The sequence below is a fragment of the Legionella sp. PATHC035 genome, from assembly GCF_026191115.1.
In the GTDB taxonomy this organism is placed as follows: domain Bacteria; phylum Pseudomonadota; class Gammaproteobacteria; order Legionellales; family Legionellaceae; genus Legionella.
In genome coordinates this window covers 3,618,430-3,676,100 of sequence record NZ_JAPHOT010000001.1, presented here as the reverse complement: position 1 = coordinate 3,676,100, position 57,671 = coordinate 3,618,430, and the positions used below count along the sequence as shown (strand labels likewise).

The window sequence follows — 57,671 nt, the reverse complement described above, 5'->3', positions numbered from 1 at the left end:
ACTTTAAGCTTGCGAAGCACTGTCTTAACCTGTTAAAGCCTAATTCTGATTCTAACCCTATAGGTGATGAAGCCATCTATAATTTACTGAAATACTGGAATCAAAATGCTGATGAATTGGACATTCAACAAGGTACAACACAAATACTATGCGCCTTCTTTTCTTGTTACAAACACTTTATCCTCCTGTCTGAAAAACTGACGACACAATTACAGGTTCACGATTTTTGGCGAACTGCTGTTTATAATCAATGGATCGCTCCTATTCTGAATGAGATAGATAATGCAAACGATGATGTACAAAAGCGTGCTTTTGAAAAACTATCTGCCCTAAAGAAATGGATACCTGGGTATCAGACCGGTTATCAGAAATATTTTACTCAGCGTATGTTATCGAAATTGCAAGACCCTACACTGAACCTTGAGGGCCAGAAAATACTGATAAAGACCCTTATTAATTTGCGCGCCTGGATTGCTCCGTCTTTGCAAAGCTCAATTATAGAGCGCCTTACTGTTCTTGTAAGCCATAGCAATTTAGATATAAAGCTCGGTGCAAAACTGGCATTAAAAAAATTAATGGATGATAAAACCTACTCTATTCAAATTGACGAAGCGATTGAACGCATATTTAAGAGGAAAGAACGAAGTCAGTTACTTCGATTAGATAAAGTATCGATGAATTATATTCTTTTAGAGCTCAATTTTATCAGTGTGTTTGCATCTTCTGCTATGCAAGTGAAATTGATGTTGCATTTCATAGAGGGATTTCTACAGGCATCCGATCCTATTTTTGAAAGCCTTTTTTGTCATTCACTTGCCCAAATACCCGCAGCTTTACCCGAAATGCCTCAAACAATGCGAGAAGGAGTGATTAGAAAAATAACCTCTTTCTTAAGCTTTGATGGAAGGGAGAATCCAGATCTGGCTATTAATTTTGAATATTATTGTGAACTCTTCATGCGTATCAAGGACAGTATGGACAGGAGTTCACAAGAAAATATTTGCTATGATCTTTTTAAATATTATCTCGAATACTCCCATGATGAGTATATTCAGCCTGTGACCAAGCGGCGTGCTCAGCTCATCGCGATGATGTCTTCGGAAAAACGACTCCAACTTGTGGAATACGCATTCTCTCTGTTACTCGCCGAATTCAATCCCGATTTATATGAAGATCGGAAATTTTGTTATTTATTAACTCAAACAGAGAGAGTAAGAGCGCTCCAGATTATAACTACCCTAATGGATACATCCCCTGATACAATGAAAATGCAAACTCAATTTTTTAATATGCTTTTGACGATTTATAAGGATGAAGATGAAGCTAATGTTACTCGGTTAACGGCTCAAGAAATACTTACTACATTCAACTGGCATCTATCTGATGAATTTAAGAACACAACCATTGAGAGTCTATTTGCTTTAATCGATCACCCCAAAATCCCTTTGTTCTCTCCCCCAAATAACCATTCTGCCTTTACGCTAAAACTGATGAAACATCTCACATCATCCATGGGTAAAACGGCGTATACCACCTTAAATGATAGGTTACTTGCCCTTTTTCATGCAAAAGAGAATCCCTTGTTACAATTTGATATTGTCCAAACACTAGCAGAAATACAACCTCAGCTTGATAAAAATAAACGTATGGATGTTGCCCTGTCTTTAATTAGCTTTTTACAAAATCCTACGAAAAACAGAATAATTAAAGAGTCTATTGCTCACTTCATTGCGCTGGAACAAAAACGGCTGTCTTTACCTGTATATGACTCTGCTATTCCTGTGCTAATCCATATCATTGCACAGAAAACGAAAGATAATAACTTACAAAAAGCGGCGTATAAAGCGTTACGTCAATTCAGCACGTCCAACTGTAACTCCGAACAAAAAGAACAAGTGACTGGGGTTTTACTTAAAACCATCAAAAAAACAAAAGACCCTCATATGTGGAAAGGACTATTCAAAACAATCGCTGCATTAAAGGATTGGCTATCGCCACAAAAAAAAGAAAAATTTATCAAGTACTTAATTGAAAATATAGACGATACTGCTCGGGATGTCGCTCATTATCATTTCTTTAAAAACCTTTTTTTCTTAAGGGATTGGTTGCCCGCTGAACAGCCATCTTCCTTCCTGGAAGCAAAATTGAAGAACTTTCTTCTTAATCTCAACTTCAATTCTAGAGAAGCTTATGAGGCACTTGACGACTTAATGCCTGTGCTCAATGAAAATGAACGGATCTTCGTCATTCGCCATTTGATCGCCAATCTGGATGATCTCCATCTCAATTTGGCACAAAAACTATTCGTAACATATGCTGCAGTCCTCAGTGAAAATGATAAGATCACCTTGCTTAGCCGCCTAGAAAAACTTGGCTCCCTTGAAGAAAGCAATACAGCAAATGAAGCCCGGTCTCACTTTATCGAGATTTACAATCTTTACTCTCAAAGTATTGTAGAAAAACTCGTGTATCAAGCAGCTCAACAACATCATTTACCCATGGAGGTGACGCAACATATCTGGAGTTATGCCTTGTAATCAGCCCGGTTAGCCCAACGTAAAATAGGAATAAACCTTAATATTAAATGAGATTAAGTGATTGCCTTGGTTTTGTAACAACGCGAATAATATAATCTTAAGTAAAATCGTTAATGAAAAATAATGAAGTTAAAATAATATTAGACGTAGGCAATTATAAAGGATGATATAATCAGAATACTCTGTTCTAACGATTATAATAGGAGTTTCGGGTGAGCAAGGCTTTTACTAAAGAAGATGATGAGTATTCAGAACCAGAACGTCGAGAATTAGCGTTACCCGTTATTAAAAATCATATGACCCCTAATGGTTTTGCAATGCTGCAAAATGAATTACGAAATTTAATGAGTAATGAACGGCCGGAAATTGTAAAAGTAGTAAGTTGGGCAGCAAGTAATGGGGATCGATCGGAAAACGGCGATTATATTTATGGAAAAAAACGTTTACGTGAAATTGATAGACGCATTCGTTATTTGACGAAACGTTTAGAGAGCGCTGAAATAGTCGATCCCAAACTTCAAGTGGGTCTTACTCAAGTATTTTTCGGTGCCACGGTCCAATACATCAATGAACAGAGTGAGTCGCAATCGGTCAAAATTGTAGGTTTGGATGAAGCAGATATTAATGTTGGAAAAATAAGTTGGGTTTCTCCCTTAGCGAAAACATTATTGAAAGCAAAAGTTGGTGAGAGTAGGACGTTACGGATTGGTGATAAAGAATCTATTTTAACGGTAACCAATATTTCGTACATCGAATAATTTTATAGAACGAACAGATGCCTTTTACCTATCATTACAAACAACCTGACGAATATCGCTTTAGTCTTGATTCAATTCAGCTTGCGAAATTTGTTGCTACACAATTCAAATCCCACCCAAATCTTGATTCATTACGTGTCTTAGATCTTTGCGCTGGTTGTGGGGTCATTGGGTTTGAGTTGTCGTGGCATCTTCAAGCAATACGGCAAATTGAGTTTATTGAGATACAAGATATTTATACTGAATATTTTTATCAAAATTTGGCTCATATTAACCGCCCTGAATTGCAATTTCGCTGGCATCTTTTAAATTATAATGCGTTGCATGAAAAAGAATGGGAAGGAAAATTTGACTTGATTATCAGCAATCCACCCTATTTCCAACTTGGTCACGGAATGCTTTCACCCTCCCAATTTAAAAATCGTTGTCGGTTTTATATAGATAGCTCTTTTCAGAACTTCATCAGAGCTCTAGAAAATTCGCTTGCAAACGACGGCAAAGCCTATTTTTTATTACGCTCCCTAAATCACCATGGTTTTGATTTATTTTCTGATGTCCAAAAAATGCTCCAGAAAACATCGACAACAGCAAAAAAAATATCACATGTCCGCGGTACTGATATTATCTTATTAGAAAAACTGCTTTGATTTTTTTTGTCAAAAATTAATTCCGCATGACATCTTTTTGTAACAGCATTAATAATTAATAAACACAATATTTTTTTCTGTGTTAAGCTTGGTTAATAGAGGAAAATTGAGTTTGGTCATGATTAAAATTGGGCAGTTTAATAAATTAAAAATGGTACGGGAAGCTCCTTTTGGGGTGTATCTTCAAGGAGGGGAATGGGGTGAAATTTTACTACCCAATAAATCCGTGCCCAAAGGAGCTCTAGTTGGTGATGTGCTGGATGTATTTGTTTATTTTGATTCAGACGACAAAATTATTGCGACAACAGCACGCCCTCATGCCCAATTAGGCCGCTGTGCTTTTTTAAAAGTGATTGATGTGAATGCGGTAGGGGCTTTTCTTGATTGGGGATTAGATAAAGATTTATTAGTACCCAAACCAGAACAACATCGTCCTATGGAAAAAGGCAAATCTTATCTTGTCTATTTAAAGCAAGATAATCAGGGGCGCATTATTGCGAGCTCAAAAATCGATTATTTTTTGGATAAAACAGAAGCTCACTTTAAACCTGGGGAGGAAGTTAGCCTACTTATTGCTGATAGAACACCTTTGGGGCAAAAAGTGATTATCAATAACAGTCACTGGGGATTAATCCATGCTGGTGATATTTTTCAAACATTAATTTATGGCAAAAAAATAACGGGGTACATTAAGAGAGTACGTGAAGATGGTAAAATAGATGTTGTGTTAAGACAAATAGGACAAAACAGTATTAATGAATTAGCGCAGCGTATTATATCTAAGCTTGAGCAAGCTGGTGGTTTTTTAGCATTACATGATAAAAGCCCTCCTGCAGAGATCCAACAACTATTTGCAGAAAGCAAAAAAAATTTTAAAAGTGCACTTGGACAACTTTATAAGCGGGGTTTGATTCATATTGAAGAGCAAGGAATTCGTTTACATACTTTAGATAAGAAGACTTAGACCACCCCACTTCATTCAATTACAAGGAAGCTACTTGGATTCTTTAATGGCAAGCAGCCTTTTGATGTAGGTTTTGCTTGCCTTTAAGGCTCGCATCTACGCTCACTTGCCATTCATTAATAGGTCTTTTTAACTGGACAAATTTTTAGAGTCTCTACAAATTGAGATACCCCCCTACTTCTTATTTTCCAAAGTCAAATAATGTCTATACTTTAATCATAATGAATTTTAATTATACATACACTGTACACGAATTGATTTTCCTTTTTGAAGTATGTTGTATTTAGGAGTGTTCTTATGAGTTTTGGGAAAAGCCTACTAGGTCTTTTCAAAACAAGGCCTCAAAGTATTACCCAGTTAGCGTCGTCAATAGAGCATAATATACCCTATTATAGAATTCACAGTGCTTGTCCGGAGAACGGTTTGCCAACTAGGGGTAATTTTGACCGAGTCACTATTGAAGCACTAGTCAAATACATATCGGTAAACAAACCGCATGTAGCCTATGGAGGATCGGTGCTGCTTGAACACTTGTTCACTGGATTTTTACAAGGTAAGAAAGTCGAAAACGGAGTAAGTGGATTAATTGTGGGAGTCCCTGGAAGAGTTATCGAATTATCTTCGCTCTATGAACCCTTACTTGATTATTTTACAGCTTTAAATCCAGAAGAAGCGACTAGTGCGGTTGCAAATTTTATAAAAGAGAGTGAAGCAATCATTGAAAATTTATCTGAAGATCGCATCGTTGCTTATATAACTGACTTAGAGGATTTGCTGCAAGGGGAAGCCGTAAGAAATCACTTCGCTGATTTAAATCCCTTATTACCTGAAAAACTAACCATACATGAACTGCAAGATACTGATTTTGTCCGCGAATTATGGGAGGGGATGTCCTCTAAAAATTCGTTAAGAAGTGAATAATCATTAAATGTCACCTATCCACACCATGCATTGAGAACACCTTAACTTTCTATGTCTCTCTTCATGAATTATAGTACTTAATATTTTCTTAATAATTTGTCTCTATATTTATCAATCTTATCAAAAAAAGGGTTTATTATGAAATTTGAAAATTCTTCATTAGAAGAACGCTATAATGAGTACTGGAATAGAAATGTTGTGATATTAGATACCACCATTCGCAATATTAATATGCAAAGTTTATTTGCAAATCGAGCTAATGTTGGAGATCTGATTAAATCCTATCAACAGCATGTATTAAATATGTTATCCAATTTGAATCGTCAAGAGTATCTGTTTGAAGACAAAGGATATGTTCAGGAATACATAAAAAAAACCATTGAACAAGCGCATGAGGATCTCACTTTTTATTCACGTGTATTTCCGGAGTATCAAGAAAACATAGCTGTATTGTTAAGCGCTATCGATAAGGATTCATCTTTAAAAATTGATGAAGCTCCGTCGCTTGCTTACAATTTTGCCAAATAATACAGACGCGATCTTGCCTGTATCAAAAATTAAGTAATTAATACAGGCAAAATCCATGTTAAAACCTTGTTATTCCTGGACATCAAGGAATCCATTCCTGAGAAATTTGATATTTAAGTTAATTCTCCACCAGGGTGGAGATACCTGTTTCGATACTCGAGAATTATAAATGGTAGTACAGCCCCACTTTCGTTGTTGGAAGTGTCCTAATTAATAGATTCAGCAGAATACCTTCTTTGAATTGATTCATGGTGATCCAAATCTTCCGTATGATGTTGAAGTCTCTTCGCTTTATCCATGTCAAAGAAGTATGGTGAATAGGTTAATTCCTCTCTTGGTGATTTTTTAACAAAACAGAAAAAAGTTGCCTTTGCTACATCCCCTACAGAGCGAATGTCCTCTTTAACTAATGTAAATCCAAGCTGCCCCATAATCGCATCAAGAATGTTTTTAGAAAAATAATGCGATTGATATTCAGATTTAAATTTTGAAACAGCTTTCATGGCATCTTCAGGGGTAGGTATTTGATTTTTATCAATACTATATCTTAGGTTTAATAAAATATGAGAGAGATCCAAAACTTCGTCATCAAAACAATTCGCATGCTCGGATAAAAAGAGAATCCCACCCGGCTCTAAAATTTGACTTGCCTGTTTCAAACTGTCAAATTGCGCTTTGAAAGAAGGAAAATGATGTAACGAATGATTGTACATCACCACAGCAAACTTTTTCCCGTTAAGCGCACCTAATAAATCACTCCCATCATAGACATAATGACGGTTAATTTGTTCCCTATACTCATTTTTGTTTTTCTTATCACTACTGTTTTCGCCACCCCAATCAATATTCGATTGAATATCAATTCCATTTCCTTCCATCTTCAGTGCTTCGCTCACTAAATAAGTCATAGCGCAATCACCCGCCCCTATATCCAGAAGCGCTTTTCCCGTTAACCTCGCTCTACTTTGTGGGGATAAGCCCGAAGTAATAATCCGAGCAATATTTGCGGCTTTGGACATCTGATATTCCTTATCAGTCATAACAAATCCATGTTTATTTTGCATTCCCAATTTAAGGTACCATTGATGAATTGTTGCCGCACATACTTCATCCGAAGTATCTATGGGATACTCTTTCAGCGTGCTCATTAAATCCAATACTGCTTTTTGATCTACATCTGCAAAAGTGTAAAAAAAAACGTTTCTTACATCTTTTTGTCGACTCGGAGATTTTAATAATTTAATTATATGATTGGGCTTTAATATTTGAGGGTCAGTTTGTGAAATAGATTCAGAAATCTTTGATTCATTTTCATTATCAAGATAATGAGTACCATTCAAATTTGTTGTCATATCATCTCTTTTCTCAATTTAAATTGAATGGTCATTATATGACAATTATTATTATTTTTGAATCATTATGAGTTTGTTTTTTTCATTTAGTGTAAATTAACTTTAATCTATTGGAGCAGCATAGAGTATGCCCTGCTGCACAGGGAAACTATTATGAATAGCAAGCAACAGTATGACTCAAAAATTTCTTAAGGAAATAGAATGGGAGACAATTTCCATGTCATGTTTTAAATTAAGAAATATCCTTCTGTGCTTTTTCCGCAGCTAAATAAACACTAATGATGGTAATCACTGCGAAGATAATGAGATAGACTGAGACAGGCCAAGTACTATCATGCGCCCACTCTACGAGACCGGTAGCAATTAATGGAGTTAATCCTCCAGACAAAGCTGCTGATATATGATAGGCGATGGCTGTTCCACTGTAACGGATTCGTGTTTTAAAGAGCTCCGAATAAAATGCTGCCTGAGCCCCATGCATCATTGCATGAGGTCCACACATACCAAAAATTACGGCAAAAAAAATCAAATGTGGGCTTTTTGATTGCAACATCCAAAAAAATGGGAATGCAAACAAACCCATCAATAAAGCGCCACAAATGTATACTGGGCGACGTCCGATTCGATCCGAAATCATGCCGAAATATGGAATCAGTAGCATCTCAAAAATAGATCCCACCATTACTGCATAAAGAAGAAGAGTTTTTGATAAATGCAGATTATAAGTTCCATAACTTAATACAAAAACGGTTAAAATGTAAAAGGAAGAGCTCTCAATTAATCGGGCTCCTATGGCTAAAAGAAAGTTCTTAAAATGGGAGCGCAGTAGTTCTAGAGCTGGAATCTTGGGTGGGCGTTTATTCTTCGAGGCCGCTACAAAAACTTTACTCTCCATAATCTGGAGCCGAATATAAAGGCCAACGAGAAAAACAACGAAACTGAGTAAAAATGGAATACGCCATCCCCATGCTAAAAACTTCTCACTCGGCAGTGCTGAAAAGATAAGAAATACCGCAATGGAAATAACTAAGCCCAATGGAGCCCCTGCATTTGGCCAGCTTGAATAAAATCCTCTTTCTTTTTCTCTACTTACCTCCGCAGACATAACAACTGCTCCAGCCCACTCCCCTCCGACAGCTATTCCTTGAATACATCGCAAAATTACAAGTAAAAGTGGAGCAAATATTCCTATGGAGTTATATGTAGGAAGAAGTCCGATCAGAAAGGTAGAGGTGCCCATTAGGGTTAGGGTGATAATAAGCATATTCTTTCTACTTAATCTATCACCAAAGTGACCAAAAATAAGCCCCCCTAATGGCCTTACAAAGAAACCAACGGCATAAGTTGCGTATGCAGCCATAATTCCTGCAACAGGACTGATTTTAGGAAAAAAAAGTGTGTTGAAAAACAGCGCAGAAGCAGTACCAAAAAGATAAAAGTCATACCATTCAATCGTAGTACCAACCAAACTGGCAAGAGAAACTTTTCTTGAGGCTTTAGATTTAGGATCGCGTCGTAGTATTGCCATAATTCCTTATATTAACAATAGGATACCTTATTTTATCCTATATGAAATCTCATCAAAATGCGAGTTTTACTTGAATATATCAGAATTCTCTTTGTACCAATTCATTTTGCTATTTCATTCGCAAAATCGGTCTTCGAAAAAAGATATCCGAATTATCAATAAAGCCTGGTTGCAAGGTTATCTTAGCCAAATGCTGTATGTGACTATGAGGCAGCATCTTGCCTAGAAGTAGCAGTGTAAAAAAACCCTATTATTTTGTTTTCATTTTTTTTGCTACTCAACTAAAATCGACGATTAAAACTTGGAATCTAGGATAAGGAAATTCGATATGAGCTATATTGAGCTTATAACAAAAACATTGGATAAATTTGCGCAAAATTTCATTACACTGACTCCTAATCTCATTATCGGTATTATTTTTGCTTTTGTGACTTACTTTGTTGCAAAAATAGTGAGTCGACTCGTAAGTTCTCTTTTACCTAGAATGGCAATTCGTGCCAATTTAGTGACCATTTTTCATAAGCTGACCATTATTATAGTTTGGTTTATTGGAATATTAATCATATCAGCGATTATCGTTCCATCAGTAACCACTGCCAATGTCCTAGCCACCTTGGGGTTAACCTCTGTCGCAATCGGTTTGGCCTTTAGAAACATTTTTGAAAACTTTTTAAGTGGCATTATACTCTTAATCAGAGAGCCTTTTAGTATTGGCGACTTTATCACCGTTGACTCACAACAAGGCTATGTTTATCGTATTTCCGTACAAAACACTCATTTACGCAAAACAGACGGAACTCGTGTCTACATACCTAATGCCAAATTGTATACCAATACAGTTGTGGTATTGACTGATACGCCGCTAAGACGAAAGAAAATTGGGTGTAGTGTTGATTTTGGTACGGATGTAGATAAAGCACGTTCGGTGATTTCCAGCGCATTGGAACGATGTGAGACTGTTTCTAAAGATAAGTACATTCAAATTTATGTAGTTTCATTTTCTTCGAATGGAATTGATTTTGAAATCTATTGGTGGACAAAACCTAAACCCAGCGATCAACGCCGTTCACTCGATGAAGTACTGACAAACATTAAAAAAGCGTTTGATGCGGAACAAATTCCGATGACCTACTCTACCCCGATAAGTTTTGTGGAACCGTTAGCAATCAAAAATAAAGGAAATCATGATGACCCTAATGTCGAGTAAAGCACATAAGCCCGGGTTTGCTCGATTAGCACTATACTGAATCAATTAAAAAGCATAAAATCTACTTTTATTCGCTTAAGCTATTGCCCTATCTATTTGGATGTTCAATATGAGTCAATTTCTAGACCTGTCTCTTCTAAAAAAAAATCGTGATTTCAGGCTGCTCTATTTTGGGCAGTTCATTTCATTTATAGGCACCATGATCAGTAGTGTTGCCCTGCCCTATCAAATTTATCAAATGACCCAATCAACACTTATGGTGGGATTATTAAGCTTAGTACAATTGTTACCTCTATTGGTTACTGCCCTGATTGGTGGGGTATTTGCAGATCGATACAATCGTCGTGGGTTATTAATTTTCAGTGAATTACTCCTTGCTGTGGGTTGTTGCATGCTTGTACTTAACTCCTATCAAGCGGCACCTTCCCTGATCCTGATTTTTATCGTTTCAGCGTCCATGTCAGCGATTACCGGCCTACATCGCCCTGCTTTTGATAGCATTGCACAACAAATTGTTGATCCCAGTGATTATAAAAAAATGGGGGTACTTGCTACATTTAAATTCAGTTTTTGTATGATTATTGCTCCAGCTCTTTCTGGGCTTATCATCGCTCAATACGGCATTGTTATTACTTATTTAATTGACTTAATTACATTTTTTATGTCATTAGTCACCTTAATTAGGTTGCATAATATTCCCAAACCCGTACAGCACGTCCATCCATCCATTCTCTCTTCATTAAAACAGGGAGTTTCCTTTGCTTTTAATCGAGAAGAATTAATGGGAAGCTATCTTGTTGATTTTATCGCGATGGTTTTTGCATGGCCCAACTCCTTACTTCCTGCTATAGCCCAATCATTCGGTGGTGCAAAAACTTTGGGTTTACTTTATTCAGCACCTGCAGTAGGTGCTTTGATTATTTCATTTTTCAGTGGTTGGACGGCAAAAGTAGATCGTGATGGGAAAGCCATTGCCATTGCCGCTGCGCTATGGGGAGCCTCAATTATTGGATTTGGTTTATCCAGTTCACTTTGGCTTGTCCTATTTTTCCTGGCGCTTGCTGGTGCTTTTGATGCTATCAGTGGAATATTTCGTGGCACTTTATGGAACAATACCATTCCAACAGAATATCGCGGCCGATTGGCAGGCATCGAAATGATCAGTTATTTAAGTGGACCTAAATTAGGAGATACCCGTGCCGGATTTATCGCATCCAGTTTTAGCATTACCACTGCTTTGATATCGGGTGGTGTATTATGTATTATCGGCGTGACTGTTTGTTGTCTCGCCTTTCCTAAGTTTTGGCGTTATCGTTCACATCAACCCTAACCTGGTCTAGTCATCGGGAGTCGTCTGTCATCCCGAGCGCAGCGAGAACCCCCTACCCAGCAACCCACGGTTACGAGCGAGTATACCTCGCTGCGCTCTATTTTATATGCGACATGAGTGAATCAAATCAAATTTTGGATTGTATTCCTTTGCTTTGACATCAAAAAGCGACAACAGCGTTGAAAATAAATAATCATGCGATATCGGGTCAGATTGCTTATTAAGCAAACAATTTTTGTTCATGGCTAATTGTTTCGATAATCCATCTGATAACCAGAGAATCATAGGAACCTTCTTTTGTTCGTCCGGAGCCATAAAATAAGGTAACCCATGAAGAAATAAATTATGTTCCCCAAGTGACTCACCATGATCCGATACATAGATTAATCCTGTATCGTGGGATTTAATATTATGTAACAAATCAATTGCATGAGCTAATATCGAATCTGTATACAAAATCGCATTATCATAAGTATTTACCAATGCTTTTTGTGAGCAAGTGGATAAATCCGTGGTTTCACAGATAGGAGTCCAACGTTTAAATTGCTCTGGGTAACGTTCAAAATACGCTGGACCGTGATTACCAAGCATATGCAAGATGATCAGCTGATCCCCCTTTTTATTAACAATCCGTTCCTGAAGTTGATGCAAAAGAACCTCATCAAAACAACGTTTGCTTTGACATAAAGCATCTTTTTTTAATTTTTCCACCATGGAGTCTTCACATACCCCTTTACAGCCTGATTGGTTATCACGCCACAAAATAGAAACATGGGTACGATCCAATAAATGGAGCAGAGATTCCGTTTGATCAATTTTCTTACTGTTGTATGCATGAATGCCATAAGGAGAAAACATACAGGGCAACGAAACTGCTGTTGTCGTACCGCAACTGGTGACTTCACTGAAATTAATCACTCGACGTTTAGCAAGTTCTGGGGTTGTTTGTCTATGATATCCATTTAAACCCCAGTTTCCAGCGCGAACCGTCTCGCCAACGACAAGGATAATAACGCGTGGTTTACTATTTTCAGTGCGTGGAAGCTTGTGAGCATCTGCTCCAATCATAATTTTTGTTTTATCAACATGCGCCTGTCGCGCTCTCCAATACGCTTTTGTTGAAGATGAAATGATATTTAAAGGAGTCAGTAAATAGACGATTTGTTTTCTTTCCCGAAGAATGGGACCAAGTTCTTGAAATATTGCCCACGAACCACCAAACATCATACACAATGACAAAAAAATAGTTCCTAATCGTCCAGCCCAATAGGAAGGAAGGCTTCTTTTATAAATTTTAATATGCCAAATGATCCAGCAAGGGACTACTCCTAGGAATAAAAAATAAGGAAGAATACGCCACTGCAAAAACTCGCTGCTCTCCTGATAGTCGGTGCTAACAACATTGGTAATCATGGTGGGATCAATGTACACATGAAATGTACTCATAAAATACACAGCAACAGATGTGACCAGTAACAGCCCCATAGTAAACCATTTGAAAGTCCAACGATTAATCACTAAAAGAAGTAAGAACCACTGCAAACCAGTGATTGCAGTTGCTGTACAAAATATAACAAACCAGGTATGTGGATTTGCTAATTCTTTGCCTTGAAGTAATTCTGTCCAGAAAGAGCTATTACATGCTAAGGTAAAAAAAAGGCTACACACTAAGGTGATGAGTTCACTAGACCAATAACTTGTACGACTTGTTTTGATAATTTTCTCCTCAAAATAGAGGTGTATTTTACAAATTTTTTTTTATATTTAATAGTGATTCTTATTCAGCCTTATCTTGACACTAAAAAAGCTGATTTAGATAACAAAATGGACGGTATTAATTGAGTTCTCATGATCCAAGAGCATTAGTGTTCACGGATCACGAATTAAAACTTAAGTGGGATACTTCAACCAAACTGGCATTACCTTATTCAGGTACACCATAAACTTCCATAACCCCACCTGAGACTCGACATTGCCATAAATATCAGTCTTTGTTTCGGGATAAGCAATACCTAATCCAAACAATCCGGGCCCAATGATGCCAACATAGGGATTATGATGCGCATTTTCGTAATCACCAATTACAATGCTTTTTCGTTGCTCAAAACCTACTGCATAAACTACTTGGTCGCATTCAGGTAAAAAACGTGCAATATTAGGTTCACTGAGATTATAACGAACCAGATTAGAAGGCAAAACACCATCAATATGTTCACGTGCCCAAGCCGCAGTTTGCCCCTTAAGTCCAGTATTATCGAAAAGAATCCAATCATCCATTTCAATAGCATAACGACATGGGGAACGATAAAAATTAATCACCTTTTGAACCTTCAATTCGACAAGATGCTTTAAAATAATAATTGCTGAATGTGATGAACCGAATACACCAAAAGTCTCATCCCGCTGAATCACAGATGACAGTTTCTCTTTATCAATCGCTGTATCAAAAGGAATGACATTAACACCGGGATAATTTAATGTAGACGGGAGTGCACCTGTAGCCAATACGACATTTTTGGCTTGGTAGCTTTTTGAGTCTGAACATAAAGACCATAAACGCTTAGATAAGGACATACTGCGAATTGTTGTTTTTACTGATTGAACCTTTTGTAACAAATGTTCCGTAATCCACTGTAACGGTTCAACAATGAAACTTAAAGTGCATGTTTCATCAACAGGTAAATGATTTAATTGAAAATCAATCGGTGCATCTTGGTAATGAAAAGAACGAACTGCCAATAAAAAATCATTAAAAAATTTTACCTTTGTATTACTCGAAACGCTGCCCCAGTAAAGACCTAAATCGCCAACCTTAAAATGGGGGTCAATCCATAAAATATCTTCCGCTAAAATACCATAATCTAATAACTTACCGACTGCCGCTATCCCCGCAGGACCAGCCCCTACCACTGCCCATTGATATGTCTTTTTATCCATAACCCTTATTCACATGTATTAAGCAACTCACAAGTACCTGAACTGCAGTCATCTATTGTTTGGCATGAAGGATCATAATAACCTTCTGCAGGCACTCCAATAACCACACCGGTATTATCATTCAAATTATCATCATACCAAATGTCGTCCGTGTTCACATTAACCCCATCTCCATACCAATCATCGTTGTGATAGTAATTACCGTGGTAATTATTATAATTAGTGTTGTTATGATACCCATTATCGTACCCAGTATTTGGAGGAGGTGCGCCATGATAGCCGCCACCGACATGCCCCTCAAAAGCAAAAATAGAGATACTTGTAAGAAAGGATAAAGCAAACAGGAAACCGCGAGCACATACTTTCATTTTCTTTCCTTAGAGTAAGCGGCCAGACATTAATAAAGTATAGTACTCGAAATGAGAGTAAGTGAAACAAAATTCTACGACAAATAAATATGAATTTTGAATGATTATGATACACTCGAGTAATTGTTTACCCTTATGAAGAAGTATTATGATTTATCTATCAATTCCTCCTGGCAAAGTCTTTAAAAAAGTTATTGAAATCGACGAACATGGTTCTCCTAAAGACGCTAAAGATTGTTTTGTTGATCTGGAAGATGGCTCCATAATTGAGTTGCAAGACTTAATTAAGGAAGCCTTACAAAACACGAGACGAAAAAGCGAGATTACTTTAAAAGCATTTACCATTTATTTGAAAACACCACCTGCCACTGAAGATTCTTTTTTGGCCTATACTCCAAACCATAATGGTAAATACTCAACTGACGTAGAGCCTGAAATTGTTATTGGAAAGAACGTTCAGAAATATAATCCTGGAGCACAGACTAAATATGGATCTTTTTGGTACAGTCAACTTTTCTTAATAACCGATAAACAATTAGAAATCGCGGCAAAAATGAAAGCCCAGAAACAAGACCGACGACATGTTGGCGATAGCCCTAAACCAACCTAAATTCTGCAAACGAGTGATCTCCATGTTGTAGTAACAATACACTGGGGATCTCTCGTGATGTTCTCGATTCGACAACAACTCCCGAACTGGTCTGAAACCTAGTATCAAATTGGATTCGGTGACATGTATAATCAGTTATGCTAAGATGGTGTTCGTTCCAAAACCATGAATACATACAGTTCTTATTCAGCCTACACTATAATTTATTGGAACAAAATTGAATAACACTTTTGGATCACCTATGGCAGTTACTATAAAAACCCCTGATGAAATCGAAAAAATGCGTGTTGCCGGCAAACTGGCCGCAGAAGTTCTTGAGATGATTGGACCCTATGTACAAGAAGGCGTCACTACAGATGAACTGAATACTATTTGTCATGACTACATCGTCAACACACAAAAAGCCATTCCTGCTCCTTTAAATTATAATGGGTTTCCAAAATCCATTTGTACCTCAGTCAATCATGTAGTATGCCATGGGATCCCAGGAAAAAAGGTTTTAAAAGATGGCGATATTATCAATATTGATGTCACCGTAATCAAAGACGAATATCATGGCGATACAAGTAAGATGTTCATAATTGGTACGCCATCAGTCAAAGCAAAACATGTAACTCAGGTGGCTCATGAGTGTTTGTTTATAGGAATTGACATGGTAAAACCCGGGGTCCATTTAGGTGATATAGGACATGCCATCCAACAGCATGCGGAAAAAAATCGTTGCTCCGTTGTCCGTGATTATTGTGGCCATGGCATAGGACGTATTTTTCATGAAGATCCCCAAGTACTGCATTATGGAATACCTAACACCGGAATGAAACTGGAGCCTGGGATGACATTCACCATTGAACCCATGATCAATATTGGCAAACACCACACTCGTTTATTACCTGATCATTGGACTGTAGTCACTAAAGATCACAGTCTTTCCGCCCAATGGGAACATACCTTATTGGTTACCGATGATGGTGTAGAAATTTTGACTCTGCGCAATGAAGAACGAAAATAAACCTACAAAAAGTCATCCCTTTGCACAAGCACTTGATGCAGAAAAAAAAGGGATGACCTTAGAGTTGCAACATCTTAAAAACTCTCTAAGACAATTTAAAGAAAAATTACGCGAAGAATTCGATTATAAAACCAATATCACCACCATTATCCGTAAACTTGTTGCCTTCATCGATGAATTGGTAATCAGTCTATTCACTAAAAATCAATTGGATCATGAGGTTTTTTGCCTTCTCGCCCTGGGCAGTTATGGGCGTCGAGAGCTGCATCTCTATTCTGATATTGATATATTATTGCTGCACACTGATAAAGTCTCGAAATCACAATTACAGCGCGCACAAAACTTTATCCAGGATTGCTGGGATGTTGGGTTGGATCTCAGCCATCAAATCACTAGCGTTTCCTCGTGTGCGGATCTCGCATCTCAAGATGTTGCTGTGATTTCAAGTCTCATGGACATGTTTTTATTATGCGGTCGAGGCGCATTAATGGAAGAATTGACTTATCAAATCCATCCCCTGCACATGTGGACAAGTCATGATTATTTTTTAGCAAAACTTCAAGAGCAAAAAAAACGCGATGCTAAATATGGTGAGACAGCTTATAACCTGGAACCCAATGTCAAATATGGCCCTGGCGGTCTACGAGATTTGCATATTCTACTCAGCATTGGTAAGCGTCATTTTAATATTAAAAAATTAGCAGATGGCATAAGCTATGGATTCATTACGGATAAAGAATATGAAAAACTAACATACTGCCAGCATTTTCTCTGGCGCGTCCGTTTTGCCTTACATGTATTAGCTGAAAAAGCGGAGGAACGCTTATCTTTTGATTATCAGATTAAACTAGCTCAGTTTTTTGGCTATAAAGATAAACCTCATTCACTAGCCATAGAACAATTTATGAAAGATTACTTTAAAGTAATCAAACGGAATAGAGAACTTAATGAGATGTTATTACAATGGTTTGATGAAACTATAGCTCACTCCCCCAAACAAAAACTATTTCATCTCGATAATGAATTCCAATTGTCTAATAACTACATCGAAGTAAGAAACACTCGCATATTTATCCACCATCCGCAAGCACTATTAAAATTATTTCTCTGGATAGCAAAACGCCCTGATATTGAAGGAGTCCGAGCGAATACTATTCGTTTAATTAGAGAATCACTTTATTTGATGAATAAGCGCTTTAAAGCTTCTTCAGAAACAACTGAATTATTTATGAGTATTCTTAAAACAGCGGATGGACCTTATAAGGCCTTACATCGAATGAGCCGATATGGTGTTCTAGCCCATTATCTGGAATGTTTTGCTATGGTCACTGGGCAAATGCAATATGATTTATTTCATGTGTATACAGTAGATCAGCACACATTATTCGTAATTCGCAATCTGTCACGTTTCAAAGAAAAAAACTATGCCGCGCAATTTCCCCTCTGCGTACAAATCATGTCTACTTTAAACAAACCTGAACTACTCTATCTAAGCGCATTATTTCATGATATTGCCAAAGGAAGAGGCGGCGATCATTCTGAACTGGGTGCAGTTGAGGCATTACATTTTGCGCAAAATCACAAACTTGAAAAAGAAGACTGTGATTTGCTTGTGTGGCTTGTACGGAACCACCTCATCATGTCCCAAACCGCACAACGCCAGGATATTTATGATCCCAATACGATAAAGAATTTTTGCCAACTCTTACCCCACCCTCACTATTTGGATTATCTGTATCTGCTCACGGTTGCAGATATTTGTGGTACCAACCCCACGTTATGGAATTCTTGGAAAGATTCTCTGCTTAAGGAGTTATATCGTGCTGCCAAACATATGTTACATAAAGAACAAGAATTAATGGATGAAACAGAACTCATTAAAGCACGTAAGCACTATGCTTTATCGATATTGGTTGCTGAAGGAACATCAGCAAAAATGGTTGAAAACTTATGGGAACAATTTAGAGATAAATATTTTTTACATGAATCTCCTGAAATCATAGCCCGTCATACCAAGGCAATTCTTGCATGCACAAAATTTCCCTTAGTCATGATTATGCCTCATCATAGCCAAGGTGGAACTGAAGTTTTTATCTATATGCCCCATCGAGATGATCGGTTTGCCATTGCGACAACTGTTTTAAGCAACCACAATGTCACCATTCAAGAAGCAATGATTCTTACCTGTGATAATCAATATGATTTGGACACTTACATTATTTTAGATGAGCAAAATCAGGCATTTTTTAATAAACAACGCTCCCATGATATTCAACAGGCTTTATGTACCCATTTAGCGAAAACAGAACAATTGCCTGCCATAGCTCGAAAAAGACTTTCAAGGGCTTTGGCACATTTTAATGTTAAAACTCAAATTCATTACAACGATGATCTGACTAATCATCAAACTCGATTATTCATGGTCACTGGAGATAGACCTGGCCTGCTGGCAACTATAGGTAGGGTATTTTCAACCTTAAATATTCACTTACATAATGCAAAAATTGTAACTGCCGGAGAACGTGCAGAAGATACATTTTATATTACAAATCAAAACAATCAGTCATTAAATAATGATGAGAAGGAAATTCTAAAGCAAAAACTAATTCAGGAATTACTAGTCTGTTCAAAGTAACATCTCAAAAAAGATAGAATATCATCACATACGGAATGAAACAAAAAAACACCGAAATGCTGGATTTATTTTCATATTGCCATCAGCTTGACTATATTAAGACAAACAAATTCAATCCGATATTGTATGAAAAAACGTCAGGTAGCTTCGATTTTGCGAACCTATTGGAACTCCAATATTGATGAAATTGAAGAGCTAAAAAAAAGTTATAATACTTTGATACATCTTGGTGATGAAGAAGAAGTTCCCGAAGAAATAGAAGAGGAATATCATCATGTTTTAGAGGTAATCTCCAGCCCCTCCGAGCCTCATTATCCATTTTATTTAAAAGAATTTATTCCCAATATTCTTGAAGAAAACTTAGATACCCTGTTAGATGGATTTGAGGAGGGGGATCTAGTTTATGGAATAAGCGGTTCACGTATTAGTTTATTTTATTTTTTGAGAGCGCAAGGAAAAGATGTTTTCGCTAAAAGAGTAGACGAGCTATTTAATGCAACTATTGACCCCTTTCTTGAACCCCTTGTCGATCCCAGTTTTGCAAAACCAAGCAATGCCTTTTATGCCCCAGCACAAACATTCAAATCATATGCCAGTCTTTTAAACAATGAAATTGAACAGCTTTCTCCCTTAACAAAGCAAACTGACAAAATGCCCTTCATTAAAAAAATGTCAAAGATGGGCGTGTTTTGGACGCTTAATAATGAACATAAGCTACATTTTGTTTTGAACAAAATAGATTATAAGATGTGTTTTGATAAAAAATTCGACAAAATAACTTTTGCTGAACTTCGCTTTCTTTACCGCTATTGGGAGCAATTCAAACCTTATTATGAACGGGGACAAATCAATTTTTACTTCTTAGACGAAAACAATCAATTAAAAAAAGTAGAAGCCCCTTGGGAGTCAAATCCAGAGATTGTAAGGACTTATACACCGCAAAATATCCCCAACAGAAAATACCATGCATTTTTTAATAGTTTTATAATTGATCTGCTCCAGAATGAAATAAAAAAAGGAATATGGAAGACGGGCTTCTTTGGATTAGGAGGAGGCAAGACTATTGTTATTGATGGACAGGAGAAAACAGTCCCTCACCGTGTTGCGCATATTTATAAAATTGCAACTGACCCTACTTTAAGTTCGGCAGATAAATATATAAAAATCCTGGCAGCTGCCGAGAGAGCGATCCGTAGCCCCAAAAAGTTACAAAAGCCAGAAACTACTGAATTTTATCAAGCAATTCTGGACTTTGATAAGAGGATGGAACCCGTTGAAAAAGATAAATTAAGATTTTTTAAGGGGCATACGATAGCGGAAAAACAACAGGGGATTCAGGAAAAAGACCAACCTAAGCTACAATAAGTTCTATATTTACTTAATCCAAATTTAGTCATCATCCAAGCATGAGAATGTTTCAGTAATTTACAGTTATCTCCGGTAATTCATAAGTACCTATGAATTCCAATAGAAAAAACTTTAAAAAAATTTACCGCAATATTTGAAAAAATTCTGTCAGCAATAAAGAACATTCCGCTTGCATAATTCCCTCATCAATTTGAACTTTATGATTTAAAGGATAACCCTGCAATAAGTTGTAGACGGATCCTGCGGCTCCTGCTTTAAAATCTCGGGTTGCAAAAACTACTCTTTTAATTCGGGCATGAACAATAAGTCCCGCGCACATAGCGCAAGGTTCAAGAGTCACATAGAGCGTTGTATCTAATAGTCGGTGATTTTTTAGCTGTTGCGATGCATGCCTGATTGCACGGACTTCTGCGTGATCCGATGGATCATGACTGTTTTGTGTGACATTTCGTCCTAAGCCTAATAACTGATTATCTTTGCTTACCAATACGGCACCAACAGGAACTTCTCCTTCATTTTGGGCTAGAATTGCCTGCTCATATGCTTTTTGCATCCAATAGTGATCGTTCATTATTAGTTATAGAAAAAATTTTAAAATTTATAGCTTAGGTGATTTGTAGCCCGGATTAGCGGCAGCTTAATCCGGGCATTTTTGACCTATAACCCAGCCTACAATTATTCCCATTCAATTGTAGCTGGTGGTTTACCTGAAATATCATACGTTACACGAGATACCCCATCTACTTCATTAATAATGCGATTCGATACATGGCCGAGAAAGTCCCAAGGTAATTGCGACCAATGTGCTGTCATAAAATCGACCGTCTCAACAGCCCGAAGACAAATCACATAATCGTATTTACGTCCATCCCCCATCACACCCACACTTTTAACCGGTAAAAATACCGCAAAAGCCTGACTGACTTTATGATAAAGATCAGCTTTTCTCAATTCTTCAATAAAAATAGCATCCGCTCGACGTAAAATATCTGCATATTCCTTTTTCACTTCTGCCAAAATTCGCACCCCCAATCCAGGACCAGGAAATGGATGGCGATAAACCATGTCATGTGGCAAACCTAACTCAAGACCAATATTTCGCACTTCATCTTTAAATAATTCACGGATAGGCTCTAATAGTTTTAAGTTCAAAGTTTCTGGCAATCCACCTACATTATGGTGCGATTTAATGACCACAGAAGCACCATTGGTACTCGTTGCTGCCGACTCAATAACATCAGGATAAATCGTTCCTTGTGCCAACCATGAAACTCCAGGAATTTTTAGTGCTTCCTCATCAAATACTTCGATGAAAGTACGTCCAATAATTTTTCTTTTTTCCTCAGGGCAAGTCACCCCTTTCAGAGCATTTAAAAATCTCTCTTCTGCTTGAACAGCAATCACTTCAATACCCATGTGCTTGCCAAACATCTCCATAACTTCATCTGCTTCATTAAAGCGCAGCAAGCCCGTATCAACAAAAACACAAACTAATTGTTTGCCAATAGCCTTATGCAATAAAGCAGCAACTACCGAAGAATCGACACCACCCGATAGACCAAGTAGAACCTTTTCTGTTCCTACCTTAGTTCTGATTTTACTGATTGCTTCATCAATAATAAGTTCTGACGTCCAATTGGTTGAAGCCTTGCAAATATCTACAACGAAACGATGTAAAATACGCATCCCTTGCAGAGTATGGGTTACTTCTGGATGAAATTGCACACCATACATATGACGATTTTCATCAGCCATTCCGGCGATGGGAGCATTACGCGTTTCACAAATTACCTTAAAACCAACAGGTAATTTCGTCACCTTATCTCCATGGCTCATCCAAACATCTAATAAAGCATTTCCATCAGTATTAAGGCGATCTTCAATTTGCGAAAACAATTTGCTGTGACCATGCAACTTCAATTCAGCATAACCAAATTCTCTCATAGAGGATGACTGCACTTCGCCCCCTAATTGTACTGCCATGGTTTGCATTCCATAGCAAATCCCCAAAATAGGAATTCCCGTTGTAAATAACCATTGGGGTGCTCGTGGGTTTTCATCGTGGGTTACAGTTGCTGGGCCACCAGATAAAATGATGCCACAAGGACTTAGAGAAGCAAACTCTTCTTGGGTTATGTTGAAAGGATGAATTTCACAATATACACCTAGCTCACGTACTCGGCGAGCGATCAATTGTGTGTATTGAGAACCAAAATCAAGGATCAGTAAAGGATGTTGCTTTAAATCGTTCATTATTAATTATCCACCTGATAGTTTGGCGCCTGTTTCGTAATACTGACATCATGGACGTGTGATTCTCTCATTCCTGCATTAGTCACTTGTACAAATTCAGCCTTAGTATGTAATTGTTCGATATTTTCACATCCTGTATAGCCCATGCAAGAACGCAAACCACCTAACAACTGGTGAATAATTGTTTGCGCCGATCCTTTATAAGGAACACGACCTTCAATTCCTTCTGGAACTAATTTTTCTGAACCTAATGAGGCGTCCTGGAAATAACGATCACTGGAGCCTTGTGATGAAGCCATGGCACCAATTGATCCCATACCTCGATAATTCTTATAAGTTCTACCTTGATATAATTCAATTTCACCTGGTGACTCTTCTGTTCCTGCAAACATGCTTCCAAGCATTACTGTATCAGCACCTGCAGCAAGTGCTTTACACACATCACCAGAAAAACGTATTCCACCATCTGCTATTACAGGAATTTTTCCTTTAAGTTCTTTTGCCACATTGGCGATGGCAGTAATTTGTGGAACCCCAACACCGGTTACGATCCGCGTAGTACAGATAGAACCTGGGCCTATACCCACTTTTACAGCGTCCGCACCTACAGCATATAAATCACGAGCTGCCGCAGCAGTAGCTATATTTCCTCCAATCACCTGTATCTCTGGATGGTGCTTCTTAATCCATTTAACACGATCGAGTACGCCTTGCGAATGTCCATGAGCCGTATCTACAACAAGGACATCTACACCGGCTTCAATCAGTGCACTAATACGTTCATCAGTGCCCTCACCCACACCAACAGCTGCGCCAACACGTAATTGCTCCGCATCGTCTTTACACGCATAAGGATTTTCTTTAGCTTTCTGGATGTCTTTTACTGTAATTAACCCACGTAATTGAAAAGCATCGTTTACCACAAGCAGTTTTTCAATACGATGCTTGTGTAATAAACTACGTACTTCTTCGCGACTCGCTCCCTCTCTAACCGTAACTAATTGCGTCTTAGGAGTCATCACTTGTTCGACACTCAAAGACAAATTGGTTTCAAAACGGATATCACGACTCGTTACGATACCAACTAAATCTTCTCCATCAACTACAGGAACCCCTGAAAAATTATACTTAGACATTACATCCAGTAATTCTTTAACAGTGATATTAGGAGTCACAGTGATTGGATCCCTAACCATGCCACTTTCAAATTTTTTCACTTTTCGAACTTCTTCAGCCTGTGCCGTGATGGTCATATTTTTATGTATAATACCGATACCACCTTCTTGCGCTAAGGCAATGGCTAAGCGCGCCTCAGTAACAGTATCCATGGCTGCTGATATAAGAGGAATATTCAAGTTAATCGCACGAGTTAATTTTGTTCTCAAAGACACATCTTTAGGAAGTATTAAAGAGTGTGCAGGAACAAGTAGTACATCGTCAAAGGTTAATGATTGCTGCACAATAGAAAGCGCCATTTTATTCTCGCTATCAGGAGTTAAATTAACCGAATAGTTTACTATAAATTGTGGACAAATTAAACAGATAATTTACAATAAACAAAATAATTCCTTATAATTATAGGACTTAATCACTGCTCCCATCAAAAATCCATTTTTTTATCCTTGGGTCGTCATTTCCCCTTTTTTTTCGAATATTGCTAAAGACTAAAGCAAACAATGAAACGTAAAAAAGGAAAAAAAAGTATTTTTATCTCACTCAATTTTGGAAAATGTTTTTCCTCAGATCACTCCTGCACTACTTGAATTATTAATCGATTAACGTGTACACTGTTGGTTAAATATTGTGTTGAATCAAAAAAAATAGGAAGGGTTCAGCGTTGGCTAAAATAATTGTAATTACATCGGGCAAAGGTGGAGTAGGAAAAACTACTTCTTCTGCAGCTATTTCTTCAGGGCTTGCTCTCTTAGGGCACAAAACTGTGGTTATTGACTTTGATATCGGTTTAAGAAACCTTGATATCATAATGGGCTGCGAACGACGAGTCGTTTATGATTTTATTAATGTTATAAATGGCGAAGCAAACCTCAATCAAGCCTTAATTAAAGACAAACGTATCCCAAACCTTTGTATCCTCCCTGCATCACAAACACGAGATAAAGATGCACTAACACTGGAGGGAGTTGAAAGAATCCTTAATGATCTTTCAAAAGATTTTGACTTCATTATTTGTGATTCACCTGCTGGAATTGAAACCGGTGCATTAATGGCTATGTATTTTGCTGACCATGCAATCGTTGTAACGAATCCAGAAGTTTCTTCAGTCCGCGATTCCGATCGGATACTAGGAATTCTTGCAAGTAAGACTAAAAGAGCTATTGAAAATAAAGCACCAATCCAAGAACATTTATTATTAACACGCTATGACCCAGAACGTGTCGAGCGTGGTGACATGCTTTCTGTAACAGATGTAAAAGAAATATTGGCCATTCCATTAATTGGCGTTATTCCTGAGTCAAAGTCAGTGCTTAAAGCTTCAAATACAGGTACACCCGTAGTACTTGACGAAACAAGTGACGCCGGTATTGCATATCAAGATGCAATTGCTCGTTTTCTCGGTGAAGAAAGACCAATGCGCTTCATCAGTAGTGATCGTAAGGGATTGTTGCGTCGCTTATTCAGTAAAAACAAGGAGGAAGTGACGGTATGAGTATTTTTAATTACTTGCGTAGAAGGACTGCTACAGCATCAGTTGCTAAGGAACGTTTACAGATAATCATTTCTCATGAACGCTCACAACGCAATACACCTGACTACCTACCCAAGCTTCAAGAAGAAATTCTCGCTGTTATTGCGAAATATGTCCATGTCACACGAGATCAGGTCAGTGTGAATCTTGAGCGCATGGGAGATAACTCAGTGCTCGAATTAAACATCACCATGCCAGATGAGGCTAAGGAAAACGCTTAAAGATTTTCAGAAAATGTTATTGTAATATGGAAAAAGAAACATGACTCATGGGTCACGTTAACCGGAATAATCATCCATTTTAAATTATTATTTTTGTTCCCTAAAACATAAAAATTTTCTGGGTTTTTCTCAAGTGCATACTGATTTTTTTGAAATTCAGTTTAATATTCATATTGATTACTTCGTTTTATACGATTAAACACCTCCTAATCATACTCCCTTGTTAACATTAGAGTCGTTTGGTACTCTGAAAAAAAGCTGCTGTAGAATTATTGACTCAAGTCTATTGCTGCTTTGGCTGAACATAGGGTTTAGGTTGTACTTTTGGTCCAGGTTGAACATACGGTTTAGGCTGAACGGTTGGGCCGGGTTGAACAGCTGGAGCAGGCTGAACTTTTGGGCCAGGTTGAACGGTTGGGCCAGGTTGAACGGTTGGACCAGGTTGAACGGTTGGACCAGGTTGAACGGTCGGACCAGGCTGAACCTTTGGGCCAGGTTGAACGGTCGGACCAGGCTGAACAGTTGGACCATGATGAACTTTGGGACCAGGTTGAACGGTCGGACCAGGCTGAACTTTGGGGCCAGGTTGAACAGTTGGACCAGGCTGAACGGTTGGACCGGGTTGAACCTTTGGGCCAGGTTGAACGGTCGGACCAGGCTGAACAGTTGGACCATGATGAACTTTGGGGCCGGGTTGAACAGTTGGACCAGGCTGAACGGTTGGACCGGGTTGAACCTTTGGGCCAGGTTGAACGGTCGGACCAGGCTGAACAGTTGGACCATGATGAACTTTGGGACCAGGCTGAACTTTGGGGCCAGGTTGAACAGTTGGACCAGGCTGAACGGTTGGACCGGGTTGAACCTTTGGGCCAGGTTGAACGGTCGGACCAGGCTGAACAGTTGGACCATGCTGAACTTTGGGGCCAGGTTGAACAGTTGGACCAGGCTGAACGGTTGGACCGGGTTGAACCTTTGGGCCAGGTTGAACGGTCGGACCAGGCTGAACAGTTGGACCATGATGAACTTTGGGACCAGGTTGAACAGCTGGAGCAGGCTGAACTTTTGGGCCAGGTTGAACAGCTGGAACAGGTTGAACATACGGTTTAGGCTGAACAGCTGGACCATGATGAACTTTTCGACCAGGTTGAACGGTTGGACCGGGTTGCACTTTTATGCCAGGTGGAACATTTAGCCCAGGTTGAATATTTTGGGTAGGTTGCACATTTAGACCGGGCTTCACTTTGGGATTTGGTTGGTTCGGAACTAATTGTCCAGCCGGGAATTGACCAGGCACTGAATGAACAGTTACTGGAAGTGATTGCGTGATGATACCTGATTTTCCAGCATTTATATTCTGAACTTCTGCTTGAGTCAAAGGTCTGCCTCCATTTTTTAACAAAAACGGTTTTATTTCTGAGAAAGAAGGCGTTGCGGGAGGAGGCTGAGTTTTGGTTATGATTGGCCTTGATATTATTTGTGCGGGAGGTATCGCCTGAGTAACTCCCTTTCCTCCCAATATACTGACAGGTTGGGGCACAATAGGTGCGACATGAGTTTGCGCCGCATTAAATAGAATTTGATTAGGAATACGTGAGCGAAGATTCTTCACTATCCTGGAATGAATAAAATCATCTGATGACACAACAGTAACCCCATTCTCAAACCGTACATTTCTGTAATTAATTAGCTTATTTGGATTTTTGTAAATTTTATTAATAAACGCTGCATCAATAACGGTGTTACTCAGATTGATTGCAGTAAAATAGTCTCGGCTAACGTAATAAGGAGGAATATAAGGTTCCCCAGGAGCAAGAGGAAACCAACCAATGCCATATCCGCCATTGATCATGAATTGGGGATTATTGCCGCCAATGAATACGGTTAATGCAGGTGCATACATTGGACGAGCACCTATTGGTCCAGGGACCCAACACCATCGATTCCTAACGAAGGCCCAACGTCCATAGTGAAATGGTGCAAATCCCCAGGGTTGATTACCCACCCAAGTCCAACCCCAAAGACCTAGCCATATCCATTGACCATTTTGGTATGGTGCCCAATCTGACGCTACATTATTAGGATACCAAACAGGACCATATTGTTGATCTTCAGTCCAAGAACCATAATTACCGAGATCTTCATAACCTATAGTATCTGAAGAAATATATTGAGTAGAGACTGTTCCTGCCATTTTATCACGCTCTAAACTCCAGCTCTCAAAATCATCGTAGGCTACACCCAATGTAGTGCATTGAAAATTATCTAGATTAGTCCCTGTGGCACTGCATGAGTTACCCACACTAACCGTATTGGATGTACTCTCTCCATAAGCTGTCCCCTGCCCCATTCTGACACTTACGGTAGTCATATTCTCTTCCGCTATGACATCGAAACGATAATATCCAGGCTCAGTAACTAAAAAAGCTAAATTCGGCGTATCCACTTCGTATGATTGTTGGGAATTGATTTTTTTGATACTTAAAACAAGAGTTCCCTGTTCGATTTGAAACTGTGCTATTTCATCATTTAAATTCAAAATTTTTAATGCAGTTTGACTTCCAACACGGACATTAGCCCCAGACAGTTGCATTTCAGCAATCGAGCCTGTATCAGACCATATTTGATCATTTGCAATTAAAGGACGATTGAGAGTGACACCTACCCACTGTGATTCTCCGGCGGGTAAAAAACTCACAGTCCCGTTAATGTAGCTTAGTCGAGCAACTTGAGTGGGAGGATCTGCCAAAGACGTAGTCGATATGGATGTTAACAATAAAAAACAACTCATGAATAGGGTCATCATGATCGAGTTCTTCACTGAACCTTTTTTCATGCTAACCTCCATATTTTTAAATCATTCCCAACATCAAGGAATAATGTTCTTTAGACTGTAATCGCTTTGATTGGATGACTTTGTCTAATTATAGACCAGAAAAGCCTGAGTGCATCCTATTGGTCTCCCTGCGCACCCAGACTAAACTATTTTTGAACTGGCAACGAACTCACAACGAATAATACATAGATCAAAGTTAAATCATCTCTGACTCTATATCATCTTTATTTACAACAACTTTTTTTCCTCGTGTAGATTTTACAGATGATGGGCGTCTTAGTTCCTCATCATCGAAATCATCTACTTTAATCACATCTTGTCGAGCCAATTCCGCTTCTTTTAATTGCTTGGCTTCTGCATCAGTTAGCAATCCACATACTAAAGCTTCATTGATCTGCTCAAGCAAGGTAAGTGACTTTAAAACATTATCTTTTACTGCTCTCATTACTTTTCTTTCTAACTCATCAGCAGCGCAAATTTTATGGAAAGCCTCCTCCATGCGACCCAACGGACAATTATCACTCGCTTTACTGTAAACCAAACGAGTGATACGCGTACGCGTTTCACCAGGTTCTATTAATATTCTAGCTAATTTATGACCAAGTTGATCATTTGGTTTATTTCTTCGATTACCTAGTGGTTTGATAATCAAGCGTAAAACGACTCGTGCCCAACGTGCTGGAAAATTCACAATAACACCATGCATTGCCATTTCACACTCATGCAATAATTGTTGACAACTCCACTCAACTAAAGGTAAATCGGCTTTAGGCTCACCATCGTCATGAAACCGTTTCAAGACTGCTGAAGTCAAATACAATGCACTCAACATATCGCCAAGGCGAGAAGATAATTTTTCTTTACGCTTTAAATTGCCACCCAGAACGCTCATCGAGAAATCTGCAAGAAAAGCCAAGTTAGCACTGTACTTATGCACGAGTTGATAGTACCGCTTCATGCTACTCACTGGTGCTTTGGACATATGTGCATCAGTCCAAGCAAAAATGACAGACTTAGTAAAATTAGCAATGACAAATCCAGCATGAGCAAAAAATGCCTTATCGAATTCAATCAAATTATTATTTCTTATACTTTCAAGTTCCTTAAACACATAAGGATGACATCGAATTGCTCCCTGGCCAAAGATAATTAAACTTCGAGTTAAGATATTTGCACCCTCAACAGTAATGGCAATTGGAGATCCCTGATATCCTCTACCCAAATAATTATTGGGACCGAGACAAATTCCTTTACCACCATGAATATCCATCGAGTCAAGCGAAACTTGTCTTGCACGTTCCGTAGTATGGTATTTTAATATAGCACCTACTACAGAAGGTTTAGCTCCGTGATCAATTGCAGCCGCAGCCATTGTTAATGCCGCATCAATAATATAAGTGTTCGCTGCAATCCTAGCTAAAGGCTCCTCAATGCCTTCAAACTTTCCTATTGGCTGGCTAAATTGTTTGCGAATGCGTGCATAAGCTCCAGAAGCTAAAGCAGCGGCTTGTGCACCTCCATTAGCACTCGAAGGCAAGGAAATTGCCCTTCCAGCACTCAAACACTCCATTAACATACGCCAACCACAGCCTGCCATGGATACACCACCGATCAAGTAATCCATGGGAATAAATACATCCTTACCTTGAGTAGGACCGTTTAAAAAGCCTGTATTTAGAGGGAAATGACGGCGGCCTTTTTTAATGCCAGGAGTATTCGCTGGTATCAACGCACAACTGATACCAACATCTTCACCCTTACCCAGCAAATTATCTGGATCAAATAATCTGAATGCTAATCCAATTACGGTAGCAGCTGGGCATAAGGTAATGTAACGCTTATCCCAATTTAACCGAATACCTAATGTTTTTTGACCATTAATTTCTTGATGACATACTATGCCTTTGTCTGGTATCGATGCGGCATCAGAGCCAGCATTAGGTCCTGTCAAAGCAAAGCATGGTATTTCCCTTCCGTCAGCCAATCGTGGCAAATAGTAATTTTTTTGTTCTTCAGTTCCATATTTAAGTAATAACTCTCCTGGTCCTAAAGAATTGGGTACAGATATAGTTGTGGCCGCTGTAATGGAACGCCCATAGATCTTTACTAAAACTGACATTTGCGCTGTTGCAGAGAACTCCAGACCTCCATATTGCTTAGGAATAATCATACCCAAGAACCGATTTTCTTTGATGAATTGCCAAATTTCTGGAGGCAAATCGGTAAGGTTATGAGTTATATTCCAATCATCAATCATGGCACATAAGGTGTTTACAGGACCATCAAGAAAAGCTTGCTCTTCCTCCGTCAAACGGACTGTGGGTGCGTTTCTCAGAATGGAAAAGTCCGGAGCACCACTAAATAAATCACCTTCCCAACTTACAGTACCCGCCTCTAGAGCCTCTCTTTCAGTCGCAGACATAGCTGGCATGGCTTTACTTACAGTTTTAAAAAAATATTTGGATAATAATGTTCGTCTTAAAGGTCTTATCGTGCCAGCAATTAAAGCGAGTTCAACTAAAACAAGAATGATTTTTGTCGTTATGCCAGGAGATCCATAATAGAAGACAAGAGCACTAAATAAACCAAAACTAATAGCCCACACTGAGATTGCTGCCTGCCTTGTTAGCAATATCCCTGCAGCTCCAATGACTATGAGCACTAAAATAGCGTGTAGCACATTATTCTCCTTAATTATGGGCCTTCTGGCCACAAGTACCTGTGTCTGTTGACAATTCTACTCTTCTTCAGCCTGGCGAATTGGAAACAGACTCAATTTAAGTTTAAACCAGACACAATTTTTATAATTTGCTTTGCCACAACTTCAGGGTGTTCCATGGGAAATAAATGGGTCCCATTAGTTTTATAACTTGTTACATTAAAATACTTTTTCATGTAACGCACATCCATTTTACCAACCACTGTAGTTTTGTCACCATAAATTAGTGCTGATGGAATTAATAATTTACCTTCATAATTTGGAATGACATGTGGAATGGTTCGATAAATCTGATATTCAATATGTCTATCAAAGCGTAAATAATATCCATCCTCTTTGTACTCTAAGCCGTAGGTTATGTAATCATTTAAGCAGGCATCGGTAAAGGTTTTAAATAGGTCTCGTGTTTTTAAATAGTCAATCAATTGATCCTGATCTTTCCAGTACATACGGCGGCCTCGAGTTCTAAATGCAGGCGTAACTCGATCAATGATGCCAAGTGCTTTTGCCAAACGAACCATACTTGACTTGAAAGTACCAATTAAAGGTGAGTCCAACATAATGACCGCTTTAAATAATTCGGGTTGTTCAATTGCTGCCAATAAGCTTAGAACGCCTCCCAAAGAATGCCCAACTGCAATTACAGGTTGATTGGCCTGCTTTTTAATACTGGAGATAACTTCCGAAACGAGATTGTGCCAATTTTCGCTCACAGGAAATAAGGGATTGTGGCCAAGTCTGTCGATGTAACAATAATCGAATTCATTCTGGAGTCCCTCCAGCATTTGTTTATAGCATAAAGCTGGGAAACCATTACCATGCGCAAAATGAATCATCTCTTTCATAAACTCACCATCTGCATTGCTACCAGTAGAAATCCCTATAAATAATCTAGAATCCCCAACCGAAGTGTGTTGACAATCCACCTTGCGGCTACGTTGATCCAGCTTGCCCGCAGCTTTAAGTGGATGGGCAAATTAAAACCACCCCACTCCTAACCCATTGATAAATCTTACAAAATAATCATATAACGATTTATATAGCAAGTAAAAACGAGTTTGCCATGTTTAGACTTATGCTCAATGAAGCGCTACGGTTCAACTTGAAAAATATTTTCTACAACATAAAATTCATAAGCTTTATCTTAGTATAGTAGTTGAAACAATCTTATATCGCATACACTTGGCTGTTTTTGCAGAGACTTACTGGCAGATTTTGCAAGACAGAATTCAACTTCCCAGTAATTAAACCGCCGTCGTCCGGGCAACGCTATTTAAACCCTTTATTCAAGAGGCCATCAGGGATAGAAAGATTTGAGAAGAGATTTATTCTGACAGATATCTTTTTAGAAGAGTACCTGTCAGATTAACGTTGCTATTAGGATAAAGAGAGGGCGGAAACATTATTATCGGGATCATCATGGGGGTTATGTGGTATTGGGTTTTGGTTATTATTTAATATTCTAGCTCTCAACTCAGCTTTAAATTCTTCTTTCAAAGGATGAATAACCATACTTCCTTCTTGGTCTATAAACTGTGCAATTTCTTGTGCTCTTGCACCAGGGCTATATTTAATCATCATACTCACTTCCCTTTGATCAAGATAAGCCTCATCCAATGTGTCCTTACGCCCTGTTAAAAGAGAATGCACTTTCGATTGATCACGAATAGCTTGATCTTGAGCTTTTGAAAAAAATCCTATTTTGTTATTTATTTGACAATAAATCTTCATTTTTATCCTCACTGAATAATTTTTAAACTATTATAATAACACACCTGCACTTTATTGAAAAGCAGAGCGGGTCTAGTATTGATCAGTTTGATTTCATTTTAATTAATTATTGATCCGAGCATCACAATAATTGAATGCTGCAGAACAATGGACTCTTGAGGCAGTATTGGTTAAATCATTTTAAATCTGTACAAATATATATCGCAATTAACGATTCCTTAATAATTGACATGTAAAATTAATAAACAGCAGTGAATTAAAATGAACAATATTGGTTACTGCCAGTGTCGATTTTTATTAATTTTACTCATTTAAATCACGATTTAGTAAAAAACAAATATTGTTGTACGCGGAGACAAAATAATGGGTTTTTCTGAAATTTTTAAAGAAAATTTAAGGAAAGAACAACGATTAAAGGGATTTGACAAGCCATCCTTTTATGAGGTTTTGGAGCTGCTTGATAAAAATAAAAAAATATGTGAAGAGAAAGGATATTTGCCAGACTCAAAAGAAGCCCTCGATTTAATGAAATTTAACATTTTCATTAAAGAGATGGCCCAATTGAAGTCTATATCTCGTTTCGAAATGTGGAATGTTACTGTCACCCCTCCCAACTCTCAAAAGGGAGAAACTAATTTCTCATATCAATTTTGTTCTGCTCCACCGGATTGTACGAGAATATTTTTTTCATATGACGTCAAGGGTGAGCCTCAACTTAAAATTGCTGACCCTTGTGTTGTGTTAAATCCCGATCTAGATAGCGTTCATGCATTTTATGGTGACAAGGAGAATACTCTTGTCAAGCAAAAACATATTACTCTGGGTTCGACTATAAAATCACTCGATGAAATGCATATCCAGCGCGTTGGTTTATTAGGATTTGCACGTAATTTCCCAGATCATTTGGAAGAAACAGAAGTAACAGAGAAAGGACCTGAAGAGAGAAAAACCAAGCTGATGTATCAACAACGAGCCTCTTATGCGGCTCGAGCTATTGACGGCGTTATCGAGGAACTTGAAAACCAAAAATTAGCCTTTACTACTGTAAATGGAGGTTGGTCTGGACAAAAACAAAAACCAAGAGAAGTCGGTATGACTTACATGGGTCATTTATATGGATTAATTCATGATCATGATACCCATTCTGGTGGTGGATTTTTCCCTCCCATCACCGTGATGCCGGAAGGAGGCAGTACCGACGCAGTCACCATGCATTCCCGTACTAAACATTTTCTTCTCAGCGAGAGCGATCCAGTCAAAACGGAAGAATGTCATGGCTCGCGGACACAATTTATTGTCGAAAATGTAGACTGGGGGCAAGACTCTCCCTATTTAGCCAGCATGTGTACTTCGATGGTTGTCATTGAACCTGCCGGACGTTGGACACAAATTGAAATGTTAAATGGCTTAGAGAGAGGAATCCCAGTAGTCATTATTGCTTCGCCTGAAAATTATGACGAAAAATGGTTGCCTGATAATAACGTTGATAAATTGTATGAAGGATTAACGAAGGGAGAAAAATATATAAACATTCCATTTCCAACAAGTCAAGATCCTAAAGCAGTAGTAAGAGCGTATCGTGATCCTGCTGATGCTGCTAAATGGATTGCTTGGCGCTATGAGGTGGATCATTTTCATGATAAAGAAATCAGTGATTTTTTAAAAAATGAGACAAAGCAGAAAGCTATGTTAAATAATTTTAAAAAATTAGATAAAGCGGCCTCTCTTGATGATGTTGTCAATTTTCTTCTTGAAGGAACAGAGGCGAGTCAAAAAGTCACTAAGAGTTTACGCCAACGTATTGAGGGGATGGAAATTGAAGCAGCTATAAAAAGTATCAAATCCTTGCAGTCGCCTGATATGGAAGTAGGAAGCACAAAAAAATCTGTTTTCACCAGCGGTGTCCCATTTTTTAGGTGCGGAACCCAGGCTCACCTTCTCTCAGAAGAGCCGAATATCAAAGAGGTGGAAGTAGCGCACACATGGAAAAATCCGTTGAGCACTACTCAATAGTGAGCAAAAAGCTCCCTGATTCATACTCTGAGTCAGGGGGCTTTTATTTAATTTAATCTAATTTGCATCTCATTTAGAAATGTTTCAAAGAACTTTTTAGAATTTATAAATTTGCAAGACGTCTACTTTCTGCACGCAGGGCATGAAGAGCAAAACTGTAATAAGCAATAAGTAATGCAAATAATATAAATCCTGAACCCTGAAAAATTGAATTGAGTGTGAGCATAATAAGCAGCAGTAATAACATAGGAGTTCCGGCAACGATTAAGAGTCGGGTTGATTGCAAAAAGCTCACATTAAAAGAGAAGAATATGGTTGAAAAAACTTGTCCTAAAAATGCTAACACCAAGAAAAAAACAATAAAAATTGAGAAAAATATTGCGACAACCATAGGATAGATCATTAATTGAGAAAAATATTTTAATTCTTTAATCGAGTTTTCTTCTGCAAGTTTTTTACCATCAAATACCAGGTTCGTCCCCTTATCAAAGGTTTGCACTAAAGGAGCGCCTTTACTGGGTTTTGAATCCGTCATATTGAACAATTTAAGACTTGGCACTTTAAGAGAAATTTTGTTTTTATTAATCAAAATCGTAAGGTAAGGATAATCTGCGGGAAAATCGTTAATTTTACCGGAAGTATCAATAACAACAACTACTTGCCCTTGATCATTCTTGATTAAATAAGGCATGGGCTTATCAAAAGAAACCTCTCCATTTTGTATATAAAAAACTGGAATTTTTGATAAAGGATCTGTGATTTGCTCTTTAAAAGATTGATTCAGACTGAAGCTCATTCTTAATGAAAACGGAATGGAGCATAAGGCTATGGTCAATAAGAGATAAAGAAGAGCGAGTCCCCGCCAACGTTTTCCAACATCAATATACAGACGTCGTGCATAGAAAGACATATACAATGCAGACCAATAGCCATAGACCGGGGTATCAATTGGTTTTAGTTTGTTTTTTTCTTTACGCACGCCATTCTCCAATACGTTTTCCAGAAGTACGATGAAAAAGATGTAATTTAATTTTAGGAAACTCAACACTGAGTTGTCCACTCGTTAGTAGTTGATCCGCTGTCACACGCAAATTAAGTCGTTGACCATTTTTGACACATTTTGCATGAATCAATTTGTCAGCCCCCATATCATCTATAAATTCAATATGGATGGGGATCCCTCGTGGATTATTTTCAGGACAAAGCAAAATATGCTCGGCACGAATGGCCAAAACCAACTCCACTTTATCCTCAAGGTCAACAGCCAACTCAGGTAGTGGGTAATTCACTCCCAAGTCCGTGTGCACGGTGTTACTGCTTTTATCGAAGATTCCAGAAACCAGGTTCATAGGATATTGTCCTGTAAATCCGGCCACGAATAAGGTTGCCGGATTTTGATAGAGCTCTTGAGGAGTACCTATTTGTTCAACAATACCTTGATGAAGTACGATAACACGTTCAGCCATAGTCATTGCCTCAGTTTGATCGTGTGTGACATATAAACTGGTCGTGTTTAATTGTTGATGCAAGCGGCGTATTTCATGGCGCATTTCTGTGCGCAATTTTGCATCCAGATTGGATAAAGGCTCATCAAATAAAAAAACTGCCGGAGAACGAACCATAGCTCTGCCCATAGCAACTCGCTGCTTTTGTCCTCCTGAAAGGGCTTGAGGTTTGCGTTCCAAGTAAGGGGTTAAATGCAACAGTTGGGCTGCATCATCTACCCTTTTTTTAATTTCTGCTTTCTTATAACGTCTCATTTTTAACCCATAAGCCATATTTTCAAATACCGTCATATGGGGATATAGAGCATAGTTTTGAAAAACCATAGCCATGTCTCTTTTGGCTGCGGGAATTTCATTGACGCAATGGTTATTAATCAAAATTGAACCGGAACTTACATTATCCAAACCAGCAATTAAACGTAATAAAGTGGTTTTTCCGCATCCAGAGGGCCCAACAATAACCACAAACTCCCCTTTTTTGATGCTAACATTTACTTTATCGAGAACTGTTGTACCCCCAACATTCTTTGATACTTCAATGAGATTAACTGTTGCCATACTTATTTTAACCCTTTTTCAAACCAGCGCTGCATGAACATAACCACCATACAAGGTGGAATTAGAGCAATCAATGCAACAGTCATTATGTAATGCCATTGTGGGACTTGATCTGCTACTCCAGCTAAATATCGAATACCCATCACCACTGTAGCCATTTTTGTTTCTGTAGTAATCACTAATGGCCAGAGATACTGATTCCAACCATATACAAATAAAATAACAAACAAAGAGGCAATTTGCGTTTTTGATAATGGCAAAACGATATCAAAAAAGAAGCGCACAGCCCCTGCTCCATCTAGTTTTGCCGCATCAACCAATTCGGAGGGAATCGTTTTAAAAAACTGCCGAAATAAGAAAGTTCCTGTAGCGGACACAAATAAAGGTAGAGTCAATCCAGTAAATGAATTGAGTAGTCCAAAAGAAGCTACAACCTGAAAGGTAGGCACAATCCTGACTTCTATAGGCAACATCATCGTCGTGAAAATCATGGCAAAACATAATTTTTTAAATGGAAAATCAAAATAAACCAAGGCAAACGCCGAACCTAATGCAAAAATAATCTTACCTATTGCAATGGCCAACGCCATAAAAAAACTGTTCAACAACATGGAAGTAATAGGCTCACCACCAGTAACTGCTAATCCGTCCGTCATTACTGCCTTCAAATTTTTAAATAATAAAGTACCAGGAACCATAGGAATGTGAGATTGCATCATAACACTGCCTTCATTACTGGCAGCCACTAGTGCCAAATAAACCGGCAACATCATCAAAATAACAAAAAAACATAAAAATCCATGTGATAAGATACGAGCGAAATATGATTTCATGCGTAATGGACCTTTTTTTCGAGGTATTTAAATTGCACTAGAGAAACAATAATCACAATAATCATTAAGAGTACCGATTGTGCGGATGAACTTCCCAAATCCATTCCTTCAAATCCATCTTGATATACCTTATAAATCAAATTAGTTGTACTATTGCCGGGACCGCCATGGGTCATTACTTGAATAATGCCAAAAGTATCAAAAAACCCATACATCAAGTTCATAATCATCAAGAAAAAAGTAGTTGGCGATAAAAGTGGAACAATGATTTGCCAAAAACGTTGCCACCCAGAAGCCCCATCGATAATTGCCGCATCAATTAATGATGATGGAATTGCTTTAAGTGCTGCAAGATAAAATAGAAAATTATAGCTGAATTGCTGCCAGGTTGCGGTAAAGATCACCACAGCGAATGCTTGGTTTACATTATTTACATAATCAAAATTAATTCCAAGCGACTGCAAAAAATGCGTCAGCCATCCTAACGTTGGATGACATAAAAAACGCCATAAAATTGCTGCTACTGCTGGAGCAACTGCATAAGGCCAAATTAATAAAGATTTATAGACCCCTTGCGTCCGGCCTCTATTATTCACTAATATGGCCATAAGGAGACCCAAACTCATGGTCAAAAACGTGACGCTAAAAGCGATAATGAAGGTAACTCCAATTGCTTTGCTGTAGCTTGGATCAAAAAAAAGATCCAAAAAATTGGAAAATCCTGCAAATTTTTTATGTAGGCCAAAGGCATCTGTATAAAAAAAAGATTGTAATAAGGCGTTACATGCGGGCCAAATAAAAAACATCAGTGTAACAATGAGCTGAGGAACGATAAAAAGCCAAGCATAAAGACGTTGATGATTAAATTTAGCCATTGCCCAACATGAAAGAGGGTCTGTATAAGCATTATATAGCTCTGGTTTTTTAAGTAAAGTGGTAAACAGTGGCTTGCGTGATATGTAGCCTGCTGCAACGTAAGGTATCTGAGATTTTGCCGTCATCTCGGGTGCTACGAGGGATCTCCTGGTGTAATCTTGTGTTACAGCATGGAGATTCTTCGTTGATGACTGCTCTGCTTTGCTTCACCCAGGCTGATTAATAATTTAATTTAAGGAAAAAATTTTGCGCTACGTACACATAGAAAACCCAGGCCCTCACAATCGATTGGTTATCGAAAAAGGCCCAATCCCTGAATACAGCGACTCACAAATTCTAGTGCGTGTCAAAGCAACTGCTGTAAATCGAGCAGACATCATGCAACGTTATGGTAAATACCCTCCACCTGCCGGAGAGTCTGATATTCTGGGTTTGGAAGTTGCTGGAGAAGTAATTGAAGTGGGGGCAAAGGTTACCCAATTTAAACCAGGTGATACAGTTTATGGATTGGTTGGTAGTGGCGCTTATGCTGAGTTATGCCCTGTCGAAGCCTCATTAGCTCAACACATCCCGGAAACTTGGGATTATGCACTTGCTGCAGCGCTTCCTGAGGCATTGATGACTGTGTATGCTACTTTATTTGATTTAGGGATGTTGGAATCAGGTCAAACGTTGCTTATTCATGGAGCAGGAAGTGGTATCGCCTCATTAGCAATTCAAATGGCAAAATTGATTGGTGCACACGTCATTACGACTGTAGGAACTGATAACAAATTGGATAGGGCAATGAAACTTGGTGCGGATCAAGTCTTCAATTATCAAAAACAGGATTTCGAGGATTTAATTGAAGATCACAGCGTTGATTTGATTGTTGATTTTATAGGCGGCGATTATTTTAATAAACACTTACACTTGCTAAAGCCTAAAGGTAAACTTATTCAGATCGCCTGCCTTAAGGGAAGTAGCGTTGAATGCAACCTTGCACTGATTATGCGAAAAAGATTACAAATTATTGGCTTTGTTCTCCGTTCTCAATCCATCGCGGAAAAAAGTAAATTATGGACTCAGGTTCATAAAGCATGGGCAAACCATCTGAGAACAAAAAAACTAACTCCTATCATTGATTCAGAATTTAAACTGGAACAAATTGAAGAGGCACACCAACACATGCAATCTGGAGTGCATTTTGGAAAAATTGTTGTTCATGTAGATTGATTGCAATCGCTTTAAGTCATGCATAAATCCCAACCTTCTACGTGAAGCTATGCGTCCCTGCGCGAGCTCACGGAGAGTGAAATCTACTCAGATGCAATCCTCTTGGCATCCAACCGAAGAGAACGATTTAATAGTTGTTCATAGATAGGTCCATTCGGAGTAAGTTGCAGTACAATCGTTGCGGTAATGCAAGCCATCATCACAGGGAAAATTAAATAATAATTGTGAGTCATTTCTACCACCAACACTGCTCCTGTTATTGGAGAACGCGTAGATGACGCAAAAAGAGCAGCCATTCCTGCAACAGCAAACATGCCAGGTTGGGTTAAAAAATCAATATGTAACCATTCTAAAATATGGAATATCGCTAAACCTAGAATCGTACCTAAAGAAAGGATAGGAGCAAAAATTCCTCCAGGAACAGATGTTCCATAGCACACCATAGTTCCTACAAATCGGGCCACTAAAAGAAAACACAAAAAACCAAACCCAGGGGACAAAGTTAATGCTTGGTGAATAATATTCATCCCCCCACCCACTGACTCAGGATGATATACTGCTAAGAAGCCAACCAAAAATCCTACCGTCAGGACGTAATATGATTTTTGTCTTGAACTCAATTTATCCAAGAGTTTTAGGGTACCGATTAAGGAGAGATTAAATAAAAGCCCTACAAACCCTACCACAATGCCAAACAAAGCAAATAACCATAGTGAATCAAGATGAGGAAATTCAAAGACATTCATTGGAATCGTTGGCTGGGGCCCAATGATCAAATCAAGAATGACCGTAGCGGTAATGCAGCAGATCACTACCATACTGAAGCTGGTAAAAGAATAGTTGAATTGGTTACGCATCTCTTCCATAACAAAAATAACGCCCGCTAAAGGAGCATTAAAAGCTACAGCTAAACCTGCAGCAGCGCCCGCAGCAATCAAACTATCCTTTCTTCGTCGAGATAAATTAAATAAGCTGCCCAGCATTTCTCCTAAACTACCACCTATATGAATCGTAGGTCCCTCACGCCCCAAGATCATCTTTGCTGAAAGTACCAAAATTCCAAAAAAGAACTTGACAGGTAATAACCGCCGCCAAAGTATGGTTTTTAAATGAAGCAAGGTACCCTCAATCTCTGGAACACCGCTTCCTGATGCTTGAGGAGCATACCGCTTTACAGCAAAATAGGCAGCATAAACCAGAACCATCGATACCAATCCCGAAATAAAACCAGCAGGCCATCCATGGACACTAAGAAAATGAAAAAAGTTATCGAATAAATTACTGAGCACATCGATTGACAATCGAAATGTTGAACCAACAAGACCTACGACAATACCTAGGACAAAAGATACCGCATAGAGTATCAATATCTTACTGCGCATGGTCTTAAACCATCCCCATTAAATTAGTGATAATTTTTAATCCAGCCTGATTAACTAGTGACAATATGGTTTCAGGATGAAATTGAACAGCGTGAATGGGTAATCGTTGATGTGAAATAGCCATCACCACCCCATCATCGCTCATCGCGGTGATCTTCAATTCTTTGGGCACTGCATTCAAACGCGCATACAGTGAATGATACCTTCCTGCTTTGAAACTATCTCCCAAGCTTGAAAACAACTCCGGTTCGCCAACTACATTTATGATTGATGGCTTACCGTGCATCGGATATTCCAGAACATCCAAAACACCACCAAAGTACTCAACAATTCCTTGTAAACCCAAGCATACTCCGAATATTGGAATCCCCTTAGAAATAGCCATATCAATTGTTTGAGATAGATTAAAATCACCTGGTTTACCTGGTCCTGGAGATAAAACCACAAGATCATATTTTTGATTCTGCAGATAGTGCAACGCCTTATCAAAACGAATTGTACTGACTTCTGCTCCCGTTTGACGGAGATAATTTGCTAAAGTATGTACAAAGGAATCCTGATGATCGATAAGTAAAACGTGTTTTCCTTTTCCAGTTAAAGGCAAATGGGTTATCTTGGCATCAACATTCGATTCACGCTTTTGTAACATATCTAAAAAAGCAGATGCTTTTAAGCGCGTCTCCTGCTCTTCTGATTCGGGTACTGAATCATAAAGCAAGGTAGCACCCACACGAATTTCGGCAACTCCTTTTTCAATACGCACGGTCCTCAAAACCAACCCCGTATTTAAATTGCCATTAAAGCCAAACCAACCTACAGCACCGGCATACCACTTGCGGGGTGATTTTTCATGCTCTTCAATAAAATTAAGAGCCCAAATTTTAGGAGCACCAGTTACAGTAACAACCCACATATGAGTTAAAAAAGCGTCAACGGCATCAAAGTTTTCCCTTAAAATACCTTCAACATGATCTACGGTATGAATCACTCGCGAATACATTTCAATTTGTCTGCGACCGATTACTTTAACAGAACCTGCTTCACAAATACGTGATTTATCGTTTCTATCTACATCGGTACACATAGTTAATTCAGATTCTTCTTTTTTTGATTCGAGTAAAATCTGAATGTTTTCTGCATCCTCTATAGCATCACCACCTCGTTTAATGGTTCCGGAAATTGGACACGTCTCTACCCTTTTTCCCTGAACTCTGACGTACATCTCTGGAGATGCGCCAACCAGATATTCGTCATCACCCAAATTAATAAAAAAACCATATGGCGAAGGGTTCAAACGGCGCATTTGTTTGAATAGAAAAGAAGGTTGATCCTCATAATGGGTATAAAATGTTTGGCTTGGTACTACTTCAAACAAATCACCACAAGCAAAACGCTCCTTGGCTTGAGCGACAACCTGTGCATACTCGCCAGGCAAATGATCACATGCCTTGTCAGGTTTATTCGGTGATTGGTATGTTACAGAAACCCCTTCTCTCGCCAAAGACTTTGTAGACTGACCTTGAAATTGAAAATCATAGCGTCGAATAAAGGCTTCTTCTTTACGATGGTTCACTACATAAATTTCATCGGGCAAATAAAGCACCATATCCCTTTGCGAAAGCGCTCTTTTTTTATGTTTCTGTAACTCTTCAAATTGAAAAATCAAATCGAAACCAAAAGCACCATATAATCCCAAATAAGGTTCATCTTCGACTTTAAAAAAAGCCAGAATGAGCCGAATCACAGTAAATACGGAAGGTTGCTGACTTCGCTCCTCCTCGCTGAATACTTCTTCGGAATTTTTAATTTTAATTTGCAGCAAAGTATGACTTTGTGCCAGAATTTCTAAACTTTTTTCATGTTCCAATAATGGGATAATAAAGGTTAACAGCACCTTACCGCGTTGGTTCAGTGCATCAATTTGAATTAAATTCTGCCTGCAAATAAAAGCCAACGGTGGATTATAAAAACCGATATCCCAACAGGTATAACGTCCGGGGTATTCAAAACTTGACGCAAATAAGGCGCCTCTTTGTGAATCTAAATGTTCAAGCAGATTATCTATACCTTGCTGATAATCCAGTGGCGTCTGAAAACACTCTAACTCTACACCCCCTTGGGTTTTATAATGCTGCAACATGAATGACTAACTCAATAGAAAAATTATGGTGTGCCCTCATTCTACTTTAAAAATAAGCTTCTGCAAGAAGCTCGTGGCCTGGATGATATGCAGCCATCATCCTTCCCTACCCCCCGAGTGGAGAAGGTGCCCGCCAGGGCGGATGAGGGTAACCCTCACCCTCGACGATACCCTGCCCCATTTCTAGGGTTCCTTTTGCATAATCTCTTCAAGCGAACAATTCTGATCAATAGCCGCCTGAACCCACAAACCCACCTGATGATGAGCGTCTCTAAAAGGGATTCCTTTCAATACTAAAGATTCTAATATAGCTGTCGCATTGAGATAACCACCATTGGCTTTTTGTGCCATTAATTTTGTATTGAATTGAACGCTATGCAGAAAAGGGGTGATGATTTCCAAACAAGCCCCCAATGTATTGACTGTATCAAACAAGCACTCTTTATCTTCTTGCATGTCCTTGTTATACGCCAGCGGCAAACCCTTCATCACAGTTAGAATTCCCATTAAATGTCCGAACACTCGGCCACTTTTGCCTCTAATTAACTCCAAAACATCTGGATTTTTCTTATTAGGCATTAAAGAGGAACCCGTAGCAAAAGCATCATCCAGGGTTATAAAACCAAATTCTTGAGTCGCCCAAAGAATTAAATCTTCAGCAAGACGTGATAAATGCATCATCATAATTGAGGCAACAGAACAAAATTCAATGATAAAGTCACGATCGCTCACTGCATCCAGCGTATTCTCAATCACCCCGCTGAAACCCAAATTTTGTGCCACCCAGATGCGGTCCAAAGGTAAAGTACTTCCTGCTAAAGCACCGGCGCCTAAAGGAGAAAAATTCATTCGCGTATGCCAATCACTCAATCGCTCTAGGTCTCGTTGAAACATTGCCCGGTACGCAGCAAAAAACTGTCCCAAGGAAATGGGTTGAGCTTGTTGTAAATGGGTATAACCTGGAATTTTATCATTGGCATGGGTACTCGCCAATTCATCCAAAGCCTGATTTAAATGGTGCAAAAGAGTATTAATATGCAACCCGGCATCACGAGAATAAAGCCTTAAATCCAGAGCAACCTGATCATTACGACTGCGACCTGTGTGAAGTTTTTTACCAACATCACCAATTTTAGCAATGAGCAACTGTTCCACAAACATATGAATGTCTTCACAGGACTCATCAAATTGATGAATCCCTTGTTCTATTTCTTGACTTATTTCATCAAGTCCACGGCAGATCAAATCGGCCTCATTGTCCGAAATAAGTCCTTGACGTGCTAACATTTTTGCATGTGCTTGACTGCCGACAATATCATGGAGATAAAGCACCTTATCGAAAGCCAAAGAAGCATTAAAATGCATTACTTTAGGATCGAGCTCCTTCTTGAATCGCCCCCCCCAAGTTTTATGGGCCATCATTGACCTCCTTTATGTACTTTGCCATAAACTTGTGCCGACAAAGAAAATAAATTAATAAATCCTTCAGCATCCTGTTGATTATAAACACCATCTTCTTCGAATGTCGCTAAAGCAGGATCATGTAAACTAAATGGTGAATACATTCCGTAAGGAATTATGTTCCCCTTAAATAACTGCACACTTACAGTTCCCGTCATATGTTGTTGCGTGACATCAATCAAGGCATCCAAGGCATGCTTGGCCTGAGAAAACCATCGTCCTTCATAAACAAGATTGGCATATGTTTGTTGTAAAGACTGTTTTAAATGCAAAGTGGATCGGTCAAGGCATAAACTTTCGAGCATTTGATGTGCCTTGTACAGAACTGCGGCAGCAGGTGCTTCATATATTCCTCTGATCTTCATGCCCACTAATCGATTTTCAACAAGATCAGCCACTCCAATTCCATGAGAACCAGCAATTTGGTTTAATTGTCTAAGCAATTCGACTGAGGGCATTTTTGTAGCATTCAATGCAACAGGAACCCCTTTTTCAAACTCAATACTCACTAACTCTGGATTATCAGGTGTTTGTTCCAATGAGGCTGTCATTAATAATAAATCATCGGGTCTAGGTTGTCCCGGATCTTCCAATACACCTCCCTCATGGGAAATATACCAAAGATTATGATCGCGTGAATAAGGTGATTTTGGGGTAACGGGTACTTCTATCCCATGTAATTTGGCATACTCAATTGCCTGTTGTCTTGACTTAATCTGCCATGTTCTCCATGGAGCAATAATCTTAAGTTCTGGAGCCAATGCTTTGACCGTATATTCAAAGCGAACCTGATCATTACCTTTTCCAGTTGCTCCATGAGCAACAGCTTCTGCATTTTCTTCCATTGCAATTTCAACCATTTTTTTTGCAATCAATGGCCGCGAAATGGTCCCTAAAATATATTGATTTTCATAAAGCGCTCCAGCCTTGACTAATCGCCACAGATAATCGCTAACAAATTCATCTTGAACATTCATTACATAGGCTTTTGAGGCGCCGCTTTTTATCGCTTTTTCCTTAATCGCGGTCAAGTCTTCATTTTGGCCTAAATCACACACCATAGCGATGATTTCAGCCTGTTGATAATGTTCTTTTAGCCATGGAATCATTACGGACGTATCCAATCCCCCGGAATAAGCAAGGACAATTTTTTTAATCGATTCATTCATGGATTTACTCCTGGTAGTATTGTTTTAAATGCAAAATAGGTTCAGCCAATTCTTTAGGGACCACATCCGCGACGATTTGGCCGCCTTTCAGAACAATCAATCGATCGGACATTTTGCTGAGAAAATCGAGATCGTGAGAAGCAATGACCATCGTAACGCCTAAGGACTTCACTGAATTCAATAAGTTAATCACTTCATCAATCGTCGCCAGATCAAGTCCCGAAGTCGGTTCATCACAAAGCAATAAACTGGGGTTCATCATTAAGCTTCGAGCCAAAGCAACGCGTTGCTTTTGTCCTCCAGACAACTGATGTGGGTAAGCAGCTGCTTTATCACTTATCCCCAAACTCTGCAGCAAAGAATGTGCTTGCACTTCATGATTTAATGTTTTGTCTTGTAAGCGAGGAGCATAAACCAGGTTCTGCATCACGGTCATATGAGGAAAAAGCTGAAAATCCTGAAACATAAAACCACTTTGTCCCTCTACCGTGATCGTACCAGAGTCCAGCGTTTCTAATTGTTGTATGCAACGTAGCAATGTGGATTTACCGCTCCCTGATGGTCCTGCCAAACCAAGTACAGTATGAGCCTTTAATTCTAAATTAATGCTATTTAATACGGGTAGACAACCAAAATATTTAGATGCTTGGTCAATGACTAACATAAAGCCCCCTTTCTTCAATTTTTTTACCCATGAATTCAATCAAGAGAACCATACCGTAGTAGAAGCAACCAGCAATACATAAAGGAACAAAGTAGGTAAATTGTTCTGCGGCAACTGATTGAGCCCTACGCATCAAGTCCATTCCACCTATAGTCGCAATGAGTGCGGTTTCTTTCAGTAGCGCAATCATTTCATTAATAAATGCAGGAAATATATTTTTCACTACCTGGGGTAGAACAATATCTTTCCATAAATAAAAATTAGGTATTTGTAAGGTTTTTGCTGCTTCAAACTGACCTTTGGGCAAATGTTCTATTCCTGATCGGAGAATTTCGGCAATGTATGCTGAACTGTTTAAACCAAATGTTAAAAGCCCGGCGATCAGAATATTCGCTTTGATACCGATTAATGCCGGAACTGCAAAATAAACAAAACTAAGCTGTAAAATAACTGGGGTCCCTCTCATCACCGAAATAAATCCATTGATTAGTGGTTTCATGATTCCTTGGTATCGCAATAAAGCAAGTACGGTTCCTAATAGAGTCCCTATGAGTAAACCACCGATTAACAAGATTAAGGTAACTAGAGTTCCCTCACCAATATAGAGAATGTTTTGTGTTAACTCTTCCATTGTGTGTTCTCCAGCCATTTTTTCTTGAGTGCACTCAGCTCACCCGATTGTTCGATTTCATGTAAAACCTGATTTATTTTTTGCGTCAATTCGGAATTCTTTTTTAAAGCCAAGCCGTAGCCATCATCTGATTGAGCAATCACAGCATAAGACAGCCCAGGATTTTTCTGACTAAATACCGCACCTTGTACGCCATCCAATAGAACTAAGTCAGCATGGCCTGCTTTTAAGGCTGCAATGGTTTGATTGTTATTATCCATCACCAACAGATTGGCATTGGGAACATTCTGCTTCAACCAAATTTCCATGGTACTACCCAATTGAACTGCTATTTTTTTGTCAGCTAATTGTTGTACGTTTTTAATTGGTTTGTTTTCAGAGAAGACAGCCGCCATACTCTCGAAATAATAAGGCGCACTAAAATCAAAATTCTTTTTTCGCTGCTCTGTAATCGTAATTGTAGAAATGGCTGCATCAACTTGGCCAGAGCTTAGTGCTGGCAAAATGCTGCTGAATTGCATGCTATCAAAAAATGCTTCCTTACCTAATTTTTTTGCAATCAAACGAGCAAGATCAATATCAAAACCTTTGATTTCCCCATGATCATTATATTCAAATGGTGGATATTCTGCAGCCACCGCAAAATGAATATACTCAATGCTCTCCTTAGGAATTCTCGCGTAACAAAAGGAAACAAGCAAAGCAAACCCTATTAAAATGACAAAAAACAAATGTTTCATTTGAATATAAATCCAGTATTTATGCGTTTTTCAAATGTAACAATCTTGACTTGCCCTGTCAAGATATTTTGAATATAATTTCATTTAAATGATTCCATATTCATTATTCATCAATTAAGCGGAGAATTGAATGAGCCAAGACGCTGCCCTTGATGGGCATATATTAAATATTGTGCAAACTGAACAAATTGCCGAGCAAATTGATTTGCAAAAAAGCTTAAAAGCACGAGGTTATTCGATTCCTCAGGCAACCTTATCACGAAGGCTTAAAAAATTAAAAATTGCAAAAATAGGTGGGACTTACCAAGTAGTTGACTTCAATCTACCTAACCTGCCTTTAGTCTTGAATATGCAAGTGTCCGATTATGGTCTCATAGTACTCCATACTCACCCTGGAAATGCAAACAGTTTGGCCTTTTTTATTGATCGAAAATTCGTATCTTTTTCACCTCAAGCCATTCAGGATTCAGGAATATTAGGAACGATTGCTGGTGACGATACCGTGCTTCTTATCCTAAAAAGTAAAGAACAATTAAATCGAGTCATTCAGCTGCTTCATGATGAGTTTCCTTACCTGAAAAAGTAAAAATCCAGAATACTAATCTAGGCTCAACTTTATAAAGTGGTTTTTTCATTCCCTAAATCCCGGGTAAGGCTTCGCCAAACCCAGGATAGATGATAATCGCGACCTTACATTATTGTTTTATCCTGTCATTCCCAGTGCAACGAGCGATCTCCAGGCGAATGCACTTTTTTCAATGAGCTCTCCTGCACTATTCTTGAGATTAAAAAATTACAGCATTAATTCGATTAATATTTTTTCAATTTGTGTATTAATGATAAGTTATTGTATTTATTATTTTTCTCATTTTTGTTAATAAATCCTTAATAAATAAGTAATTTTTCCTTAAGAAATAAATTCTATAGTTATCTCATGAATCAATTATGGGTTGATAACTTACTATGAAATACAAATCAGAAAAATTTCCGACTGCTAAAACAAGTACAAATCCAAAGGCAAGCTCCAATGCAAGAATTTTGAAATTAACCAGCGAATTTTATGCAATGAGAGAAAAAGAGTGGAATGATTATCATGAAACCCTTTTTCAGCAAATAAACAAAGAGTGCTACATTGGGAGCAAATATGATCAAAGTAAACTAGCAAAACTTATTGAAGATGTTTATGACAATCTTAGCAAAAATGCTCAAGATAAGATGTTTAAGCTCTTAGAAAAGAGGCAAAAATTAGATGATTTATCTTTTGTTACTGAGGTTAGAAATATTATCGCAGGGGACAAATTTAGATTTTCTTCATTAGCAAGCACACTCCCAGATTTTTTAAAAATAATAGACACAGATGAAAAGTTGGAATCATTTTTAACGAATCCACAAAAATACATTAACGATAATAACGGAAAGCTTTCTATTTTTGAATTGCAGGTACTTGAAGTCACAATAAATAATCCCGCATTCAGCCAGTTAGCTTCAATTAATCGTGTTCATGACCCAAAGTCATTTGTCTATACACCGTTAACAGCTCAGTTATATCAATTAAACCTCTCGCAATATGGTTCAATGGACGCCGGTGCATTTGAAGATTTAATTCCGCCTTCAGCAAGAGAGTCTGTTCTGGCGAAAGCAAAACAACCCCCTAAAAAACTCATTATGGGACTGGGAGGAGCCCAAGCCACTTATAAACGATCTGCAATTGCCGAAACAGCTGAAAAAGTAAGAGAATCAGGGTTGGGAGCTTGTCATTCATTCGCTCTGCTCGCTGCTGATCATTTATTAAAAAAAATGGATACTGGCGAATTACCTCAGATGGACATTAAAATGGTAAGTCATAAAAGAGGTAGATACTCCCATACTTATCTTCTTCTTAATCATAACTCCCAGGATCTGACCAATCTATCTCAATCGATCATTGTCGATCCATGGGCGGTTGTTATGGGACATACTAAGGAAGGTTATGGTGCATTTCTGACGAGTAATTACCCATTTCCCCAGATGACATCCCAATTGGTTACTTGCTATGACTCTCAGGAACCAGAGGTAGAAGAACTCCAATCTGAAGAAACAGCAATTTCGAGTCAGTCTTTTCGGGAGCATTTGGCAAAAGTATCTGTTGTTTCCAGTGGTAGTTTCTTTTCTCAACAACTTGATAGTAAACAACAAATCGCGGTCAACTTTTTGGAAGATTTGAAAACCTACATAAACAAGACATCTAGACATAGTTTAAAGCTCCAGTTACTTGATGTATTAAACAGACAGGTAAGAGCAGGTGATATCACCCCTGAAGTAGCGCTCAAGGTAGCCGCTCAAGCAGTTGTAGCGCGATCCATTGAAAAAACTGGAAACAATAATTACAAGTGGAATATTAATTCATCCAGTATAAATGATGAGACATTATCCGCTTTATTACCTGCATTTGAGAAATCTAAACCCTATTGGAACAGATATCTTAGCAGACATGAGGCTATTCCTAGTAATGAGAAAATCAGCAAAATGGACGTAAGCCATTTGCAAAAAGTAGTTGATCTTTTGCCTCAAAAAGAGGAAGATACATTTTCTGCAGATAGTCAAAATAAGAAGCAAGTTACGCCTTAAATAAGGCTGACCCGTGATAAAATGCCAGGAGAATTTTTCTTATGGGTGAATCCCGTTTCGAGGTCGATTTACGAAAACTCACCAGTCTTCCTAAGGAAGTCTTATTTCTAGTTCTCGATAACCTCCCAATAACGGAAATAATAAAACTAAAAAAAGTGTCAAAAGCGATTAACAACTTGGCCTCAGATTATTTATTTGAGGAATTAAAAATTAAAGAAGTGCATTGCGGCCAAGATTTCACTCTGATTCTTTTAAACCACGGACGAGTTTTAGCTGTAGGAAGTAATTTACGAGGACAACTTGGACTCGGTCAAGATATAAAACAAGTTTCTGAGTTAACCGAAGTCACCGCGCTTAAAGAGCGGGTGTCTCATATTGCAACTGGATTTACCCATGCAATTTTTTTAGGTGAATCAGGTAAGGTCTATGGCCTGGGAAGAAATGAAGAAAAGCAGATTGCCCCTGATTCTGATGATCTGAGCATTTACGTACCTACCCCTTTAGAAATACAAGCAACAGCAAAAAATGTTTTTGCTCAAGATCATACAAGCGCTTTAATTTTCACAGGCGATTCTCCCGATAAGGCGTTTAAAATTATGGGTAACCCATTAAATGCTTATCCATTCAAACATACTATAGTTTTTTTATCCGATTGGCTTCCCACTCCCTCTTCTGACATAGAAGTTGCTGATATTGCTGTGAATAATCAACAGCGATGCGCAGTTTTGTTAACTACGAATGGTGAAGTCTATGTATACGGGAATAATGAATCGGGATTGTTAGGATTAAATCCAGAAAACCCATTTATCAATACTTGGACTAAATTGCCAGATGTTGCGGCAAAACAAATTAAGACCACAGCTTTAGGATGTTTTATATTGACTCATGATAATTTATTGCTTGCAAGTGGTTCAAATACCAAAGGGCAATTGGGTCCAATTGACGAATTTAAAGGATTCATGAAAATCGCTTCTAATGTGAAATATTTTGATGCAGCAGATCATCACACTGTTTATGTAGACAGCCAAAATAAATTGTTTCTTTTTGGTGCCATGAAAATCAATGATCAAGAGTTAAGAACGGTTGAAAAGGGAATTTGTCCTATCCAGGGCTCTTCTAAGCCTTCTACCGAGAAGGTTAGAGCATTGCTGAATCATTTTTTTAAAAAAGAACCTGATTATCCAAAACCGTCACAAGATCAGAGTAATAATGATTTTTCACCCTGAATAGTGTGTAAAGAAAATTTCTATTACGCGTGTTATCGTTACAATAGAATATCGCTACTAATATAACACTTTATGTTTTTAAGTTATTACATCCTCGTTATAATGAGCTTTGTTGAAAACTATCGTATGGGAAACTGCCATTCTCTCTCATTTAAGAATGGAATCCCCCCTTCGCGGGAGTGGCAAAAATGGAGTTTGGGAATTAACGCCCCCTTTCAAACTATTTTTTCAACACAATCCCTGTAATGAGGTATTAACTCTGTGAGGTACTATATTTTATGACTATCTCGGCAAAAGAATTAGACAAAATTTCCCAGCTCGCTTATCTGGATACGGACATAGAGCATTCCCCTAAACTCATCGAAGACATTAATGCAATCATGAATTTTGTCGACCAACTCCGTTCTATTGATACTCAAAAAGTGGAACCTCTTTTTCATCCTCTTGCATTAAATCAGCGATTAAGATCGGATGTGGTCACCGAAGACAACTGTCTTTCCGAGTTAGAAACCATTGCGCCACGATTTGAACACGATCTTTATTTAGTCCCTCAAGTTATTGACCAGAGTAAGTAATCATGGAACATTTATCTTTAAAACAGCTATGTCAAGCATTACAACAGAGGAAACTCTCTAGTGTTGAATTAACTGAGCACTACCTTACACAAATTAAAAAGCATAAATACTTAAATGCATTTATCAGTTTGGATGAAGAACACGCCATCCTTGAAGCTCAAAAAGCGGATCAAGAATTAAAAAAGGGTCAGGGTAAAATGCTTACAGGCATACCTATGGCATTAAAAGATTTATTTTGTACCCTGCGCATGCCAACGACCTGTGCTTCAAAAATGCTTGCTCATTTTCAATCCCCTTATCAAGCAACTTTAGTCAGTAAGTTGCTCGCTCAAGGTTCCATTTTGATTGGTAAAACGAATATGGACGAATTTGCCATGGGCTCGTCCAATGAAAACAGTTACTTTGGTGCTGTAAAAAATCCCTGGGACAAGGAACGTGTCCCAGGGGGGTCCTCAGGAGGTTCAGCAGCAGCTGTAGCTGCTGGCTTAGTCCCTTTCGCTATAGGTTCTGATACGGGAGGTTCCATACGACAACCCGCTGCCTTATGTGGAATCAGTGGGATTAAACCCACTTATGGTCTTATTTCTCGCTACGGTATGATTGCTTACGCCTCCAGCTTGGATCAGGCGGGTCCTTTAGCGCGAAGTGCGGAAGACTTAGCATTGGTTCTTCAAGCAATGGCTGGATTTGATCCTAAGGACTCTACCTCAGTTGATTCAGCAGTTCCTGATTATTGTGCTGATCTTAATAAACCCCTGTCTAAACTAAAAATAGGTTTACCATCTTGCTTTTTTCAGCCACAAGTAGACCAAGCAATACAACAGGCGATTCTTGATGCCGTGAAGGTTTTTGAAAGTGCAGGAGCCGAAATTGTTTCCTTAAATTTGGAGCTTCAACCTTTATGGGTACCGTGTTACTACGTAGTAGCTTGTGCTGAAGCCTCCTCTAATTTATCACGTTATGATGGGTTACGATTTGGCCATTGCAGTGACAATGCATCAACATTAACTGAGCTTATCCGCAATACGCGGAGTGAAGGTTTTGGCATAGAAGTAAAACGTCGGATTCTAACTGGAACACATGTCCTTTCATCGGGGTATTTTGACGCATACTACCTGCAAGCCCAAAAAATTCGTCGTCTTATTCAGGAAGAGCTTGTCACAACCCTCAAATCGGTTGATGTAATTCTCGGACCAACAACCCCAACATCAGCCTTTAAACTTGGTGAAAAAATTGCAGATCCCGTTCAAAATTACCTTGCTGACGTGTTTACCGTAGCAGCTAATCTTGCAGGACTCCCCGCAATTTCCATCCCCTCAGGCTTTGTTCAGGGACTCCCTATAGGTATGCAGCTCATGGGAAAACATTTTGGTGAAAGCCAATTACTCCAAATTGCTCATCATTATCAACAAAATACCAACTGGCATTTAGCCAGTCCAAACCAATAAAGGTGAACTATGGAATGGGATACAGTCATTGGCCTTGAAGTACATATTCAGCTCAAAACAAAATCGAAACTTTTTTCAGGTGCATCTACCGCTTTTGGTTCAGCCCCTAATTCTCAAACCTGCTTTATCGATGCAGGATTTCCTGGAGTTTTGCCCGTATTGAACCAGGAAGCCGTTATTATGGCAATCCAGTTTGGCTTAGCCATTCAAGCAGACATTAACGATCAATCTGTTTTTGAGCGCAAAAATTATTTTTATCCCGATTTACCCAAAGGCTATCAAATCAGTCAATTTCAAAAACCCATAGTCAGCAATGGTAAATTGGCAATTACGCTGAATGACGGCCGTGTAAAAGAGGTTTTGATTGTCCGTGCCCATCTAGAAGAGGACGCGGGTAAATCATTACATGGGGTACATTCTGGTTATAGCGGTATTGATCTGAATCGAGCGGGAACTCCTTTATTAGAGATAGTAACTGCCCCCTGCTTGTTTTCAAGCCATGAGGCCGTGAGTTATCTTAAAAAACTGCATCAGCTGGTCCAGTTTTTAGGTGTCTGCGATGGTAATATGCAAGAAGGGAATTTCCGATGCGATGTGAATCTATCCTTAAAACCCAAAGGGAGTTCTGTCTTAGGAACGCGAACTGAATTGAAGAATTTGAATTCATTTCGCTTCATTGAAAAAGCGATTGCTTATGAACAATCACGACATCAAGATATATTGGAAAGTGGACAACAAATCATTCAAGAAACTCGTCTCTATAATCCAGATACTCATTCGACGCATGCAATGCGCAGTAAAGAAAATGAGAATGATTACCGATATTTTCCTGATCCTGATTTACTGCCGATACAAATTACCCGTTTTCTTATTGCTGAGGTTAAGAATAATTTACCGGACTTACCTGATAAAATTCACAGTGAGTTAAAAAATACGCCGTCGCTCAATGAAGAAGACATTAATTTTATTCTTTCTTCGCCCAGCGCGTACCAATTTTTTAAATCAATTAAAAACCAATCCCAGGCTCCGGAGAAAATGATTATTAATTGGTTAAAAGGTCAATACGCTGCCGCTTTAAATGAAGAGAATTTAACTTTTGATACACCACGTATCTCAGCAAAGCTTATGGCAAATCTTCTTGATAGACTACATGGTGGTACTATTTCTTTAAACAATGCCCGAGCCATTTTTACTTTGCTCTGGGCTGGAGAAGAAGATATTGAAGCGATTATCGCACGCGAAGGTTATCAACAAGTAGATGATACAGCTGCTTGGGAAAAAATGATTATTCAATTAATTCAACAGCATCCTGAACAAGCCGCAGATTACAGAGCAGGAAAAGACAAACTATTGGCTTTCTTCGTAGGACAAATCATGAAGCAAACGAAAGGTAAGGCAAATCCTGAGCAAATCAACATCCTCCTAAAAAAACATTTAGGGGGAAGTCAGTAATCCTAGATAAAATGATAAACCTATCGTGCCAGGATTAACCCAGCGTAATCCAGGATACGGATAGTGATATTTTTATATGATTGACCTCAGCCCGAGCGTAGCGAGGAGTCTCCTACTGTAGTAGCCTATGTCGATGGGAATACTTTTGCTACACTCACGAAGACTGAGTCAAATAAAGCGACTTTAGGGATTCAATTTAGATTTATTAACGGCTTCTTCTGGAAATACCTGTTTTTTAAGTGTCTGGTAGTCGCCATCGCTTTCCACTTTTTCATTATAGAAATTATTCACAATGTTTAGTGCGTGCTCACCCACCATACCCGAAGCTTTAAGCCCATGAAAATCAGAGCTTGTTGAAAATCCAAGAAATTTGGAGTGTCCTTTTTTCCAAGCTTCATCAATACTCAAAAGTCTCTGTAAGCTAAGCATACGACTTGTACCGAAATAACTACCACCTTTGATGATAGCGTCACTAGAGCGATTGGTTATTTCTATATGAGCTTGATTAATAATATTATGTAAATTGCTTGCAGGAGTCAAACACTCTATTTGCTCTCTAAGTTTTTGTTCTAATGATGAGCAATAGTCGATTTTTGCTTGATTTCTTGATGGATGGAAAAAAATTAATGAATGTTCTTTTTCATCTTTTAATATCCCCTTGTATCTAATTATTAAAGAGATTGCCTGTTCCAGTCGCTTTCTCTTATCTTCGAGCGCTTTTTCACTTAATTGGTCGCTTTGCATGGGAGGCTGCTCGCCGTTTGAAGTAGAATTAAGAGAATCACGATCTGAGAGCTCTTCTTTTTGTTGGTCATTTTGCGGTAACAACGGTACATCTTGTTTCGTTCCTTGCGGAATGGCTTGTTCCGTTCTCTCACTAGGCGAGATAGATGATTGATGTATTACTTCGATTGTTTCGACAGCGACAGGGGTAATTTCTTCTGGAGAAGAACGTATATCTGACTGCTCTTCTTTTTGTTGGGACTTACTGTTTGTAATACTAATTTGCTCTAATAATGATATAGTGTGTTCCCTTTTTTGCTGAATGGATTTTTCAATATTATTAATAGTCTGGACAGTTTGTTGATGTTCTTTTGAGGATCCACTCATCTCAATCTCTTGTCTAATACTCTGTATTTCTTGTTCCTTGTTTTCAAGCAATTGAATCAACTCTTGAAGTTTCTGAGCATCTGAAGGCTTTTGTAGAGTATCTATTTGCATGACAATGACTTCAATATTTTTTATTCTCTTAAGCAGTGCCGTTAAGTTTTTTAACACTGTTGCTTGCTTCATAATCGATTCAAAGTTTGTGGTTAGCATATCAAGCTTGGATTGCTCGCTCTTAATCGCCCCCTCAGCAGAGGTTGCTTTACCTTTCTGCATGACTGCATTCATATCGAGTGTTCGTTTAGCATGCTGTTCTTTAAGCTTGGAAAAAATGTCCTCATTAAACAGCAGATCCAAATTCCGCTCAAACTCAACAAATGATTGGAGCGAAGAATTTGAACTGGAAAGTAAATTCAGATAATCGCCTTGCATGCGGGTCAAATCGCGCTGTTTTGCAGGGACCTCTTCATTTGTTGATTCTACTAAAGACTGCGCTTGGAGCATTAGTTGTTGTTGATTTCGAATGGGCTCTAACTTTTCTATAAATGCATGCAAACGTATAATCACATTCTTAGAAACAGTCGTAAATTGGTCAACGTCTTCAATGAGCCGATGTGTGTGCCTGGATCCTCTCCGTATTGAATACTCTTGATTCATTGCACGTTTCTGGCGAATAACTTCTGTCTTGATATCTTTTTCCTCTAAGGACAAGGCACGAATGAGATCATTGAGGAAATCCAAATAGTCCTTATTGTATTTTGAGGCATCAGGCGACATGAATAACTTAATCTTATCTTCCTTTGATTTAATGAATTTATTCAGATCTTCATTAAACTCTATTTCAGCGAGCTCCTTAATTTGCTCCAGGAGCATTGGCTTCCTGGAGATTTTTGTTGGATTAGTATA

General features: G+C 38.5%; 46 protein-coding genes (1 of these 46 running past the window's edge). 22 read left to right on the top strand and 24 right to left on the bottom strand.

All coding sequences use genetic code 11. From position 1 onward, the window contains the following. The 6 genes from OQJ13_RS15930 to OQJ13_RS15905 all read left to right on the top strand — a co-directional run. Positions 1 to 2,537, top strand: partial view of a hypothetical protein gene (locus OQJ13_RS15930; RefSeq protein ID WP_265711835.1) — the 3' portion only. The gene continues 310 nt to the left of window position 1, outside the view; the window shows 2,537 of its 2,847 coding nt (coding positions 311-2,847); the start codon falls outside the window, past its left edge; it ends in the stop codon at positions 2,535 to 2,537. A gap of 212 nt (positions 2,538 to 2,749) precedes the next feature. Further along, positions 2,750 to 3,295: a transcription elongation factor GreB gene (gene greB, locus OQJ13_RS15925; protein ID WP_265711834.1), complete on the top strand. Its 546-nt coding sequence runs from the start codon at positions 2,750 to 2,752 to the stop codon at positions 3,293 to 3,295. Positions 3,296 to 3,312: 17 nt separating this feature from the next. Further along, positions 3,313 to 3,942 carry a methyltransferase gene (locus OQJ13_RS15920; RefSeq protein WP_265711833.1) on the top strand — a complete coding sequence of 210 codons (630 nt, stop codon included), beginning with the start codon at positions 3,313 to 3,315 and terminating at the stop codon, positions 3,940 to 3,942. A 118-nt stretch (positions 3,943 to 4,060) separates the two neighbouring features. Continuing rightward, positions 4,061 to 4,906: a S1 RNA-binding domain-containing protein gene (locus tag OQJ13_RS15915; RefSeq protein WP_265711832.1), complete on the top strand. Its 846-nt coding sequence runs from the start codon at positions 4,061 to 4,063 to the stop codon at positions 4,904 to 4,906. Between the two features lie 297 nt (positions 4,907 to 5,203). Further along, positions 5,204 to 5,827 (top strand): hypothetical protein, encoded by a 624-nt coding sequence (locus OQJ13_RS15910; protein ID WP_265711831.1) that lies wholly within the window; start codon positions 5,204 to 5,206, stop codon positions 5,825 to 5,827. 138 nt (positions 5,828 to 5,965) lie between these two features. Then, complete coding sequence (locus tag OQJ13_RS15905; RefSeq protein WP_265711830.1) at positions 5,966 to 6,355, top strand: hypothetical protein; 390 nt, start codon at positions 5,966 to 5,968, stop codon at positions 6,353 to 6,355. Positions 6,356 to 6,561: 206 nt separating this feature from the next. Here OQJ13_RS15905 and OQJ13_RS15900 read toward each other — a convergent pair whose 3' ends face one another. Both OQJ13_RS15900 and OQJ13_RS15895 read right to left on the bottom strand, forming a co-directional pair. Continuing rightward, a complete protein-coding gene (locus OQJ13_RS15900; protein ID WP_265711828.1) occupies positions 6,562 to 7,707 on the bottom strand; it encodes a methyltransferase domain-containing protein in 1,146 nt (381 codons plus the stop codon). Between the two features lie 232 nt (positions 7,708 to 7,939). Then, a complete protein-coding gene (locus OQJ13_RS15895; RefSeq protein ID WP_265711827.1) occupies positions 7,940 to 9,235 on the bottom strand; it encodes an MFS transporter in 1,296 nt (431 codons plus the stop codon). A gap of 328 nt (positions 9,236 to 9,563) precedes the next feature. Here OQJ13_RS15895 and OQJ13_RS15890 point away from each other — a divergent pair, with 328 nt between their 5' ends. Then, positions 9,564 to 10,442: a mechanosensitive ion channel family protein gene (locus OQJ13_RS15890; protein ID WP_265711826.1), complete on the top strand. Its 879-nt coding sequence runs from the start codon at positions 9,564 to 9,566 to the stop codon at positions 10,440 to 10,442. Between the two features lie 109 nt (positions 10,443 to 10,551). After that, positions 10,552 to 11,772: an MFS transporter gene (locus OQJ13_RS15885; protein WP_265711825.1), complete on the top strand. Its 1,221-nt coding sequence runs from the start codon at positions 10,552 to 10,554 to the stop codon at positions 11,770 to 11,772. A gap of 102 nt (positions 11,773 to 11,874) precedes the next feature. Here the strand turns inward: OQJ13_RS15885 and OQJ13_RS15880 are convergent, their stop codons facing one another. From OQJ13_RS15880 to OQJ13_RS15870, 3 genes are all read right to left on the bottom strand, one after another. After that, entirely contained in the window at positions 11,875 to 13,488 is a 1,614-nt protein-coding gene (locus OQJ13_RS15880) for a phosphoethanolamine transferase (protein WP_265711963.1), read from the bottom strand. 174 nt (positions 13,489 to 13,662) lie between these two features. Beyond that, positions 13,663 to 14,709 carry an FAD-dependent oxidoreductase gene (locus tag OQJ13_RS15875; RefSeq protein WP_265711823.1) on the bottom strand — a complete coding sequence of 349 codons (1,047 nt, stop codon included), beginning with the start codon at positions 14,707 to 14,709 and terminating at the stop codon, positions 13,663 to 13,665. A 5-nt stretch (positions 14,710 to 14,714) separates the two neighbouring features. After that, positions 14,715 to 15,077, bottom strand: coding sequence for a hypothetical protein (locus tag OQJ13_RS15870; RefSeq protein ID WP_265711822.1), 363 nt, complete (start codon positions 15,075 to 15,077; stop codon positions 14,715 to 14,717). A 148-nt stretch (positions 15,078 to 15,225) separates the two neighbouring features. Between OQJ13_RS15870 and OQJ13_RS15865 the strand changes: the two genes are divergently transcribed. The 4 genes from OQJ13_RS15865 to OQJ13_RS15850 all read left to right on the top strand — a co-directional run bounded on the left by OQJ13_RS15865 (position 15,226) and on the right by OQJ13_RS15850 (position 20,696). After that, positions 15,226 to 15,687: a permease gene (locus OQJ13_RS15865; RefSeq protein WP_265711821.1), complete on the top strand. Its 462-nt coding sequence runs from the start codon at positions 15,226 to 15,228 to the stop codon at positions 15,685 to 15,687. 241 nt (positions 15,688 to 15,928) lie between these two features. After that, positions 15,929 to 16,696, top strand: coding sequence for a type I methionyl aminopeptidase (gene map / locus OQJ13_RS15860; protein WP_265711820.1), 768 nt, complete (start codon positions 15,929 to 15,931; stop codon positions 16,694 to 16,696). A gap of 52 nt (positions 16,697 to 16,748) precedes the next feature. Continuing rightward, positions 16,749 to 19,331, top strand: a complete 2,583-nt coding sequence (gene glnD, locus OQJ13_RS15855; RefSeq protein WP_265711962.1) for a [protein-PII] uridylyltransferase — start codon at positions 16,749 to 16,751, stop codon at positions 19,329 to 19,331. 126 nt (positions 19,332 to 19,457) lie between these two features. After that, positions 19,458 to 20,696, top strand: coding sequence for a hypothetical protein (locus tag OQJ13_RS15850; RefSeq protein WP_265711819.1), 1,239 nt, complete (start codon positions 19,458 to 19,460; stop codon positions 20,694 to 20,696). 124 nt (positions 20,697 to 20,820) lie between these two features. On the opposite strand, the gene tadA is transcribed toward OQJ13_RS15850, so the two are convergent. The 3 genes from tadA to guaB form a co-directional block, all read right to left on the bottom strand. Further along, on the bottom strand, positions 20,821 to 21,270 hold the full coding sequence (gene tadA / locus OQJ13_RS15845; RefSeq protein ID WP_265711818.1) for a tRNA adenosine(34) deaminase TadA: 450 nt from the start codon (positions 21,268 to 21,270) through the stop codon (positions 20,821 to 20,823). Positions 21,271 to 21,374: 104 nt separating this feature from the next. Continuing rightward, complete coding sequence (gene guaA / locus OQJ13_RS15840; protein ID WP_265711817.1) at positions 21,375 to 22,952, bottom strand: glutamine-hydrolyzing GMP synthase; 1,578 nt, start codon at positions 22,950 to 22,952, stop codon at positions 21,375 to 21,377. Between the two features lie 2 nt (positions 22,953 to 22,954). Then, complete coding sequence (gene guaB, locus OQJ13_RS15835; protein WP_265711816.1) at positions 22,955 to 24,427, bottom strand: IMP dehydrogenase; 1,473 nt, start codon at positions 24,425 to 24,427, stop codon at positions 22,955 to 22,957. 362 nt (positions 24,428 to 24,789) lie between these two features. Here guaB and minD point away from each other — a divergent pair, with 362 nt between their 5' ends. Continuing rightward, entirely contained in the window at positions 24,790 to 25,620 is an 831-nt protein-coding gene (gene minD, locus OQJ13_RS15830; protein ID WP_265711815.1) for a septum site-determining protein MinD, read from the top strand. Then, complete coding sequence (gene minE, locus OQJ13_RS15825; RefSeq protein ID WP_265711814.1) at positions 25,617 to 25,880, top strand: cell division topological specificity factor MinE; 264 nt, start codon at positions 25,617 to 25,619, stop codon at positions 25,878 to 25,880. The genes minD and minE overlap by 4 nt, the downstream gene beginning before the upstream one ends. A 283-nt stretch (positions 25,881 to 26,163) precedes the next feature. Here the strand turns inward: minE and OQJ13_RS15820 are convergent, their stop codons facing one another. The 4 genes from OQJ13_RS15820 to OQJ13_RS15805 all read right to left on the bottom strand — a co-directional run bounded on the left by OQJ13_RS15820 (position 26,164) and on the right by OQJ13_RS15805 (position 33,163). Continuing rightward, the gene (locus tag OQJ13_RS15820; protein WP_265711813.1) at positions 26,164 to 28,713 is read right to left on the bottom strand and encodes a DUF6600 domain-containing protein; all 2,550 of its coding nucleotides are present in this window, start codon (positions 28,711 to 28,713) and stop codon (positions 26,164 to 26,166) included. A gap of 196 nt (positions 28,714 to 28,909) precedes the next feature. Continuing rightward, positions 28,910 to 31,393 (bottom strand): acyl-CoA dehydrogenase, encoded by a 2,484-nt coding sequence (locus tag OQJ13_RS15815; protein ID WP_265711812.1) that lies wholly within the window; start codon positions 31,391 to 31,393, stop codon positions 28,910 to 28,912. Positions 31,394 to 31,485: 92 nt separating this feature from the next. Then, entirely contained in the window at positions 31,486 to 32,277 is a 792-nt protein-coding gene (locus OQJ13_RS15810; RefSeq protein WP_265711811.1) for an alpha/beta fold hydrolase, read from the bottom strand. A gap of 532 nt (positions 32,278 to 32,809) precedes the next feature. Continuing rightward, complete coding sequence (locus OQJ13_RS15805; RefSeq protein WP_265711810.1) at positions 32,810 to 33,163, bottom strand: hypothetical protein; 354 nt, start codon at positions 33,161 to 33,163, stop codon at positions 32,810 to 32,812. A gap of 363 nt (positions 33,164 to 33,526) precedes the next feature. Here OQJ13_RS15805 and OQJ13_RS15800 point away from each other — a divergent pair, with 363 nt between their 5' ends. Further along, entirely contained in the window at positions 33,527 to 35,176 is a 1,650-nt protein-coding gene (locus tag OQJ13_RS15800; protein WP_265711809.1) for a hypothetical protein, read from the top strand. Between the two features lie 103 nt (positions 35,177 to 35,279). Here OQJ13_RS15800 and OQJ13_RS15795 read toward each other — a convergent pair whose 3' ends face one another. The 4 genes from OQJ13_RS15795 to OQJ13_RS15780 are packed head-to-tail and all read right to left on the bottom strand — an operon-like array spanning position 35,280 to position 38,947. Beyond that, complete coding sequence (locus OQJ13_RS15795) at positions 35,280 to 36,155, bottom strand: DUF1189 family protein (protein ID WP_265711808.1); 876 nt, start codon at positions 36,153 to 36,155, stop codon at positions 35,280 to 35,282. Next, positions 36,148 to 37,239: an ABC transporter ATP-binding protein gene (locus tag OQJ13_RS15790; protein ID WP_265711806.1), complete on the bottom strand. Its 1,092-nt coding sequence runs from the start codon at positions 37,237 to 37,239 to the stop codon at positions 36,148 to 36,150. The genes OQJ13_RS15795 and OQJ13_RS15790 overlap by 8 nt, the downstream gene beginning before the upstream one ends. 2 nt (positions 37,240 to 37,241) lie before the next feature. Continuing rightward, complete coding sequence (gene ugpE, locus OQJ13_RS15785) at positions 37,242 to 38,072, bottom strand: sn-glycerol-3-phosphate ABC transporter permease UgpE (RefSeq protein WP_265711804.1); 831 nt, start codon at positions 38,070 to 38,072, stop codon at positions 37,242 to 37,244. Then, positions 38,069 to 38,947, bottom strand: a complete 879-nt coding sequence (locus OQJ13_RS15780; protein WP_322783764.1) for a carbohydrate ABC transporter permease — start codon at positions 38,945 to 38,947, stop codon at positions 38,069 to 38,071. Before OQJ13_RS15780 ends, ugpE begins: the two co-directional genes overlap by 4 nt. A gap of 247 nt (positions 38,948 to 39,194) precedes the next feature. Here OQJ13_RS15780 and OQJ13_RS15775 point away from each other — a divergent pair, with 247 nt between their 5' ends. Then, positions 39,195 to 40,163, top strand: a complete 969-nt coding sequence (locus OQJ13_RS15775; protein ID WP_265711801.1) for an NAD(P)H-quinone oxidoreductase — start codon at positions 39,195 to 39,197, stop codon at positions 40,161 to 40,163. A gap of 83 nt (positions 40,164 to 40,246) precedes the next feature. On the opposite strand, the gene clcA is transcribed toward OQJ13_RS15775, so the two are convergent. From clcA to OQJ13_RS15740, 7 genes are all read right to left on the bottom strand, one after another. Further along, entirely contained in the window at positions 40,247 to 41,545 is a 1,299-nt protein-coding gene (gene clcA, locus OQJ13_RS15770; RefSeq protein ID WP_265711800.1) for a H(+)/Cl(-) exchange transporter ClcA, read from the bottom strand. Between the two features lie 4 nt (positions 41,546 to 41,549). Next, on the bottom strand, positions 41,550 to 43,685 hold the full coding sequence (locus OQJ13_RS15765; RefSeq protein ID WP_265711799.1) for an anthranilate synthase component I: 2,136 nt from the start codon (positions 43,683 to 43,685) through the stop codon (positions 41,550 to 41,552). A gap of 183 nt (positions 43,686 to 43,868) precedes the next feature. Further along, the gene (gene argH / locus OQJ13_RS15760) at positions 43,869 to 45,104 is read right to left on the bottom strand and encodes an argininosuccinate lyase (protein WP_265711961.1); all 1,236 of its coding nucleotides are present in this window, start codon (positions 45,102 to 45,104) and stop codon (positions 43,869 to 43,871) included. Continuing rightward, positions 45,104 to 46,315 carry an argininosuccinate synthase gene (locus OQJ13_RS15755; protein ID WP_265711798.1) on the bottom strand — a complete coding sequence of 404 codons (1,212 nt, stop codon included), beginning with the start codon at positions 46,313 to 46,315 and terminating at the stop codon, positions 45,104 to 45,106. The genes argH and OQJ13_RS15755 overlap by 1 nt, the downstream gene beginning before the upstream one ends. 4 nt (positions 46,316 to 46,319) lie before the next feature. Further along, positions 46,320 to 46,979, bottom strand: coding sequence for an amino acid ABC transporter ATP-binding protein (locus OQJ13_RS15750; protein WP_265711797.1), 660 nt, complete (start codon positions 46,977 to 46,979; stop codon positions 46,320 to 46,322). Next, positions 46,966 to 47,610, bottom strand: a complete 645-nt coding sequence (locus OQJ13_RS15745; RefSeq protein WP_265711795.1) for an amino acid ABC transporter permease — start codon at positions 47,608 to 47,610, stop codon at positions 46,966 to 46,968. The genes OQJ13_RS15750 and OQJ13_RS15745 overlap by 14 nt, the downstream gene beginning before the upstream one ends. Next, positions 47,598 to 48,350, bottom strand: a complete 753-nt coding sequence (locus tag OQJ13_RS15740; RefSeq protein ID WP_265711794.1) for a substrate-binding periplasmic protein — start codon at positions 48,348 to 48,350, stop codon at positions 47,598 to 47,600. The genes OQJ13_RS15745 and OQJ13_RS15740 overlap by 13 nt, the downstream gene beginning before the upstream one ends. Before the next feature lie 130 nt (positions 48,351 to 48,480). On the opposite strand from OQJ13_RS15740, the gene OQJ13_RS15735 reads away from it, so the two are divergent. The 6 genes from OQJ13_RS15735 (at position 48,481) to gatB (ending at position 55,658) form a co-directional block, all read left to right on the top strand. After that, the gene (locus OQJ13_RS15735; protein WP_265711793.1) at positions 48,481 to 48,936 is read left to right on the top strand and encodes an ArgR family transcriptional regulator; all 456 of its coding nucleotides are present in this window, start codon (positions 48,481 to 48,483) and stop codon (positions 48,934 to 48,936) included. A 377-nt stretch (positions 48,937 to 49,313) separates the two neighbouring features. Then, complete coding sequence (locus tag OQJ13_RS15730) at positions 49,314 to 50,957, top strand: hypothetical protein (RefSeq protein WP_265711792.1); 1,644 nt, start codon at positions 49,314 to 49,316, stop codon at positions 50,955 to 50,957. A 41-nt stretch (positions 50,958 to 50,998) separates the two neighbouring features. Then, positions 50,999 to 52,183: an F-box protein gene (locus OQJ13_RS15725; protein WP_265711791.1), complete on the top strand. Its 1,185-nt coding sequence runs from the start codon at positions 50,999 to 51,001 to the stop codon at positions 52,181 to 52,183. A gap of 278 nt (positions 52,184 to 52,461) precedes the next feature. After that, complete coding sequence (gene gatC, locus OQJ13_RS15720; RefSeq protein WP_265711790.1) at positions 52,462 to 52,758, top strand: Asp-tRNA(Asn)/Glu-tRNA(Gln) amidotransferase subunit GatC; 297 nt, start codon at positions 52,462 to 52,464, stop codon at positions 52,756 to 52,758. A 2-nt stretch (positions 52,759 to 52,760) separates the two neighbouring features. Further along, positions 52,761 to 54,206 (top strand): Asp-tRNA(Asn)/Glu-tRNA(Gln) amidotransferase subunit GatA, encoded by a 1,446-nt coding sequence (gene gatA / locus OQJ13_RS15715; RefSeq protein ID WP_265711788.1) that lies wholly within the window; start codon positions 52,761 to 52,763, stop codon positions 54,204 to 54,206. 9 nt (positions 54,207 to 54,215) lie between these two features. Further along, entirely contained in the window at positions 54,216 to 55,658 is a 1,443-nt protein-coding gene (gene gatB, locus OQJ13_RS15710) for an Asp-tRNA(Asn)/Glu-tRNA(Gln) amidotransferase subunit GatB (RefSeq protein WP_265711787.1), read from the top strand. A 183-nt stretch (positions 55,659 to 55,841) separates the two neighbouring features. Here the strand turns inward: gatB and OQJ13_RS15705 are convergent, their stop codons facing one another. Then, positions 55,842 to 57,638 (bottom strand): hypothetical protein, encoded by a 1,797-nt coding sequence (locus OQJ13_RS15705; RefSeq protein WP_265711786.1) that lies wholly within the window; start codon positions 57,636 to 57,638, stop codon positions 55,842 to 55,844. Positions 57,639 to 57,671: the final 33 nt, after the last annotated feature.

What these genes read in the sequence shown, in the direction of transcription:
- OQJ13_RS15900 (WP_265711828.1), bottom strand. Translation starts at nt 7,707, where the DNA reads ATGACAACAAATTTGAATGGTACTCATTATCTTGATAATGAAAATGAA.
- OQJ13_RS15870 (WP_265711822.1), bottom strand. Translation starts at nt 15,077, where the DNA reads ATGAAAGTATGTGCTCGCGGTTTCCTGTTTGCTTTATCCTTTCTTACA.
- OQJ13_RS15735 (WP_265711793.1), top strand. Translation starts at nt 48,481, where the DNA reads ATGAGCCAAGACGCTGCCCTTGATGGGCATATATTAAATATTGTGCAA.
- guaB (WP_265711816.1), bottom strand. Translation starts at nt 24,427, where the DNA reads ATGGCGCTTTCTATTGTGCAGCAATCATTAACCTTTGACGATGTACTA.
- OQJ13_RS15850 (WP_265711819.1), top strand. Translation starts at nt 19,458, where the DNA reads ATGAAAAAACGTCAGGTAGCTTCGATTTTGCGAACCTATTGGAACTCC.
- OQJ13_RS15745 (WP_265711795.1), bottom strand. Translation starts at nt 47,610, where the DNA reads ATGGAAGAGTTAACACAAAACATTCTCTATATTGGTGAGGGAACTCTA.
- OQJ13_RS15800 (WP_265711809.1), top strand. Translation starts at nt 33,527, where the DNA reads ATGGGTTTTTCTGAAATTTTTAAAGAAAATTTAAGGAAAGAACAACGA.
- OQJ13_RS15865 (WP_265711821.1), top strand. Translation starts at nt 15,226, where the DNA reads ATGATTTATCTATCAATTCCTCCTGGCAAAGTCTTTAAAAAAGTTATT.
- clcA (WP_265711800.1), bottom strand. Translation starts at nt 41,545, where the DNA reads ATGCGCAGTAAGATATTGATACTCTATGCGGTATCTTTTGTCCTAGGT.
- OQJ13_RS15780 (WP_322783764.1), bottom strand. Translation starts at nt 38,947, where the DNA reads ATGGCTAAATTTAATCATCAACGTCTTTATGCTTGGCTTTTTATCGTT.
- OQJ13_RS15740 (WP_265711794.1), bottom strand. Translation starts at nt 48,350, where the DNA reads ATGAAACATTTGTTTTTTGTCATTTTAATAGGGTTTGCTTTGCTTGTT.
- OQJ13_RS15905 (WP_265711830.1), top strand. Translation starts at nt 5,966, where the DNA reads ATGAAATTTGAAAATTCTTCATTAGAAGAACGCTATAATGAGTACTGG.
- OQJ13_RS15820 (WP_265711813.1), bottom strand. Translation starts at nt 28,713, where the DNA reads ATGAAAAAAGGTTCAGTGAAGAACTCGATCATGATGACCCTATTCATG.
- OQJ13_RS15755 (WP_265711798.1), bottom strand. Translation starts at nt 46,315, where the DNA reads ATGAATGAATCGATTAAAAAAATTGTCCTTGCTTATTCCGGGGGATTG.
- OQJ13_RS15705 (WP_265711786.1), bottom strand. Translation starts at nt 57,638, where the DNA reads ATGCTCCTGGAGCAAATTAAGGAGCTCGCTGAAATAGAGTTTAATGAA.
- OQJ13_RS15920 (WP_265711833.1), top strand. Translation starts at nt 3,313, where the DNA reads ATGCCTTTTACCTATCATTACAAACAACCTGACGAATATCGCTTTAGT.
- OQJ13_RS15915 (WP_265711832.1), top strand. Translation starts at nt 4,061, where the DNA reads ATGATTAAAATTGGGCAGTTTAATAAATTAAAAATGGTACGGGAAGCT.
- OQJ13_RS15765 (WP_265711799.1), bottom strand. Translation starts at nt 43,685, where the DNA reads ATGTTGCAGCATTATAAAACCCAAGGGGGTGTAGAGTTAGAGTGTTTT.
- tadA (WP_265711818.1), bottom strand. Translation starts at nt 21,270, where the DNA reads ATGAACGATCACTATTGGATGCAAAAAGCATATGAGCAGGCAATTCTA.
- ugpE (WP_265711804.1), bottom strand. Translation starts at nt 38,072, where the DNA reads ATGAAATCATATTTCGCTCGTATCTTATCACATGGATTTTTATGTTTT.
- guaA (WP_265711817.1), bottom strand. Translation starts at nt 22,952, where the DNA reads ATGAACGATTTAAAGCAACATCCTTTACTGATCCTTGATTTTGGTTCT.
- OQJ13_RS15750 (WP_265711797.1), bottom strand. Translation starts at nt 46,979, where the DNA reads ATGTTAGTCATTGACCAAGCATCTAAATATTTTGGTTGTCTACCCGTA.
- gatB (WP_265711787.1), top strand. Translation starts at nt 54,216, where the DNA reads ATGGAATGGGATACAGTCATTGGCCTTGAAGTACATATTCAGCTCAAA.
- OQJ13_RS15805 (WP_265711810.1), bottom strand. Translation starts at nt 33,163, where the DNA reads ATGAAGATTTATTGTCAAATAAATAACAAAATAGGATTTTTTTCAAAA.
- OQJ13_RS15725 (WP_265711791.1), top strand. Translation starts at nt 50,999, where the DNA reads ATGGGTGAATCCCGTTTCGAGGTCGATTTACGAAAACTCACCAGTCTT.
- argH (WP_265711961.1), bottom strand. Translation starts at nt 45,104, where the DNA reads ATGGCCCATAAAACTTGGGGGGGGCGATTCAAGAAGGAGCTCGATCCT.
- OQJ13_RS15890 (WP_265711826.1), top strand. Translation starts at nt 9,564, where the DNA reads ATGAGCTATATTGAGCTTATAACAAAAACATTGGATAAATTTGCGCAA.
- OQJ13_RS15910 (WP_265711831.1), top strand. Translation starts at nt 5,204, where the DNA reads ATGAGTTTTGGGAAAAGCCTACTAGGTCTTTTCAAAACAAGGCCTCAA.
- OQJ13_RS15730 (WP_265711792.1), top strand. Translation starts at nt 49,314, where the DNA reads ATGAAATACAAATCAGAAAAATTTCCGACTGCTAAAACAAGTACAAAT.
- OQJ13_RS15810 (WP_265711811.1), bottom strand. Translation starts at nt 32,277, where the DNA reads ATGAAAGAGATGATTCATTTTGCGCATGGTAATGGTTTCCCAGCTTTA.
- gatA (WP_265711788.1), top strand. Translation starts at nt 52,761, where the DNA reads ATGGAACATTTATCTTTAAAACAGCTATGTCAAGCATTACAACAGAGG.
- OQJ13_RS15875 (WP_265711823.1), bottom strand. Translation starts at nt 14,709, where the DNA reads ATGGATAAAAAGACATATCAATGGGCAGTGGTAGGGGCTGGTCCTGCG.
- gatC (WP_265711790.1), top strand. Translation starts at nt 52,462, where the DNA reads ATGACTATCTCGGCAAAAGAATTAGACAAAATTTCCCAGCTCGCTTAT.
- OQJ13_RS15895 (WP_265711827.1), bottom strand. Translation starts at nt 9,235, where the DNA reads ATGGCAATACTACGACGCGATCCTAAATCTAAAGCCTCAAGAAAAGTT.
- minE (WP_265711814.1), top strand. Translation starts at nt 25,617, where the DNA reads ATGAGTATTTTTAATTACTTGCGTAGAAGGACTGCTACAGCATCAGTT.
- OQJ13_RS15885 (WP_265711825.1), top strand. Translation starts at nt 10,552, where the DNA reads ATGAGTCAATTTCTAGACCTGTCTCTTCTAAAAAAAAATCGTGATTTC.
- glnD (WP_265711962.1), top strand. Translation starts at nt 16,749, where the DNA reads ATGACCTTAGAGTTGCAACATCTTAAAAACTCTCTAAGACAATTTAAA.
- map (WP_265711820.1), top strand. Translation starts at nt 15,929, where the DNA reads ATGGCAGTTACTATAAAAACCCCTGATGAAATCGAAAAAATGCGTGTT.
- OQJ13_RS15790 (WP_265711806.1), bottom strand. Translation starts at nt 37,239, where the DNA reads ATGGCAACAGTTAATCTCATTGAAGTATCAAAGAATGTTGGGGGTACA.